Raw genomic sequence first — 57671 nt, forward strand, 5'->3', positions numbered from 1 at the left:
AAAGCTCGTTTAAGATCATGCGAGCAACCATATATCCGCCATGCATTTGAAATTCAACCACGTCTTCGCCAGTAAAGCTAGCTGGAGCTTTAAAATAAATCATTATAGCTTCGTCTAAAAATTCACCATCAAGCGAGTAAATTTTACACAATGTTGCCATGCGAGGCATAAGTTCTGATTTTTTAGTAAGTTTTAGAGAGATATTAAGCGCATCGGCTCCACTTAAGCGGATCACACCTATTGAGCCGATACCGTTTGCCGTTGCTATCGCGGCGATAGTTTCATTTTTTAAAGAAATCATTTACAACTACAAATTTATCACTACCGTTTGATTTTATTCCAACATATTTTTCAGGGAAAGTAGCGCGCAGTTTCTCAAGTGCTATCTTAACCAACACGCCGTCAAGTGGCTTTGTCTGAGCCTTGCCGGTATTTTGCACACGTTCTATTATCGACGTTAGGTATTGATCTATCATAGCCTCTTGGTTTTTCAAAAATTCAGCTATCTCAAGACGGATAGATAAGTTATATTTGGTATTTAACCAATTATGAAGCAAGTATGATATAGCCTTGTATCTATAACCCTCTTTGCCGATAAGTAGAGCTGCGTCATCTCCGTCAAGCTCGATAAGAAGACATTCGTCACTAAATTTTGAAACCTCTATCTTGCTTATACTAAAGCAACTAGCATTTAAAAGTCTTGTTAGATCATTTTTGATTATCGGTAAAATTTCATCGAAATTTATACTATTTTTTTGTCTTTTATCCTCTTTTTCCTCAACCTTAGCTTCATTACTATCTGTATTGAAATTATCAATTATAGAGGTATCAAGGATATCTTTTTGCTCTCGTTTTTGAGGCTTTACTTCAGGAGTGTCGATACGTTTTATGATGTATTCTGGTTTTTCCTCTTTACTTTCACTGATATCCACACCAAAAGCATCCTGTGCCAATGCGTTATTTTTGTCACTTAAGCTTTTCTTTGCTCCATTTTGTGCAGAGTGTTTATTTTTTTTATTTTTTCCGTTACGCCTGCGTTCCTCTTTTGGTTTGTCCTCTTTTTTGTCGGCTCTACCGTCTTCTTTTTTATTTTCGATATGTTTTTTGTCTAAATTATGCTCGCGTTTTTCGTGTTTTTGCTCTTTTTTACGCTCATCATGACGATCATTTTGTCTGTGATTTGACTTTTTTTCTATATCGGCTTCAATAATGGCATTTTTTTTAAAAAAACCCAAAAAACCGGAACTTGGATGTTGGATAACTTTAATATCAAGTTCGGTCACAGAGCATTTTAGCTCCGTAGCCGCTTTTTGAAAGGCCTCTTGTAAATTTGAAGCTTCGATACGCATTATGCTTTTACCTCCGCTTTTTTCTGTTTTGCAAAAAGTTTATTAACAAAAATTTGCTGAATAACAGAACAAACGTTGTTTATAAACCAGTAAAGTGTAAGGCCTGCAGGGAAGGTCACAAAGAAAAATGTAAATATTAGCGGTAAAAATTTCATTATCTTTTCTTGCATAGGGTCGCTAAATGTTGTTGGTGTAAGTCTTTGCTGTAAAAACATAGTTACACCCATTAAGATAGGCAAGATAAAGTATGGATCCATCACAGAAAGGTCATGTATCCACAGTATCCACTCAGCGCCTTTAAGCTCGATCGCATTTAATAAAACCCTATAAATCGCGAAAAATACAGGAATTTGAAGTAGTATCGGCAGACATCCACCCATTGGATTTGCACCGTGCTTTTTATAAAGCTCCATCATATGTGCGTTTAGCTTTTGCGGATCGCCTTTATATTTTGCTTGAAGCTCTTTCATCTTAGGGGATAGTTCTTTTAGCTTGTTCATTGACAACATGCCTTTGTATGTTAGAGGGAACAATACTATCCTAATCACCAGTGTAAGAACAACTATTGCCCAACCCCAGTTGCCTATATGCGAATAAAGAAAGCTCAAAAATGCAAACATTGGTTTTGCTATAAAGCTAAACCAACCATATTCTACAACATCGGTTAGGCGTATATCTATCGCTTTTAACGCCCTATACTCTTTAGCGCCGATATATCCACTGCCTTTAAAATTTCCATTTTGTTTAATAAATGCTATTGCATTATTTTGTGGGTCTACGCTAGTAACAACACTTAAAGGCCTGTCAAAAGAGTAAAGCAAGGTTGTATAGTATCTATCCGAAGCAGCAGCTATATTTACGTCACTAAATGACTCTCCGCCATCTAAATCATCATCTTCAAGTATAGTAAGTTTCTCATCTGCATGTCTTAAAAGAACACCGTGGACCGTATAGCTATCAACCGAAACATTTGGTCTAAAACCAGGGGTTATAAAGTATTCTACTTCGCGACTTAAATCAACATCAACATCATAACTTCCATCCGGTCCAAAGGTTATCTTTTTAGTTATAGTAAGACCGTCTAAATTTTGAGTTAAATTTACACTCCTACTAGTGCCATCAACACTGATCTCATTTACATCAGCGCTATAGTTTACATTAAAGGCTTGGTTGTTTATAGTTGTGTCACTAAATCTAAGTTCAAGAGGCAAAGGAGACATTGCCGTTAGCTGAGTTCTTTCTCCATCTTCTGTTTTATATTTTTCTTCGTTAAGATAAAATTTACTGATACGACCTAGCTCATCTATATGAGCTTCATAGTCTTTAGCCTTAACAACAACTAGCGTTTTATCGCTATTTGTACTTGATGTTTTTGGAGTTAAAGAGCCGTTTTGAGATACGGGAGCCGAATTTGAAACTGATGTTTGCGCTTGAACGGTTTGATTTTGTTCATTTGGAAGCGTCTTTGGGATAAAAAAATAATCATAAACGATAAAAAAGACAAAGGATAAAAGAGTTGCGATAAGCACCCTTTTTTGTGTCGATAGGTTATTCATTTTAATGTTTTCCTCTTAATGAATCTAAAACTTTTATAACATAAAATTTACTATTTTTACAAGGAACCAACCAAAATTCAATATCTGCAACTTTATCCTGCTTTGATAGTGAAATGGATGTAAATTTTTTGCCTACAACAGGGTAATCTATACCACCTTTAAATAGTTGATTGCACTTTAGAATTCTCATAAGGACAGCAAAAGAAGCTAAAAAAATATTATTATTTTTAAATTGCCAAATGGCGTATTCCGAGCAAGAAGGATAATAGCGACAGGATTTAGGAAGAATTTTAGAAATGTAGTTTTGGTAAAATTTAATACACAAAATCGCAAATTTATTCATTTCAGGCATCCTAATTTCTTAAGCGACCAACGCACATTTTTTTGAATTTTATCAAACCTAAACTCATTAAGCCCATTTTTTGCTACTATGACGTAAATGCCGCTTTCAAGTTCGTCACAAACTTCTAAAAAAACTGCACGTAACAATCTTTTCGCCCTATTGCGGACGACCGCTTTTCCTACTTTTTTACTAGCTACTACTGCTAATTTGTTCTGGATTGAAGGTTTATAAAAAAGGACACAGACTTCACTGTGCCATCTTTTTGCATCTTTATAAACCGATGAGAATTCTTTTGAGTCGCTTAAAGACTCAAAGTTTGCTAAGCTGCCAATCTTTTTCTACCTTTAGCACGTCTAGCATTTATAACTTTACGACCATTTTTAGTTTTCATTCTTAAACGAAAACCGTGAGTGCGTTTTTTAGGGGTTTTGTGAGGCTGATAAGTCCTTTTCATCTCTTTCCTTAAAATTAATATAAAAGCGTGATGTTATCAAAAAAATACTTAAATTCCTTTGAATATAACTAAAATCAGACACAAGTATTAAAATTTTAAGCAAATTAAAATATAATACCAAAATGGAAATTTCGCAAAAAAACGAAACATTAAAAAAGTTATATTTTTTAAAAGCTATCGGATATAAATTTATAAATGAAAATTTTATTTTTTCGCAAAAAATATCCGAATTTGCCGATGTGGACGAACTAAATCATCAAATTTCACAATGCAATTTATGCCACCTTAGAAAGTCCGCAAATACGGCCTTACTAGGATATGGCAACAAGCAAAGCAAGATAATGTTCGTCTGCCTTGCTCCAAGTCCAAATGCCGATAAAAACGCAGAGTTGGTTTCTGGGATGCTTGGCGCAAAATTTAGCGAACTGGTCTTTAACTCGCTAAATCTTAACAAAGATGAGTTTTATGTAAGTTCTATCTTAAGATGTAAAAATCTAAATTTAGAAGGCAAAGATATGGCAAATGATGAGTGTTTTGAACTTTGCAGACCTTACCTAATGGAAGAAATAGAGCTCATAAAACCAAGCATAATCATAACTCTTGGAGAAGAGGCGTTTTTTAAGCTTTATGGGCAAAATATTGCAAATACAAATTTCAAGAGCCTTAGAGGAAGTGTTTTAAAATTTCAAAACACCCTCTTAATGCCTACGTATTCGGTAATGTGGCTTATGAAAAACCCTAGTTTTGAAGATGTTTTTTGTGCTGATTTAAAAAAGATAAAAGGTATGATATGAAAAAAATTATTATAGCTCTTACGGCGATTTATTTTTGTGCTTTTGCCAAAACCCACATTATGTCAAATATCGCTCCAGCAAGTATCCAATATATAAATTTAGAGCCGGATTTTTGCGATATAGCCTGTCTAAACGAGCTTTTAGAAAGTGATATGTTAGCTAGTTTTATGGCTAGATTTGAGCCAAGCGTCATAAAAGATCAAAACTTAAGCATGATGTATGCAAGCCTTGGTGGAAACATCACGTTTGTCGCTGACGGATCAAATAAAATAGCTGTCATCATCCCACAAAAAATCATAAAATCATATACAAACGTAATAACTGACGCGATAGTCTCCTATGCAGCGCAAACAAATGCAAAAATTCAAATCGAATTTATCTTTTGCGGGGATGAGAGCGAAAGCTCGGTATCAAGTGCTCTAGACCAAGCAAGAGCACGCAACATCAGCTACTTTATAGCTCCTTTTACGAAAAACGGTTTTAAAATTTTAAAGAAAAATTTAGAGCAAAAAGAGTTTGCATTTATACCGACTATTAATGTTAGAGCAAATGGAGAAACAGCGCCAAACATCGTCTTTGGCGGTATAGACTACGAAGCTCAAATAAGAGTTTTAATGAGTATGGCAAATGATAAAATTACTGCTTTTAGCGATACAAGCTATCTTGGAAATTTACTAAACGACTATACGAGACAATCGAGCAATGGTGAATTTTACGATGTACAAATCGACTCAAAAGAGTTAAATTTAGAAGAATACCTAAACAACAAAACCAAATACAACAACACAAGCATGTTTTTAAATTTACCAACTATCAAGGCTTCTTTGATAGCTACGCAAGCAAGAGGTTACGAGATCGCTCCACACGCTCTTCTTAGTACACAAATAAACTACACTCCGCATATCTTTAACTCCATAGATGAAAAAAATAGGCAAAATTTATATATTGCAAACTCCATAAGCGAGATCAATGATGAACTTTTAGCCACAACCGCGCTCTTTGGCGTGAATTTAAATTTTAACTGGATAGCCTACTCTTCAAATATCGGACTTGAATACATCTATACAAATTTTATAGACACTGCCAAAAAAAGGGTCTTTCATGAAAGCATACAAAGCTCACAAGTCGGATACGATATAAAAATTTATGAAGCAAAGGGCTATAAATTTTCGCCAGTCAAACTCATGGAAGAAGAGATAAAAGACAACAATTCCTCACTTAGCCTTTGAGGCTTGCCGTCCTTTAAAAAGGCAAGAGTTACGTTCATGGCAAATACCGACTCTAGCTTTGTTTCGCCGTTTATATCGCCTATTCTAAAAATTTCTTGGCGTAAAACAAGCGAAGCCTTTTTGATCTCTAAAACACTTGTTTTAATCTCTAGCAGATCACCCAAAACAGATGGCTTTATAAATTTAGCCTCTAGCGAAGATACTACAAAATGGCTACTTGGCAAGAAGAATTTTCTACCTGCCGTAAAAAACAAGTCGCTCCTTGCTCGTTCGCAAAATTTAATATAATTTGCATGATATACTATCCCACCTGCATCGGTATCTTCGTAATAAATTTTAACTCTCACTATCTTACCTCTTTTCTAGTTTTTATATCACACCTTGCGCCGCGAGTTATCATTAAAGACTGCTCGTAAAAAAGCAAAAGAGTTATAGAAACACCAACTCCCATAGCTATCGCCACACCAGCGGTCGTAAGTGCGTTATCAAAAAATATTATAAGCAAATTCATCTTTTCGCTTGCGTCATCGCTTTTTATAAACGAAAAAAGCGCAAGTATACTTTTATACGCGTAAATTCCTGGAACCATCGGCAAAAGTGCCGGAAATGCGATAATCTCAGCCGGCACCTTAAGCCTTTTTGCAAAAAACATACCAAGTATCCCTGCCAAAAACGATGCTATCAAAGTCGCCACCGTGATGTTGAGAATTTGCACCTGAAGTATCAAAAATCGACTAGCGTGTGATATCGCGGCGATGAGTGCGGAAAATGCCAACGTTTTAGCAGGAGGCGAACTCGCATATGCAAAGCCTAGTCCCGCAACAGCTGCAAACAAAGCATCTATCATGGTTGCTAAAAATAGTTCAAACACCAATCAGTCCTATATTTGAGATAGAAAGCGTCATATAAACACCGATGGCTATACATAAGATGAGTATACCCGTGCTAAAGGCGCGACTTATGCCGACAAGTATATTTTCGTTTAAAATATCAAATATCGAATTTATCATAAAAATTCCAGGCATCATAAACAAGATACTAGAACCTATGGCGACATCAGGCGTCGTGGAAAATCCAAAATGAACTCCCAAATATGCTATAAATGACGATATGAATGAGACGATTATGTATTGAAGTTTTAAATTTACGCTAAATTTAGCAAGCAAAAATCTACAATAAAACCCTATAAATGTAGCCACAAACACAGAGATCACAGCCCCAAAATCACCACCAAAAAGCTTACAAAAAGCCGAATTTGCAAGCGTTATAAAAATGAGCGTTTTAGCAAAAGAGTTATTTTGATGAGTTATGATATCAGCAAAATGCTCCTTTGCTACTTCAAGACTAAATCTATCATCATATATCTGCCAACTAAGTGCGCTAAGTTCCGAGATAAGTCTAAAATTTACAACAGAAGTCGCGGTGCTTTTAACATAAGTCCGCCTAATAGAGTTATCAAGCGGGTCCATAACGCTAATGGTAAAATTTCTAACAAATATCGTTAAACTAACATCATAACCATAAGCCCTTGCTATACGACCAACACAACGATCGATCCTTGCGGTATACGTGCCGATACTTAGCATTTTTGTAGCGTATTCGATCAAAAAGTCGGTAACGGCTTGGATATGAGGTTTTTCTTTCATGCCTGACTTTTAGATTTTATCGCACTTATAAAAAATAGTAAAGTCTGTGCCATAAGCATTAACTTCATTACGTATTCGCTTGCTTTATGCATAGCGTCAAACTCAGCATTGCCCATCGTCATCTCTTCTCCCATAGCTTGTGCAGCGATGATAAAATCCGTAAAATAAAACACAAAAGCAAGAGCGAGCGCTAAATTTATAAACGCCAATGCAAAGCTTGAAATTTTAATATAAAAGCTTGTTTTTCCTTTTGGACCAAATAGCTCAAATAACAATGCAAATGCACTCACAAAAAGCAAAGCGTAATTATACTTGATAAAAATTTGCGTCATTATCACTCCACTTTCAAAGTGAGTAAGCGGGCTTTCTCCCATATATCTTTGCGGATAAAATATCGCAGGAGCTACAAATACACCAAGAGCAAGCTCCACACCAATAAGTCCAGCCAACAAAAACAAATACACGTTTTTCATACTTTCCCTTTAGTTTTATTTAAATTTTTTGCAACAAATCCGCGGTCAAATCCGGCTAGATCCGTATAAAACTCCGCACTAAATCCATAAAATTTCAAACACTCACCCATCGCTTTTTTTTGGTCATATCCCATCTCACAAGCAAGATATCTAACACCTTTTTGACTTGCGATCCTTACTATATCTTTTAAAATTTCATCGCCTTTTTCACCGCCAAAAAGTGCGGTTTTAGGCTCGTTTAAAACCCATTTGTCAAGCTTGTAATCATTTGCGATGTAGGGTGGATTTGAAATTATGATATCAAACTTCTCATCCACTGTGTTTAAAAACTCGGTTTTTACAAATTTTATTTTATCCGCTACGTTAAATTTTAACGCATTTTGCTTTGCATTTTTTAGCGCTATTTCACTGATATCGGTTGCAACTATACTTGTGTCTAAATTTAAAGCCAAACAAACGCTTATTATCCCACTTCCTGTACCGATCTCAGCGATTTTTGGATTATCAAATTCCTTTGATAGCTCAAGCACTTTTTCAACTAAAATTTCAGTCTCTGGTCTAGGGACTAAAACTCCGCTAAGCACGTCAAATTCAAGCGAGTAAAACGAGGCAAGACCCGTTATGTATTCAAGAGGTTTGCCATCTTTAAAACGCTCTATCAAAGCAAAATATCCGCTCTCGTCTTGCAGTTCGTTTTTTAAATTTAAAAAAAGCTCGTTTTGGCTTACCTTAAGGTGAAATAGCATTAAATTTCTTGCTACGTTTGCACCGCTTTCGTGGATCTTAAGCTCGCTTCTAGCCTTTACTAAAGCCTCTTCAATCCTCATTTTCAAGCTCATTTATACGTTCGACAAGACTTGGATGCGAGTGATATAGTGTCGCATAAAGCGGATGTGCAAGCGGGAAAGCTTTGTTTTGACTACCTAACTTTTTAAGCGCATTTATCATACTTTGCCTATCTTTTGTTTTTGCGCCAAATTTATCTGCATTAAACTCATTTTTACGACTTATATATGAGATAAATGGGCTAAATATAAAGCTAAATATAGGACTAAATAAAAGTAAAAACACTATCACGGCACCGCCACCGCTCATACCTAGCGCGTCATAAGCGCCTTTATTAATATTACCAAATACTCCAAAAAGACAAAACAACATAAGCGAACTTAGGGCTATCATTTTTAAAATATCCTTATGTTTAAAATGCCCCAACTCATGTCCCAAAACAGCTATGATCTCATCCACGCTTAGTTTTTTAATAAGCGTATCAAAAAGCACCACGCGTTTTGTAGCACCAAGTCCTCCAAAGTAGGCATTTAGACGATTATCACGTTTACTTGCATCCATCACAAAAACACCACTACTTTTAAAGCCAAGGGAGGTTAGTAAATTTTCGATATTTGACTTTAGTTCGCCGTCTTCAAGCGGAGTTACTTTGTTAAAAATAGGAGCTATAACGGTTGGATAAATGAGGTTTATTATCAAAATGATGCCAAAGCTTATCAAAAATGCCCAAAACCACCAAAGTTCGCCAAGTGCCTCAAGACAAAACAGAAGCAGCCAAACAAACGCCGAGCCAAAAACAAGCGTTAACGCGAGCGATTTTATCGTGTCTATGATAAAAATTTTAGCTGTTACGTTTGAAAAACCGTGCTTTTTGTCTTTTATAAATTTTTCATAGACATTAAATGGCAAATCAAATAAAGAATTTATGATCAAAAAACTCATTACAAAAACGATGTATTCGGTATTTGAGGCTGTTTTGACAGTAGCTTCAAATAAAATTCTAAGACCAAAAACAAGCCAAACAATACTAACAAAAGTACCAAAAATAAGAGAGGCAAGTTCAAATTTTTGATTATCTATGGCAATTTTAGCCGCGTTTTTATACTCGGCTTCTTCTAAAACAACGGCAGGCTTTAAACTCTCTTGTTTGATAAATTTAATCTGCAAAAACGAAACATAAGCCTTAAAGGCAGCATAAAAAACGAATAAAACTACAAAAAAACCAAGCATTTAACCTACTTTATAAAATTATCATAAAATGAACTGATGAATACGATTAAAATAATAAAAGGAATTATAAATTTAACATACCAGTGCCAAAAATTAACGATCTTAACGCACTTTTCACTACCTTTTAAAATTTCAGCTTTCGCTTCATCGCCTAATACCCAGCCTACAAACAAGGCGCATCCAAGCGAAGTAAGAACGAAAAATATCGTCGCACTTATCGCGTCATAGGCATCAAATATATTTTTACCAAAGATTGTAATATGAGAAAGTAAATTTGTAGCCATTAGACTAGGGATATTGCCCAAAACAAAAATTCCTCCAAGAACTATAAATATCGCCTTTTTACGGCTTACTTTAAATTTTTCCTGTAAGGTTGTTATCATAACCTCATAAATCGGAAGCGATGTTGTAAGTGCCGCTATCATTAAAAGCGTAAAAAACGCCGTCGCGATAAGGCTACCAAACGGCATATGAGAGAAGACTATCGGTAAACTTTTAAAGACAAGACTTGGACCGCTGTTTGGCTCGATACCAAAACTAAAGAGAGAAGGAAATATCATAAAGCCAGCAAGCACGGCGATAGCCGTGTTTAAAATGCCAGTTATCACTGAAATTTTAACAAGACCTTCGTCTTTTTTTACAAAGCTAGAAAGTGTTATCATCACGCCAAAACCAAGTGATAAAGCAAAAAATACCTGTCCCAAAACGTCGATAAACAGCTTCATATTTATCTTAGAAAAATCTGGCGTAAGATAAAATTTAATGCCTTGCGCAGCTCCATCAAGAGTTATGTTTTTAGCAACCATTGTTAGCATAAGTAAAAACAAAATCGGCATTAGATATTTTGCTGCCTTTTCTATACCTTCAACCGCTCCTTGCACCAAGATAACGTAGTTTACAAGAACAAAAACAAGGGTTGCAAAACTGATAGTCATTGGGTTGTTTATGATATTTTGATTATAAAATTCTGTTGTTTGCGTGATAGTTATGATATTTGATAAGTCAAATAATCCAAAGATAATCTGCCCGATATAGCTTAAAACCCAACCACCGATAACCATATAATAAGACATAATGCCAAACGCACCAAGTAGTCCCATCCAGCCTACTATCTTCCAGTATTTAGCGATACGCTTGCCGTTTGCCATACCGCTAAATGCATCAACCGCATTGACCTTTAGACGTCTGCCGATAGCATTTTCAACCAATATCATGGGAATTCCTATCACTATCATCGCCACAACAAATGTGAGCACATACGCTCCTCCGCCGTTTTGTCCAACCAAATAAGGAAACCTCCACGTTGCACCAAATCCAACGGTAGCACCTGCAACAGCTAAGATATATGTGAGTTTTGAACTCCAGTTTTGCCTCTTTTTCATTTCTTGTTCCGTCTATAAATTTTAAAGCAAAGATTTTAACGAAAAAATGCTTATTTTTTTTAATAAAAAGATATGAATTTATTTGTTTGTCTTACAAAAATATCACAAATTTTTAAAGTCTTCAAGCGTTTCTTACGGTGTGTAAAAACTGCATGTGCTTTCTATACTGTTCAACAACATCGTTTATCAAAGTCGCTTCACTCCAGCCAAGCACGTCATAATCCTGCCCGCCTTCGTTTAAAAATACCTCTGCTCTATAATACAAATCATCGCCGTTAAGGGCTTGAGTGTAGCCTGGGCTATTTCTTTTTACAAGTTTTATGCCGTAGCTAAAGTCTTGTTCGTCCTCCAAGCTCACGCTTAATTTTATAAAATTTCCGCCAGAGTTTTGCTCTATTTTTGAGCTTAAGCCGTTTTTGTCAAATTCATCTTTTAGCTCTGAAAATGCGTCAAAAACAACACTTTGCATAAATTTATACGCATCTTTTTTATTTGGTAGTTCAATGATAGTCTTTAAACGCTCCTGCCAACTTTTTGACAACTCGCCAATAGGCATATTTGAAAAATTTTGCATTTTACTTTTAATATGATCGATCCTTAAAGCTTTAAATAGCCCAAAAATCGCAAACATAAGAGCTAGAGTAAATGGTAAAGCCGCAACTATAGTCATAGCTTGAAGCGAAGCCAAACCTCCTCCTAGCATAAGCGATGCCGCGACTAAACCTATAGCTAGTCCCCAAAAAATTTTCTGCCAAATGGGCGTATTATCAGAGCCGTTTGAACAAAGCATATTTATCACCATCGCAGCAGAGTCGGCTGATGTTATAAAAAATACAACTACCATTAAAATCGCGATAATACATAATATCTTTGATAGTGCGAAATTTTCTAAAAAAACAAAAAGAGCAGTTGCTACGTCGCTAACAACGGCGTTTGCCAAAGTAACATCACCGCCGTTTACTAAATTTATAGCGCTATTGCCAAAAAAGGTCATCCACATAAAAGTAAATCCCGTCGGGACAAAAAGCGCACCGATGACAAATTCTTTTATGCTTCTACCTTTTGAAATTTTAGCTATAAAAAGCCCCACAAAAGGCGACCATGAAAGCCACCAAGCCCAGTAAAGCAGTGTCCAGCCGCCAAGCCAACCGTCACTCATCTTTCCATAAGCATTTAGGTTAAAGGTATTTGCGGTAAGAGCCGCGATGTATTCGCCACTATTTTGCACCAAAGCCCTTAAAAGACCGGTGGTTTCTCCTAAAAACAGAATCAAACTCATAAAAACAATAGCCGTTATGATGTTTAAATTTGATAATATTTTTATCCCTTTATCAACCCCAAGTGCCGCCGAAGCTGTTGCACAAAGACAGAGTATAACAAGCAAGGTTATATTAATATCGGGCATCTTAAGCACATAACTAAGTCCTGCATTTACCTGAATAACGCCGTATCCCAGCGAAGTAGCCACACCAAAAAGCGTAGCTATAACAGCAAAAATATCTATAACATCTCCCAACCTGCCGTAAATTTTATCACCTATAAGCGGATAAAACGCCGAACGAAGCGTAAGCGGTAAGTTGTGTCTATACGCAAAAAACGCCAAGATCAGTGCAACTATAGCATATACAGACCAAGCACTTATACCCCAATGAAAAAACGTGATATTCATAGCAAGCCTTGCTGCTTCAACGCTTTTACCCTCTCCAATAGGAGGAGTTAAAAAGTGCATAAGCGGTTCACCTACTCCAAAAAATACAAGCCCTATCCCCATGCCTGCTGCAAAAAGCATGGCAAACCATGAGATATTTGTGTATTCCGGTATGGAGTGATCCGCACCTAGCTTTATCTCTCCAAAGCGCGAAAATCCAAGCACAAATACGCTTAAGACTATAATTGCGATAGATAAAACATAAAACCAACCAAATTTATCAGCTACTAAATCCTGCGCACCTTTAAAAATTTGTCTTGAACTTTCAGGAAAAATAAGCGAGAAAATTGTTATTAAAAATATAACAATAATCGAAGGATAAAATACTTTTGGATTAAATTTACTCTTTTTTACTCTCATTTGTCACCTTTAAACTGTATTTGTATCAAAAATAACACAAAAAAGTAAATGTCTAAAAACAAACAAGAGCAAACTCTCATTAAAAAATTTACAAATAAACAAGGCTCTAGCCGTAAAACACGGCTAGATATCACTTACCAATCACTTGGATCGAGTGGCTCGTTAGGCGTAAAAGTGCATTCGCTACCTTTGCATTTTACAGCTGCATCTATATAAACACCTTTTGTAAAGCCACCTTTTTTAGCCTTAGACTGTGCTTCTAAAGCACGACCGCCGGCTGCGCAGTGAAAGATTACATAAGTGTCAGGAAGTTTTGATAAAAATGTCTTTTCGTCATTTTCTTCAATAGATATATGAAGTGAACCAGGAACAAAACCTGTCGCTCTCTCATCGCTTCTTCTTACGTCAACTATAGTTACGCCTGCCGGTAATTTTTTATAATTTGCCAAAAACCATTCGCCGTCAACAGAACCTATGTCAAGCCCTTTTTTGATCGGCCCCATAAACGGTGTGCTAAGTTTTGCAACGGCTCCGCTTGCTGCGGCTTCGCTTCCACCTTTAGTTGTTTTTAGCCCCGCTTCTTTCCATGCAGGAACTCCCGCTGAGTAGTTTGCAACTTTAGTATAACCAAGAGAGACTAGCTTTTGAGCTACTATGTGTGACTTTTTGCAGTCATAACCTTGGCAAAACGTAATAATCTGCGTATCTTTGGCACTTGGAAATCTACCGCTAAGTTTATCAAGCTCGGTATCTGTTATAGATATCGCTCCAGGGATGCTTTCTGCTAGAAATTTAGCATAAGGTCTAGCATCTATCATAAATGCCGAGTTGGCGTCAAATGCATTTTTAACAGTTGGGGTACCAACTTCGATATAGTCTTTTTTAGACCATTCAGGATAGCCTGCTTGGTATAATTTTACGTTTTTATAACCTAGCTCTTTAAGCATGATGGCCACTTTTGGACTTTTTGCACAGTCCCAACCTTGACAAAAAACGATAATCTCTTTGTCTTTTGGCGTGCCGTCTATCCTTTTTACATGATCTTTAAAGTCCGTATCATGAATTTGGATACTTGACGGGATAGTTCCTGCATTATAATGTCTATCAGGTCTTGCGTCTATAAATAACGCTTCCGAATTACCCCTCATACCGCTTCCAAGCTTGCTTCTTACATAAGAAAAGTCTACAACCTCAAGCTTGCCTTTTTCGATTAACGACTTAACCGAGTCGGACGGTTTTGTAGCTATAGCTTGTGCCGCTGTAGCAGAAGTATTTGACGTAGCACAACCGCTAAACATCAAAGCCGTTGTAAGCGCAATAGCGCTAATAAATTTCAATTGCATAGTTTCTCCTTTTGTAAAAATGGTTTAAATTCTTCCAGGTAGCATTCCGTGGAAAATTATAGGTTTCATCATATATACCTTAAGCAACCACATACTCCATCGCTCTTTAGTCGGATCAAGAGGGAAAGACGGCGCAGGCTTGCCAGACCAGTCAAACTCGGCAAACATTACGGTGCCGATACTTGTGATAAACGGACAAACTGTATATCCGTCGTATTTAGCAGGCAGCTTATCTTTTTTCTCCATTACGGCGATTAGGTTATCCACAAGCACGTGATACTGTTTTCTAGAGCTTCCGCCGGTTTTTCCAAGAGGCACGGCAGCACAGTCACCTATAGCAAAGACATTCGGATAGGCTGTATGTTGAAGCGTTTCTTTATTAGCCGGCACCCAGCTAGCAGGCGAGCCAAGAGGTGATTTACCTACAGCATCTGGTGCTTTTTGAGGTGGAACAACATGTAAAAAGTCAAATTTTTTCTCAAATGTTTCCTTTTTGGTTATCATCTCATACTCTTCTAGGTCTTTATCCCACTCGCCTTTTTCGACCCATGTTTTTTCAAAAGTTGCAACTTGATTTTGAGTATCTACCGCTACCAAACGTGTTTTAAATTCCCATTTAAAATCGCGCTTGCTAAACTGCTCTTCTATAGCTTTTGCATATTCGGGCACTCCAAAAAGCTTGTCGCTATTTGTGTAAAATAAAATTTCAACCTTATCTCTTACGCCTGCTTTTTTAATTAGATCGTTTGCGATATACATTACCTTTTTAGGTGCGCCACCGCATTTTACAGCAGTAGGTGAGTCTGTAAAGATAAGTTGGAGTTTTTCGTTACCTTTTAAATTTTTAGCCTTTTTTATTATCTCTTGTATACCATCATAAGTATCAACGGAACCTTCTGCAAAATAAAGCGAATAAACACCGTTTTTGCCGACTTTTTTACGCACTTCGTCGCAATTTCCAAGAGTGGTTATCTCACCCTCAAGACCTTTTATGGCTCCATAATTTAAAGTAACACCCATAGCAACCACAAGATAGTCGTAACCAACCTCGGTGCCGTCTTCAAGTATCACTTTGTTATTTTCAGGATCGAAATTTTTAGCTGCTTTTTGTATCCAATTAACCTCTTTTGGCATGAAGTCACTTGTTTGATAAATAATATCTTCTTTCTTATATACACCTGCGGCTATAAGAGTCTGACCGGCCTGATATGAAACAGATATAGGATTTGGCTCGATCACGGTTATATCTGGGCTTCTTAGTCTTTTGCAAAGTTTTGCCGCAGTCGCAACACCGGACAAACCGCCTCCAACGATGACTATCCTGCCAGTAGCCGAAGAGGCAGCTTGGGCTGATACAGGTGCAGCTGCATTTGACAACACTCCCGCCGCTAAAGGTGAGATAGCTATAAGTTTCATTGCCTCTCTACGAGAAAGCTTATGACCATTTTTTTCAAGCTCATCAAGAACTTCATTGATAATCTTGTCTTGGCTCATAAAATACTCCTTTATATAAAATCATATTTTTAAATTTTAAAGTTACATTGTTCTTTTAAGGAACACAGCAATTGTATCATCATCTAAAAATTTATTTTGTAACAAAGTTACATTATTTTAGACTGACATTAAGCTATGATTACAGTGTTAAAACAAAATTTTAAACATACCAAAAGGAGTAGAAATGAAAAAAATAATCTCATGCGCTTTAATAGCAATGATGGGGCTTTCAATAGCCAGTACTACGGCATTTGCCGACTATGCAAGAGGTCAAAAGCTATATCTTAAGTTTATGAAAGATGCTACAGGCATAAAAGGTGATGCTTTTGCGGCACAACACACAATAGCAGAGTGGAAAGGCATGTGTGAAAACGAAGGTGAAGGCTTTATAAAGGCGATGTCATCGAAGTTTCCAAGTGCAAATGATTTTTTAAGTGGAGCACAATTTAAGAAATTTCAACCTGACATTTGTGACTTTGTGATCCATTACGCAAAAGATAGCGGCAACGTTCCTTCTTGCTAAAAACCTTATTCACTCCTGAATTTTAAAATTTAGGAGTGAAAATTTTACTTTCTACACTAAATTCTCTAAATTTTCTGAAATTTCAAGCACTTCAAAATATTCATTTTCTAATTTTTCAAGCTCGGCTTTTTTACTTTCAAGTTCGTCGTAAATTTTATTAATACCAATCTCTTGATAAATTTGCGGATCGCTTAAAGCTGTTTCAAGCTCTAAAATTTTAGCCTCTAAACTTTCTATCAAAGCCGGATTTTCATTTAAAATTTTGTTTTGTTTGTAACTTAACTTTGATCCGCTTTTTTGCTTTTGAACGGTTGTGGTTTGGTTTTTTATTAACTCGTTTTCAAACTCATCTATCTCGCCAAGCTCATCTTTTAGCTCCAAATACGCGCTGTATTCATTATGCACAACCTCGATATTTTGACCCTCAAATGCCCAAAGTTTATTTGAAATTTTATCAACAAAATACCTGTCATGACTTACAAAGATAATCGCTCCCGTAAAGCTTTGCAGATACTCTTCAAGGATGTTTATGGTAGCGATATCAAGGTCATTTGTCGGCTCGTCAAGAACCAAAATATCATACTCTTTAGTAAAAAGAAGTGCAAGTGCGACGCGGTTTTTTTCACCACCGCTTAAAACACCTACTGGCTTATCAAGATACTCTTTTGGAAATAAAAAATTTTTAAGATATCCGTAAACGTGCATATTTCGTCCGCGCACCATCACGTGATCACCGCCATTTGGGCAAAAAATTTCTATTAAATTTTTATCATCGTTTAGTTCGCTTCGATTTTGATCAAAGTATCCAACCCTCACTTCTCCACGCTCTATCTTGCCTTTAAATGGCGGGATTTTGCCCAAAAGAGCTTTTAAAAGCGTGCTTTTACCACTTCCGTTTCGCCCTACTATCGCTATACGTTCACCTTGAAGAATTCTTGCGTTAAAGTCCTTTAACAGCTCTTTATCGCCAATTTTTAGCGTCAGGTCTTTTACCTCAAAAAGCATTTTTTTACGATTAGTCGAGTGGGTTTGGTTGAAATTTTTACTTGCGCGTTCCAGTTCTAGCTTTACGCGTCTTATCACGCCTGGGTTTTTCTTGGCTTCTTCGCGCATAGCCAGCACACGTTCTTTACGTCCTTCATTACGCTTTAGCCTTGCTTTAACACCGCGTCTTAGCCACTCCTCTTCGCTTTTTAAATTTTTTAAAAGCGTCTCATGGGTTTTAGCCATACTCTCTAAAATTTCTTGTTTTTTAGCCAAATAATACGCATATCCGCCGTCAAATGACCTTATTTTCGCCTCTTCTATCTCTATGCTTCTAGTTGCGATAGCATCTATAAAATAGCGATCGTGACTTATAAATATAATGGTTTGCTTTGAGTTTTTAAGCATATCCTCTAAAAATCTAACCATATAAACATCAAGATGGTTTGTAGGCTCATCAAGCAGTAAAACATCAGGCTTTTTAAGGATAAGTGCACCCAGTGCAACACGCCTGATCTCTCCTCCGCTTAGGCTGTTTACTAGGCGATTTTCATACTCTTTTAGACTAAATTGAACAAGCACTTGCTCTATGCTTCGCTCTATATCCCAGCCGTCTTTACTCTCTATAAATTTAATAAGCTCATCGGCCCTTGCGTGTATGGCGGTATTTTCAGGCTCATGAGCAAGAATTTCAACCACTTTTGCATACTCGTCACGTGCTTCAAAAATTTCTTTAAGTTCTAAATTTAAAACACCTTTAACACTTAAACCATCATCGTATTTTGGGGCCTGAGAGAGCATTTGCACGCTTATGTTGTTTTGTGTTACAACACGTCCGCTATCAACATCATAAGCACCGCAGATAATCTTCATCAATGTGCTTTTACCACCACCGTTTTTGCCGATTATGGCGATTCTCTCGCGTTCATTTATACTTAGGCTAACTTCATTTAAAATTTCATTTGGACCAAATTTTTTACTAACTTCGATAAGATCTATCAACGCCATTTTTAAACCTAAAATGAAATTCCCATACTTAGCGCAATGACGCAAAGCACAAAGGCAAGAGGAACATAAACATATCTTCCGATGTTATACCATAAGTCGCCGTGCTTTTTGGCCGCTCCAGTGTTTATCTCGTCCATTATCTCCTCTTTTTTTATCACCCAAAACCAAGAAAGAGCGCCGATAACTGCACCGATAGGAATGATATATATGCTAACAAGATCCATCCACGGTCCCCAACTTGAGATCATCTCCATGTTTATACCAACTCCTAAGCATACAACACAAAGAGCGACAAGCACGTGAGTTCGTTTTAGTTTTGGAAATTTATGAAGTATCGACTCGGCTACAGCCTCAAACATATTTTGCAAAGATGAAATTCCGCCAAAAATAACAGCCGTAAAAAGTATGATCGCAAAAATTTGCCCACCTGGCATATCTTGTAAAATTTTAGGCAAGGTTACAAAAAGAAGTTTAGGTCCAGCAGCAGGATCCATAGAGTAGGCAAATACGGCAGGTATCATAACAAATGCCGCCACAGTAGCCGCTATGGTATCAAATATCGCCGTCTTTCTTGCAGAGTCAACCACGTCTTCAGTCTTTGGCAAATACGCACCATAAACTATCATGCCAGAGCCCGTAATGGAAAGCGAGAAAAACGCCTGTCCCATAGCCGCAACCCAAACCATAGGGTCGCTAAGCTTTGAGAAATCAGCCTTAAATATAAATTTATACCCCTCAAAAGCACCATCAAGCATAGCAACACGCACCGCCAAAATAGTAAAAAGTATAAAAAATAACGGCATCATGATCTTGTTTGTTTTTTCGATACTTTTTGCTCCAAAAAATAACGTAAGCAAAGTGCCGACCACAACGATAATGTGAAAAGGCACAACCGAATACGGCGTAAGAGCGAAGGACTCAAACCAGGTATTTGTATCAACGCTCATTAAAGAGCCACTAAGCGCTTGCGTTAAAGCCTTTAAAACGTAAGCTATGATTACCGCGTAGCCGATAGCTATACACATAGAGCCTGCAAGCGGTATCCAGCCTAAAATTTTACCAACGCCGCCGAGTCCTCTTGTTGCAAAGGCGTATTCGTATGAGCCAAGAGTTCCTGTTTTAGCCCTTCTGCCGATAGCATACTCCGCACTTAATGCAACATAAGAAAAAAGTGCGATAAACATTAGATAGATGATCAAAAAAGCACCACCACCGTTTGCGCCGACCTTATACGGAAAGCCCCAGACATTCGCCATGCCAACGGCAGAGCCGACACACGCGATAATAAAAGCCCACCTAGAGGTAAAATTTTTCTTTTCCATTTTTCATCCGTTAAAATTTAGTTTTTGTATGATTATACTTAAAAAATCTTATTTGTAAGAAACAATAATGCGTCCAAAAGCCAAAGTGTGTAAAATTTACAAGCTTTAAACTAAAATTTCTACTATTTTAGGTAAAATCAGCACTTTTATAAGGAAAATTTTATGAATTTATCTCTCAAAAAACTTACCATACCTATATTTTTGGATATGTTTTTACACTTTATAACACTCATCATAAACACATATATGGTGACAAAGGTAAGCGTTCATCTAGTCGGAGCTATGGGCGCAGGAAACCAAGTCATGGACCTGTTTATGACGATATTTGGCTTTTTAAGCGTGGGTTGCTCTATCGTAGTGGCACAAGCCTTAGGCGCTAAGAACAAAAAACTTGTAAAACGCGTCATTCACGCAAGTATAACATTTAACTCTATCGTAGGGCTTTTGTCTGCGACATTTATCTTTTTTTACGGATATGAAATTTTAGAGCTTCTAAAAGTCCCGGCAAATTTACAACAAGAAAGCTATACCTACTTACATATGCTTGGTTTTGCACTCATGTTTGACGGTATCGGCATGGTGCTTGCTGCGATTTTGCGCGTTTATGGATATGCTACCGAGGTTATGTTTGTTTCGTTTTTAATGAACATTATAACCGTTGCAGGTAACGCCATCATGCTTTTTGGTTGGTTTGGCTTGCCAAGTTACGGACTATACGGGGTTGCTATATCAACCATAGCAGGACGATTTGTCGGACTTATCGTGCTTGCCATTATGCTTATCCGCCTTGCAAAAGTTAGAATTTTCATTAAAAGACTATTTAGCTTACCATTTAACGTCTTGCGTAAAATTTTGCATGTCGGGCTTCCAAGCGCCGGAGAAAACCTGCTTTGGATGGCTCAATACATGGTCGCCTTTGGCTTTGTTGCAAGTATGGGAGAAGCAAGTTTGTCGGTGCAAACAATTTACTTTCAAATAACACTTTTAATACTTCTGTGCGGGGCAAGCATAAGCATAGCAAACGAAGTTATAGTCGGGCATTTGGTTGGCGCTAAGCAGTTTGAAGAGGCTTATCTCCGTACTTTTAGGGCATTAAGATACGGCGTTATTGCAACCGTTGTTGTTGTGCTTATAATGTTTGCGTTAAAAGACCTTATCATGCATGAGTTAAATTTAACACAAGAGTTAAAAGATGTTATGTTGCCACTTTTTACACTATCTATCGTGCTTGAGATCGGCAGGACATTTAATATCGTTATCGTAAATGCTCTTCGTGCTAGCGGCGATGCTAGATTTCCATTAATGACGGGCTTAGTTTTTATGTGGGGCGTAAGTCTTCCGCTTGGGTATTTTTTAGGAATTTATCTTGGCTGGGGGATACTTGGCGTTTGGATAGGATTTACGGCTGATGAATGGCTAAGAGGACTTGTTAATACTTGGCGCTGGAAGAGTAAAAAATGGCAGTCAAAACGGCTTGTATAAATTTTTATAACCTACAAGTTAAGCTAAATTTCAAACCGCGCGTTAAAAACACTCATTTAAGAGTAGCTAAAAACGCGCAAATTTCGATGACGCTACCCTTTCGTGCCACTCAAAAACAAGCTATAGATTTTTTAGAAAAAAACAAAGAGTGGCTTATAAATACACATGAGAGAATTTTAAAAAACATGCCAAAAGATGATGAATTTATCCTACTTGGCAAAATTTATAAGATAAAATTCGATGAAATTTACAAGATACCTGTGATCGATGACAATGAAATTTTAGTAAAAGATAAAAACTTGCTTGAAAAATTTAAAAAAACCAGAGCAAAGGAAATTTTTAGCAAAGCAATAATGGAATTTAAGCCACTTATGAATCGTGAGGTTAATCGCATCACCGTAAGAAATATGCAAACTAGATGGGGGAGTTGCAACTCTCGCAAAGGATATATAAATTTAAATATAAATTTGATAGAAAAAGACGAAGAGCTCATAAAATACGTCGTTCTTCACGAACTAACACATCTTATATATCCGCATCATCAAAAGAGTTTTTATAACTTTATCGAGCGTATAATGCCTGACTTTAGAAAGAGAGAGAAAAGACTAAACGGCAAGATCGTATAGGAAATTTAAATTAAAAAAACCGATGTTCAAATTTAAAACCTAAACATCGGGAATTTAATCTTAAGCAGTGGCTAGGGATTTTTCTCGTTTATTTTTCATCCACTGAGTAGCAAATACAAACATATATATACCAAATCCTATCGCATAAGCGGCGTATTCGTTTGGCACAACAGAGTATTTAGCACAGATGTTTGGCACAAGCATCAAAGGCACAACTGATACCAAAAGCACCCTTTCCCAAATTCTGACTTTTGTCACAAAATACCCTTGCAAAACACTCGAAAATGCAAACATACCAATTACTGTCATTGCAAAAACAAGTAGTATTTCAAAAGGATTACTCATCCAAACTATCCCTTTTGCATCAAGCGGATCATCTGGGTTTACGCTTTCGATTAGCATAAGTTTGTTATTAAAGAAAAATGCAAACGGCAAGATCGCAGTTCTAAGATCATAGAAAAATCCTTGAAGTCCGACTATGACTGGATTTGCCTTGGCAATACCTGCTGCCGCATATGCAGCGATACCAACAGGCGGTGTATCGTCGGCTAAAATTCCAAAATAAAACACAAACATATGTGCAGCTATAGCCGGCACTAAAAAGCCGTTTTTATACGCTAGAAGCAGTATAACAGGCGCGACCAAGCTTGAAACAACTATGTAGTTTGCCGTAGTAGGAAGCCCCATACCAAGCACCAGCGACATAACAGCGGTAAGAAGTAGGATTAAGATTATATTATTTCCGGCGACTTGCTCGACTATCTCTGAAAGCACTTGACCAAGTCCCGTTAGCGATATAGAGCCGACAATAATACCCGCAAGTCCTGTTGCTACAGCTATCGTAGTCATGCTTTTTGCCGCAGAAACCATTGCCCAAAATATATCGCTAAAACCGACCAAAACGTCATCTTTGCTTATCTTTTCGCCTTGGGCTAGTTTTTTTACAGGCTCTTGAAATATCATTATCAAAAATAAAAATCCTATCGCATTAAACGCTGCCGATATAGCAGACTCTTTTGCAATCAAAAGCGTATAAAGCAGGACTAGTATCGGCGTGATATAATGTATACCGCTAAGGAAAATTTTAAGCCTTGAGTGGTATTCGCTTTGCTCTATCCCCTTTAATCCCAATTTACAGCTTTCTAAATGCACGATAAAAAATAACGAGATATAACATGCAAATGCAGGTATAACAGCCGCCATCATGACATTTGTATATGTCATACCTAAAAATTCAGCGATGATAAATGCAGCTGCACCCATAATAGGAGGCATAAGTTGACCATTTACTCCTGCCGCAACTTCGATAGCGCCTGCTTTTGTTCTACTAAGACCGGCTTTTTTCATAAGTGGGATGGTAAAAGTTCCAACAGTCACAACGTTTGCAGTTGAGCTTCCGCTTACCATGCCTGTTAATCCACTTGCTATAACTGAAGCTTTTGCCGGACCACCTCTAAATTTACCAAGTAAAGAAAAGGCTAAATTTATAAAATACTGCCCTGCTCCGGCTCTTTCAAGCAATGATCCAAAAAGCACAAAAAGATATATAAAACTAACACTAACACCGATAGGAACTCCAAAAATTCCCTCCGTTGTTAAAAACATATGACCGGCTAATTTCTCAAAACTTGCACCCTGATGCGCGATAATATCTGGCATATATCGCCCAAAATAATCATACAATAAAAATAAAATCGAAATAATACCAAGTGCCGGACCGATGACTCTTCTGCCTGCTTCTATAAGCACGATAACCGCGATAAATGCGATAATTACATCTCTTTGTAAATAATCACCAGGTCTTTCAGCCAAACTATAAAATTCAATAGCCGGATAAAGCACGGCCAAGGTACCGACAACACATAGTATTAGATCATAAAATGGCAAGCTTGTATGTGCTTTTTTGTGAAAAGTAACCGGATAAAGTAAGAATACAAGTGATATCGCAAAGGCAAGGTGTGCCGATCTTGCAATGTTTGTGTTTAAAGGAAAATACGCTATATAAAGCTGAAATACAGACCATGAAAAGCATAAAATAGCTACAAAACAGTTGTAAAAATTACTATTTATCTCTCTCGTTTTGACTTCAACGAATTGCTCTTCGTTCTCGTGAGTTTTATTCTCCATACCTCTCCTTGCTTAAAATCTTAAAAAGCCTAAATTATATCAAAATAAAAATTTTTAACTGCTTAGCTAGCGTTTTAAAATATAGATTTTTTAAAAATTTAAGTGATTTTCAGCAGAAAAATCTGCTGAAAAATTTTAATTATTTTATAATCCCAGCTTCTTTAAATACAGCCTCAGCCGCAGGGTGTAAAGGCGCTGAAAGACCTTGGATTAAGCTCTCTTTTGTTACTGATTTTAGCGCAGGGTGTAAAGTTTTATACTCATCAAAATTATCAAGTATTGACTTAACAACAGCTCTAACAGCCTCATTGCTAGCACTTTCATCAGCCACCAAAACAGCCTTAACACCTATACTATTTACATCTCTATTTATACCTTCATAGCTACCGTTTGGTATAACACCTTTTGCAAAATACGGATAGTCGGCTATCATCTTATCAACGTCTTCGCCAGTAATATCCAAGATGTCAATAGGCATTGAGTTTGCCGCATCAGTGATATTTGCTGTAGGGTGTCCCACCATAAAGCTATAGCCGTCTATTTTTTTATCTTTTAGCGCATGAGGGCACTCTTGCACCGTCAAAACACCACGATATCCAAGCTTAGCAACATCAAATTTCTTAGCTTTAAACACAGCTAGGGTTGTTACTTCGTTACCACTACCAGGATTTCCTACATTGTATTTTTTACCGGCTAAGTCTTCAATGCTTTTTATACCGCTATCCTTTGTAACAACAAGCGCTAAAAGCTCAGGATATATAGATACGACCGAGCGCAATCTTTGATCACCCATTTTTTCAAATTTGCCAGTTCCGTTAAATTTATCATAAACCACATCACTTTGAACAAAACCAAATGTAAGCTCTTTTTTAAGCACGTTATTAACGTTATAAACAGAACCGCCGGTTGATTGAACTGAACATTTGATATTTGGATCTTTGTTTACAAGTCTGCATATAGCGCCTCCTATAGGATAGTAAGTGCCTGTCATGCCGCCAGTGCCTATACTTACAAATTCTTTAGCGCCTAAAGTAGAAGCAAGCAGTAAGCCTGAAAGTATCAATGAACTTTTTTTCATATTTTCTCCTTTGTGATTTTGTCGATAGACAACCTTATTTTGTCATTTTTACAATTTTTTTGCAAGAAATTAGTAAAAAATTTATCATTTTTTATAAAAATGTGTAAAAATGAAATTACCTTTAAAATTTTAATAACTAAGAAAAAATTTATATTATTTTTTATTGTATTTATAAAATTATAAATATTTTTCGCCCTTAGTCGATAAATCTCTTTGTTAATTTTCCATAGAACTCTATCCTGCGATCACGTAAGAACGGCCAAATTCTACGCACTTCTTCGCTTCTTTTCATATCGATATCTACTAAAAAACACTTCTCACTGGCACTATCGGCTCTAAAAATTTGCTCTCCTTGTGAGCCAAAAACAAAGCTATTACCCCAAAATCTTATGCCGTCTGCGACTCCAGAGCTATCAGTTTCAAAACCAATGCGATTTACAGCCACTACCGGCACTCCGTTTGCCACGGCATGCCCCCTTTGCACTGCTACCCATGCTTCAAGCTGGCGTGACTTTTCATCTTCGCCATCACCGTCAAACCAACCGATCGCAGTTGGATAAATTAAAATTTCAGCCCCCTTTAAAGCCATCAGTCTTGCAGCCTCAGGATACCACTGATCCCAACACACCAAAACACCTAGTTTGCCAACACTTGTTTGTATCGGCTCAAAGCCAATGTCTCCAGGCGTGAAATAAAATTTCTCATAAAAAAGCGGATCATCGGGGATATGCATCTTTCTATATTTACCAGCCATGCTTCCATCGCGCTCAAACACAAAAGCCGTGTTATGATAAAGTCCGGCGGTGCGCTTCTCAAATAGCGAAGTTACTAAAACTACGTTGTTTTGTTTTGCTACATCGCTCCAAAATTTAACATCACTCTCCCACTCGTTTGCAAGATCAAAAAAGGCCGTATCTTCACTTTGGCAAAAGTATTGCGTCTGGTGAAGCTCCTGAAGCACCACTAATTTAGCGCCGCCGCTGGCTGCTTCTTTGATAAGGTCACAAGTTTTTTTGATCGTTTCTTCTTTTGAGCCGTGAAATTTTTGTTGGATCAAAGCTGTTTTCATTATTTTCCTTTATTTTAATTTTAATCATCATACGGGTCAAGATGAGTAGTGAAATTCCATTCAAATTCGCTAAATTTAAGAGCTATCTCTCTTTCAATCTCATTTGAAATTTCATGCGCGTCAAAGAGTGAAATTTCACGGTTAAAAACCAAATGAACCCCAAGGTAGCAGATGTTTGCGCTTTGTCTGCTAGTAAGCCCGTGAAAGCCTGCAACCTGCGGTTTTGACAAGATTATCTCTTTTATGGCATCTGTTACGTTTTCATCAAGTGCTTTATCCAAAAGCACGCCTACGCTTTCTTTCATTAAATTTACCGCACTCACAGCTATATAACCGCTAATTATAATACCAAAAATAGCATCTATCATAACAAATCCGCTAAATTTAATAATCAAAAGAGCTGCCACAACGGCTAAATTTGTTACAAGGTCGCTCTTATAATGCAGCGCGTCGGCTTTTATTATCAAGTTATTGGTTCGCTTTGTAACTCTGTTTAAAAACGCTACCAAAATGCCGGTTACAACCAACGAAAAACACATCACTAAAATACTAATATCGACATTTATGCTAACTTCGTCCGCTCTTATCTTCATAATGCTTTCATAAAGGATAAAAAGCGCGATGCCAATGATAAAAATACCCTCAAACAATGCAGCCAGCGCCTCTACTTTTGTATAGCCGAAGTTAAATTTTGCGTTTGGCGAGGCTTGGGATTTTCTAATCGCAAAAAAATTTAAGACCGATACAAGCAGGTCAAGCATAGAGTCGATCGCCGAGCTAAGCACGGCAACAGAACCGCTAAAAACACCTGCTATAAATTTAACAACAGCCAACACAAAAGCCGTAAAACCGGCGATCAAAACAGCATTTCGTTGAGTTTTTTTAACAGACATTTTTGTATCGTCTTTTGCGTCCATCATCTTTTTCCTGCAAATCTATTTTGACTAGAGCAGTGAAGCGAGCCGTTTTGGCGCACAAAAACCAAAGAATTTACCCCGACGATCTTTAAATTCGGCAACGCTTTACTAAGTAAGCTTAAAACCAACTCGTCGTTTTTGTCGTCGTAAGTCGGCACGATCAACGCGTTATTTACAAATATAAAATTTGTATACGTGCAACCTAATCTTTTGCCGTCGTAAAATTTAGCACTTGGTAGCGGCAATGCGAGCAACTTAAGCCCCGTAGCTTCAAGCTCGGCCTTCATCCTACTAAGCTCCTCGTAATGCTCATCATTTTTATCATCACAACTAGCATAAGCTATCGTATCTGGCGATATAAAACGCGCTAAAGTATCGATATGATGATCCGTGTCATCTCCTTTAATAAAGCCGTGCTTTAGCCAAATTATACGCTCTAAGCCAAATAATTTACTAAGTTTTTCTTCTATCTGCGCCTTACTTAAATTTTTATTTCTATTGTCATTCAACAAGCAATGCTCAGTCGTCAAAAGCGTTTTATCTCCGTCAAATTCAACGCTACCACCCTCAAGTATCATGTCTATATCTTGCATCATACCGCCAAAATGTGCATTTAGGCTTTTATTTGCAAGATCGTCTTTTTTACTATCAAATTTTCCGCCCCAAGCATTAAATTTAAAGTTATAACTTAAAATTTTATCGCCGTTTTTAACATCTATCATACCGTAATCTCTTATCCATGTATCGTTTGTGTCGATACGCAAAAACTCACAGTTTTGAAACTTTCTAAAACGATCTAAAATTTTATCATTAGGACAGATTAAAACACACTTTTGATAAGGCGTAACAGCTGCGACAAGCTCTTCGTATGAGTTTAAAATTTCTTCCAGATACTCCGCCCAGTCGCTGTTTTCATGCGGCAAAGACAAAAGCAAACTCTCTTGTTTTTCCCATTCTGCATAAGCTTTCATTGATCATTTCCTTTTTATGTGACAACATTACAAATTCTCACAAAAATTTACTTACTATGTTATTAAAGCAGATATTTTATCATAAATTTTACAGACAATTTATAAAAATGACAGCCTTGCTAATCGGTGTCTAGGCGACGCTTACTTACACACTTGCCTTTGAAGCGACAAAAACAAAGGCTAAAAATGTGGCGCCTTGTGAGGTAAAAAAGCATGGCATGGATGAAAACGGCGTGATAGATGCCAAGAGTATTATATGTGGTGCAAAGCCAGTAAATGAAACTACAAGATATCTTGAGCCTAAGGCTTTGGACGAAAAGTGCTTTACAGGCACAACCTATCTTTGCTCTAGCTGTCACACAAACAGCAACACTGCGTCAAACCAAAGCCCGTTTATAAGTATCACGGCTAAATTTCCACGGTATAACGCGTAAGCTCTTATCGTTTTCTTTCTCTTAAAATTTTATAAATCCCATAAAGCGTTATGCCTATCCAAAAAACCTCTATCAAAAATGAGCCTAGGTTAAAATGAACACAAAGCGACACGATAAGCAAGACTGCTCCGATCAAATTTATAACCTGAAAACGCATGCTGTTGGCGTCCACTCGTCCGAGTTGAAGTAAAAAATATGCTCCAACAACGCAGAGCATGCCCAAAAATCCAATAAATTGAAAAATATCCACATTAACTCCCGAAAAAAGTTTGTATCTTATCAAAATTTAGCTTTAGTAATTCCGTAAAAGATAAATTTAGTATTTTTTGGATAAAATCAGTCTTTTTAAATTTACTTCAGTTTGGAAAATTATGGATTTTGATTTTATTGCTAAATTTTATCCTATGTATATAAAAGCCGGCATTTTAACGCTTGAACTAGCGTTTTTGGGTATATTTTTCTCTATCACTATAGGCATTTTATGTATGGCGATTAGATATTTTCACATTAAGCCTTTAAAACCGCTAGTAACGGGATACATCGAGCTAAGCAGAAACACCCCTCTTCTTATCCAGCTTTTCTTTTTATACTACGGCTTGCCAAAACTTGGTATAAATTTAAGCTCATTTTCATGTGCGGTTATCGGACTTGCCTTTTTGGGCGGAAGTTATATGGCAGAAAGTTTTAGGCTAGGATACGAGTCGGTAAGAATATCCCAAATCGAAGCAGGACTTAGTATCGGACTAAATAAAACGCAAATTTTATACCATATCGTCTCGCCGCAAGCCTTTAGAGTGGCGCTTCCAAGCATCAGTGCAAATGTGATATTTTTGTTAAAAGAAACCTCGATCGTAAGCATAGTCGCATTAGCCGACCTTGTCTATGTCGCAAAAGATATCATCGGACTTTATTATAAGACAGATGAGGCACTGTTTATGCTAGTGATGAGCTATCTAGCCATCATATTACCTATCTCGTTTGCCTTAAGCATATGGGAAAAAAGGATGGCAAATGCAAGGAGTTAATATACTTTTTGAACAAGAAACTCTAATGCGCCTCATGCAAGGCTTGCTAGTAAGCCTTGAAATTTCGGTCATTTCTATTATTATTTCTGTTTTTGGCGGCTTGGTGCTTGGCGTTTTAATGAGCCTAAAAAACAAACCACTTTATTGGCTACTTAAAATTTGCCTTGAGATAGTGCGCATAATGCCAACCATCGTTTGGCTTTTTATATTCTATTTTGGTCTTACAAGGGCTACGGGGATGCATATTAGCGCGTTTATGGCCTCGCTTTTAGTTTTTAGCGTATGGGGAGTTTTTGAGATGATGGATATCGTGCGCGGCGCAGTCGTCTCCATACCAAAACACCAGTTTGAAAGTGCACAGAGTCTAGGACTAAACAAATTTAAAATTTACACTTATGTTATCGTGCCTTTGGCGTTTCGTAGGCTGGTTCCTGGAGCCGTAAATTTACTTAGTCGTATGATAAAAACAACGTCTATTGTTGTGTTAATTGGTGTTGTAGAAGTTGTAAAAGTAGGTCAGCAAATCATCGAACGACACGTATTTACAAACAATATGGCGCCGTTTTGGGTTTATGGTTTTATATTCTTTTTATATTTTATAATCTGCTATCCAATCTCTAAATTTTCAAAAAAATTAGAAGAGCGTTGGGGCTAAGGAGTGAAATTTGGACTATATTTTAGAGCTTAAAAACGTTAATAAATTTTATGGATCATCACAGGCTTTACATGATATAAATTTACAAGTAAAACAAGGTGAAGTCGTAGTTCTTCTAGGACCTTCGGGATGTGGTAAAAGCACAACTTTAAGATGTATAAACGGACTTGAGAGTATAGCTAGCGGCGAGATAATCATAGCCGGCGATACAGTGACAAAAGACTATAAAAACTGGACAAAAATGCGCCAACGCGTGGGAATGGTCTTTCAAAGTTATGAACTTTTTGACCACATGAATGTGCTTGAAAATATCATGCTAGGTCCCATAAAAGCCCAGGGCAGAAACAAAGAAGAAGTAGAAAAAGAAGCAGATATGTGGCTTGAAAAAGTCGGCCTTAGCGATAAAAAATTTGCCCGTCCAAAAGAGCTTAGTGGCGGTCAAAAACAACGTATCGCCATCGTAAGAGCGCTTTGCATGAACCCGGAACTAATGCTATTTGACGAGGTTACGGCAGCACTTGATCCTGAAATCGTCCGAGAAGTGTTAAATGTCATACTAAATTTAGCCAAAGAGGGCATGACGATGCTAATCGTAACCCACGAAATGGACTTTGCCCGCGCAGTTGCGGACAGGATTGTATTTATGGACGGCGGACATATAATTGAACAAAACACGCCTGAAAAATTCTTTTCAAATCCAAAAACCGAACGCGCTAAAAAATTCTTAAATTTATTTACATTCTAGTCAGATAACGGCAATTTTTTTATTATTTTGCCGTTATTTTTTACATTATATTTATTTTTTAAATATTTAAACTTCTTTTTAGTAAATTTCTAATACTATTTTGGTCTTATTTTAACACAAGGAGAAAGAGATGAAGAAAATTATTTTTTCATTTTTAGCACTTATCGCTACCGTCTTTCTAACGGGTTGTGGTAATGACAAAGTTGCCGATGCGCAAAATGACGCACTGGCTAAAATAAAAGAGCAAGGATTTGTTCGTATAGGCGTTTTTAGCGACAAACCACCGTTTGGATATATCGGCAAAGACGGCAAAAACGAAGGCTATGACGTTTACTTTGCAAAACGTATCGCAAAAGACTTGCTGGGAGATGAAAACAAGGTAAAATTTGAACTTGTAGAAGCTGCAAGCAGAGCTGAATTCTTAGTTGCAAACAAAGTTGATATAATCCTCGCAAACTTCACCAAAACACCCGAACGTGCACAAATAGTTGATTTTGCATTGCCATATATGAAAGTTAGCCTTGGTATAGTTAGTCCAGATGGCGCTCCTATAAAAGACATAAGTGAACTAAAAGGCAAAAAACTGATCGTAAACAAAGGCACAACTGCCGATGCTTATTTTACTAAAAATCACCCAGATATAGAGCTTTTAAAATTTGACCAAAATACAGAAACATTTGGCGCGTTGCTTGATGGTCGTGGTGCTGCTTTAGCTCATGATAACGCCCTACTTTTTGCATGGGCAAAAGAAAATCCAGGTTTTAAAGTTGGAGTTGAAGCTCTTGGAGATATCGACGTGATCGCTCCTGCAGTTAGAAAAGGGAACAAAACTTTACTTGAGTGGATAAACAACGAGATAGCAGAACTTGCGAAAGAAAATTTCTTCCATAAAGCTTACGATGCAACACTTAAACCAATTTACGGCGATAGTGTAAATCCTGAATCTTTAGTCGTTGAAGGCGGCAAACTTTAATAAAAGGAGCTCTTGCTCCTTTTATCTATCCTGAAGTCATAAACAATTAATACAAATCTTAATATTTTATAAAGCTTTCAACGCAATTACAATGGAGCCTTTGCAGAATAGCATCATAATATCTCTCATCTTTTTCTATGCCGATAAATTTTCTATCGTATCTTTTTGCTATAAACGGAGTCGTTCCGCTCCCTGCAAATGGATCAAGCACTATATCGCCAACATTTGAAAAGCCTAAAATTATGCGTTTTAATAGCTCCTCCGGTTTTTGCGTCGGGTGCAAAGCCTTGCCGCTATTTTCGTCTTTTAGTCGCTCCTTGCCTTGACAAAGCGGGATTTGCCACACGTCTCTAAGCTGTTTTTTGGAGCCATCTTTTTGTCTATCAGGATTTAGTTCTTTTAAAATTTCATAGTTAAAAACCCAACCGCTTCCTTTGACCGCCCATACTACGAATTCCGTCGTGTGGGTCAAAACTCGCCTTGTTAAATTCGGCATTGCGTTTGTTTTTTGCCACGTGATTATGTTTTTTATCTCAAATTTGCTATGCTTTAAAGCCGTAATCGCTTCAGCGATATTGTGATAGCTACAAGCGATAAAAATAGATCCGTTATCTTTTAATGTTTTACTACAAAGCTCCACCCATTCGTGAGTAAATCGCTCGTATTTATCGCTATCCATTTTATCCCAAGCTTCATTTACCATAAAATAATCACCGCCAGTTTTATTATTTATAAGTTTTAGCCCGTTACCAGATAGATTATATGGCGGATCGGCAAATACAAGCTGAACGCTTTTTGGTTTGATTGTTTTTAAAATTTCAATACAATCTCCGTGATAAATTTTGTTCATATCAAGCTTTCTTTATAGCTTAAAATTTTTACAGGGATTTTTGCCATCCACTCATCGCAGTTTTGTGATATCTCCACATCTTTTATGATAAAATCCAGCAAATTTTTAAATTTAATATGAGAAATCATCTTTTTATCCGCTTTTGCCGTTTTGACGGCGGTTAAAATTTCTATGATTTGAGCTATATTTAGCGGGATTATCTTTTGTTTTTTGCCCTCATATTCATATTTGTTTGCTATCCAAAAAGTATTTAAAGTGTCTCTGTGAATTTTGGGAGCAATAAAAATGCAGTAGTTATCTTCTTTTGCAGAAACATTTTCAAACTCCCTTAAATGCCTCATCACAGGCTGTCCTTCATTATACCATTGATTGCGTCCGCTTAGGATCGTAACTTCGCAAATAGAGTTAAACCCATCATAAAAACACTCAATATCTGGTCTATTTGCGGGTGCTGTAAATATTATCTCATTATCATCGCCAAAAAGCGAATTGGGCTTTATTTTAATCGCGTCATTAATGATATTTAATGATAAATTTATATATTTTTCAAGTGCAATGCTAGGCTTGATATCAAGTTTATTTATGTTTTTTAAAGCCTCTATTACCTTGTCTATGTTGTCTAAATTTTCAAACCTAGCTTTTAGAATCAGATTTAAAAGTTCACCTCTATAAGCTCTAAGCTCTGTTATTTGGCTCTCTAATTCATCGCTTTGTATCACAAAAGTCTCTTTTAAATTTAAGCTTTTTTCTAGCTCTTTTATTTCGCATTTTAGATTATCAAGAATTTCGTTTTGCTTATCTTGCCAAGGCAAAATAGGTAAATTTTTATCGCAAATGTATTTTTTATATTCATCTTTTGTAAAATCATCGGCGGTTGCGTTAAACGAAGTAAGCAGATTCCTAATCTCCACAGACCTCCTAGGCTCTAAATCTATATAATATCCGCCGCCTCTTATGTAGATAAGACGCGTAAGCCTAAAATATCTTATGGTATTATCCGCATAATCTTTTAAATTTTTAAATGTGGCATTTTGAAAGTCTGCAAAAAAATTATTTATATAATTATCTATAAATTCTTGCTCTTTTTTGTAGTCTTTTATCTTACCAAGCTCGGTTCTAAAGTCGATTAAATTTTGAGCCTGGGTCTTTAGACAGGTAAAATCCAATAAACTTTGTGCAAAAATAGTAAATTCGAGCTTTGAGATACCTTTTGCTTTTAACCCTTTGTTTTTACAAATTTGATTTACTTCGTTTATTAGATGAAGTGTCGCGATAAAGGGCTTTATATTGTAAATTTTTGCATCCGCAAATTCTTTATCGACGGGGTTTGGATACTGCCATTTTAAAAAACTTTTTAGATAAAGTTCGCCTAAATCAAGCTTGTCTAGTAAAAAATCTCGCCCCAAATCGGTAATTTTTATAAATTTATTTTCTATCGTAGCAAGTCCGATTTTTTCAAGCGGTTTAAAAGAGGTTCGCCCACGCATTGCGGGGTCTTCATAGTTTTTTGCCTCAAAAATTTCCATCGCCTTATCAAGCGAAATCTCGTTATTCGGGTTATCTATAAGTTTAATTAAATTTTTATCTAACCCGTTATAAAACTGCGAATTTGAAAATCCGTAAACGCGATTTTTAATAAGTCTAGCTTGAAATTCCATCTGAGCTAAGCCGTCCCAAGCTCTGCCGTCTATTTCACTTAACGTAGCTAAAAAATCTTTAAGCCTCTCTGGGTTTCTAACGGTTGTCGAAATCGACCAAACTTTTTTATTCATTGTATTTTTCTTGCAAAATCTTCGGTTGTTATATTTCTAGATTTTATTGTTACCACTTGATATTCCGGCTCTGATGTTTCAATAACTTCTTCTATATGTTCTTTTGTGCCACCAATTAAATTATAAATACTACTTGGACGCATATTATCTGTATTGGTTTTTTTAGTTATGATTTTTTTAGTGATTGGTTTAATAATCTCTTTTTCGGCACTCTCTAAAATGGTCATTTTTTCTTGAATGTCAAAAACTTTCATTTTAAGTTTTGGAATTTCTAAAATACCCAAACTCTCATTTGTATCTGGATCAAATATCTCTCCGTCTTTTTGAAATACAATAAATATATCGGTTTGATTTATATTATCAATCCTACCTTTATTTATAGTTACCTTAGTATTATCTATTATCTTTATTATCTTTGCTTCCATTTTTCATTCATCTCCTCTTAGTTTTTGAATATCGTAGTTTTTTAGTATTAAGCTAAAGTATAATTTTCGCATATTATTATCTCGCTTTTCATTTAACCAATAAAATTTAATATGATAAATTATATTATCACTTTGTATATGTTTAATACACCCAATCCCTATAAAATTTTCTACATCATATTCATCTATATAATAAACTTTTATTATATCTTCGTAACTTAACTTTATAGGAGAGTTGTTTTTAAATAAAAAACACCCTTGTAACTCTTTTTTTAAATCCTCTAATGGAAGTTTTTCAAACATATTATAAGTTAAAAAATATTTTTGATTACAATTGTGTATATACCCAACTAAAAGCGTTATAATAACAATAGATATAAATATAACAAGAATAAGCCATTTTATACTTAATACTGAATTTATATCAATACAAAGAGTAACTATTGATGATAAAAATCCTGCAGTAGCGATAGATACTGAAAAGATATGTTTTTTAAAATAATCAACAATACTTTTTATCATTTATCGACCTTTACAAAAAACACTCTCTCAAAATTATTATCTCGTCTTGTGTTACCTACGTTAAATTCCCTATGTTTTTGCTCAAAAATTTTAACTTTTCCTCTAGCACCCAAAATTCGCACTATATCTTCATCGCTGATTTTCGCATTACTTCTGTGATTGCCTTTATTTGCCATATTGTTGTATGAAAAAAGTATAAATTTACACTTTGCATTTTGCACTAAATCCGCAAAAAGCTTTGTCGCATTTACGCCGCTATATCCGCTTTTTATCTTACTTCTATCAAATTTTTTAGCCACTCCAAATACTTGCGGTTTGCTCCAAAGTGCCAAATTTTCAAGTAGATGATAGCTATCGCTATATTGTCTTGAATTATATGGTGGATCAAGATACAAAACTTCGCAACTTATCCGTTTTATTAGCTCATTTGCGTCAAGTTTGTAAATTTCGTTTTCTTTGTTATTTTGCCTGTTGATTTGCGGCAACAAAAGCTCAAATTTACGCTCTTTTATCTCTTTTTTGATATACGCGTCGTAGTGCCCGACGGTGTTTGCTATCTTGTCTATAGCATAAATTAGCGAAGTTATAAGTATAAATTTCTCTTGTTCGTTTATCTTTTTTGCTTTATATAAATTTTCAATTTCTTCTCTTATTAGACCTATTTTTACGGCATTTTCTAAGCTAAAATAAAAGTTGCCGAAATTTGACGAGAAATAGTTGTCTTTTTTGCTTTTTAGCACATTTAATTTTTTTAATATTTCTAAAATTTTGCTCTCATCAAATTTTTCAATCCCTAAAAACGTGTTTAAATTTACAAAATTATGATAAAGCAAATCATTTGATATTATTTTATTATCAGGCTTATTAAAATACTCGCCCACAACGCCGCTTCCTGCAAATATATCGCAAAATTCTGCGAAATTTCCTATTTCATTTTGCACTATTTCGCCGATGAAGGGCAAAATTTTAAATTTATTTCCAAGATAGCGTCGTTGGTGGATTTTCAAAATTTTAACCAGCTTTCTATCTCATCTATCTGCACTTGCACACTCGCATTTGCTGTGCCACCTTTTGAGCTTCTAGCCTCTTTTGACGCATTTAGATCTAGAAATTTCACAGCATCGGCACTTAAGCTTTCATCTATGCTTGCAAGCTGTTCGCCTGTTAGTTCGCTTAGATCTACACCCAAATTTTCAGCATACGCCACGGCTTTGCCGGTGATAAAGTGCGCGGTTCTAAACGGCACGTTTTTCTCACGCACAAGATAATCAGCCAAATCCGTCGCACTCAAATGCCCTTTTTTAGTCACTTTTAGCATATTTTGCTCGTTAAATTTGGCCTCTTTTAACATCTCGTTTAGTATATGCACGGACGTAAGTGCGGTATGCACGCTATCAAATACGCCCTCTTTATCCTCTTGCATATCTTTATTATATGCTAGCGGCAAGCCCTTCATCACGGTTAAAAGTGCAATCAAGTTACCGTTTACCCGCCCTGTTTTACCGCGTATCAGCTCTGCTACATCGGGGTTTTTCTTTTGCGGCATTATGGAGCTTCCTGTTGAGTATGTATCGCTTATCGTTACGAAGCCAAATTCTTGCGAACTCCATAAAATTAGCTCTTCGCAAAGCCTTGAAGCGTGCGTCATCAAAACGCTTATGTTAAATAAAATCTCTAACGCAAAATCACGGTCAGATACGCTATCCATCGCATTTTGCGTAGCACCTTTAAAGCCAAGCTCACGTGCCGTCATATCCCTATCTATCTTGTGCGGAGTGCCTGCAAGTGCGGCAGAGCCTAGCGGAGATAGGTTATTTCGCTCCACAGAGCTAGCAAAACGCTCAAAATCGCGTCTAAACATAAATGCATAAGCCATCAAATGATAAGCGAGGCTAACAGGCTGTGCGTGCTGAAGGTGCGTAAAACCTGGCATCAGCGTGTCTTTGTGAGACTTTGCGATATTTGCTAGTGTGGCAATGAAAGCGCGTAGTTCAGCCATTATCTCCTTGCCGCTTCTTAACACGAAAAGGCGAAAGTCAAGAGCTACTTGATCATTTCTGCTACGCGCGGTGTGAAGCCTACCGCCAAGCTCCTTGCCAATGATCTCGCTTAGGCGCTTCTCCACGCTCATGTGGATATCTTCATCCTCTATCTTAAACTCAAATTTACCACTCTCTATCTCAGCTAAAACACCATCAAGCCCTTTGATGATAGCCTCTGCCTCATTTTGCTTTAAAATCCCGCAAGCGCCAAGCATCTTTGCGTGCGCCTTAGAGCCGGCGATATCCTCACGGTATAAATTTTTATCAAAGCCGATAGATGCGTTAAATTCCTCTAAAAGCCTGCTACTCTCACCTGAAAATCTCCCCGACCACATCTTTTTCATAACTTTTCCTTTGTCAAATTTAAAAGCGTTATTGTATAAAATTTAAGCTAAAAAAGCGCTCACGCCACACCGGTGCGCAAAATTTTACTATGCGTCTTTGGCGGAACGCCAAACATCCTGGCATACTCGCGACTAAATTGCGAAGGACTCTCGTATCCCACGTCAAATGCAACCTGTGCAACGCCGATCCTTTTGTTTGCCAGCAAGTTTTTAGCCTCCTCTAAGCGGATCTTTTTTTGAAAGGCAAGCGGAGACAGCGACGTGATAACTTTGAAATTTTGATAAAGTGAAGACTCACTCATATCATAAGAGCGTGCAAGCTCTTTAACGCTTAGCTTCTCTTTAAAATCGTTTTTTATCTTAGCGATAACTCGTGAAATTTTATTAGATACACTGCCTTGCATCGCAAATTTGCTTAGGAAATACCCGCTTTTGTCGTTTGTTACAAGGGTATAGAGTATCTCTTTTTTTGCAAGGTCCGCTAGATAGTTTATCTTTGATTTTGGCTTTTCAAGTAACCAAACAAGCTTTAAAACCGGCTCTAAAATTTCATCAGTTAGCTCGCTAAAAAATACACCTTTCTCACTTTTTTCACTCTTTTGTAAACTTCCTTCGTTTATATCTACGCTTTTTAGCACCTCATAGACCTCTTCAAGGCTAAATTTTAACGCCAGCGAGATATACGGTTGCTCCTTTGAAGCTTGTGAAATTCGCACCTTTAATGGCACGTGAGTAGATGAGAGAAGATAGGTGTTTTCATCATATCCGTACATATCGTCACTAAAGCCCACTGCTTTAACCCCTTGTAGAATTATACATAACGATGGTTCGTTTATCACGCTTAAAAAATCATGCGTAGTATCACTGATATAAAAATTAAGTGAGCCGATATCACTTTTAGCCAAGCCGTTTATGCCGTATTTTCCAAGCAGAAATTCTTTTGTCTGTTCTTTAAGTTGTTTTATGTCAGTCATCTTTCCCCTCTCTTTAAATTTTACAAAATTATAGCTAATTTTAGTAAATTTGTAGAATTAGGCATAAAGTTATAAATTTTTAATAAACGCGGTGTCATTTTATAACATAGCAATCAAAAAGAAAGAAAATTTAAAATTTTAATCTAAAAACAAGTATTATATGCTTAGAATAATAAATAACACTATTGCGTTAAGTCAGAAAAATGATATAATCGAGGAACAATATGGGAAATAAATTAAGAGTGCGATTCGCGCTCGCTAAAAAGTTAATTACAATCTACCTATTTACCCATATTGCTTTATAATTTATGGAACTAAATCAACTCAACTCACTGAAAAATATCTCAACAAGCTTCAATGTTCCAATAGACTTTCTACAGTCAATCTTATATAATAAACACAATAAAGAATATATTGAAATTTTTAACATACCAAAGAAAAATCCAAAACAAATAGAGAAATATAGAGAAGTTATAAAGATAAATACCCCATATAATATATTTTACAAAGAGTTTCTTTTTAATATCAAATAAGAAATAAAGCAAAATCAAGACCATTTTATCAGCGATATAGCACATGGTTTTATAAAAAATAAAGGCATACTAACAAATACACAAACGCATTTAAATAAAATATGCATTGACCTAAGAAGTGGATTAACGGATACATAAAAAACAAGCTTTTTCACTACTGAGAAGACAATATGTCAATAAGAGAAAAGTATATTTCAATACTCAGAGAATTAAATATTGAAGCTCAAATAATGTTTAAATCAGAAGATAAATCAATTGATGAAATGAGCAAAGAAGTCTATCAAAGCAACTACTACACTTTATTTAATTGTTTGATAAAAAATGTATTAAGAAGATATAGAAATAATACAAACATTATAACCTTTGAGGAAAATTCAAAAATTTCAGCAACAAGATTGCAACAGATTGTTTTAGAAAGAAAAGATTTTTCCCAACTACCATAATAATTAAAAATGGCAAAGACGATATTTTGCTATCCATCCCAGACTACATTTTAGGGATATTAAGAGACTGCATGAAAGAAGACTTTTCCCAAAGAATAAAAAAACCAAAACCAGGACAGCGATTATACGAAGATATAAATTTGTATAAAATTTCAGACAAAATTAGATTAATTGCAGATTTAACAAATGGTCGATTTTTCACTAGGCAAAATAAAGATAAGGCGGATTGTTTAAAAATCAATGAACATATACATAAAAATCGTAACACAACTTGACACATATGCTAATGGATATCAATCCAAAACACACATAAAAAACCACGATAAACCAAGTATATAATAAAACCCAGTAATCATCTACAATGAGCAGATATTTTAAAAATCAACAAAACAAAGTTAAAAGATAATAAAGAGAAAAAGTAGTGGTGGGTTCACCAGGACTCGAACCTGGGACCATCCGGTTATGAGCCGGATGCTCTAACCAACTGAGCTATGAACCCGCCAGTTGAATTGAAGTTGTGATTATACACGAAGAAAGCTTATTAAAAACTAAAATTTAAAAAATTTAGTAAAAAATTTCAACGCTCATGCCTTGTGGCGTTTTATCGACAAAATGAAATTTTGTATCTGTATTTTGTGAAAAACCACTGTAATTTTGGCTTTTACCGCCATGCATATCGATAATGCCCTTTTGACTAGAGATCAGTAGCGAAATAAAAATAGATAAAATAATTAAAGTTCTCATATATTTAGCCCCAAATTTGGGGCTTTTGTATTATTTATAGTTTTTTATCGCAGAGTCTAGTATAGCTTGTGCTTCGCTAGCACCTTTAAATTCTTTGACCTTAACCCATTTGTTAGGTTCTAAAATTTTATATGTTTCAAAGAAATTTTTAACCTTATCAAGTGTCGCTTTTGGCAAGTCTTCGTAAGATTTTATCGCGTCATATCTAGGGTCGATCTTACTAACAGGCACAGCAAGAAGCTTTTCGTCCATACCGGCTTCATCTTCCATGACCAAAACCCCGATCAGGCGACAAGGTATCACACTGCCTGCTTGAAGAGGATATTCATTTAGCACTAAAATGTCAGCCGGATCGCCGTCAGCTGCTAATGTGTTTGGCACAAAACCGTAGTTTGCAGGATAAAACATGGCCGAGTAAAGCACTCTGTCAACTACCACTGCACCACTTTCTTTATCTATCTCGTATTTTATATTTGAACCATAAGGTATCTCTATAACTGCGTTTATTTTATCCGGATTTGAACCGACTTTTATCTTTGAAATGTCCATTTTGTTCCTTTATAGTTAATATGATCCAAAATACTAATACAAACTTGCTTTTAATCTAATAAAGTCACCATTTGTTGCCTTTTTATTTACATCAAAACATCTTTATAATATAATACCATTTGGTTTTCTTATGTTTAAACTAGGAGTATATTTTGTCTTTGCTGATTTTAGGAAATAAATATAAATTTGATCAACTAGACATTGATAGATTGATGTTTAAATTTCAAAATATAGATTTCGTAAAATACCGCGACAGACCGTCAAGGGAGGTAAGAAAAGAGCTAGAAAGCTTACTGGAGGATAAGCCATATAAATACATAGTCATAAACACAAAAGCCTCCGTGGATCCAAAAATGATAAAATACCTAACTCTTTTGCAATTTAGACTTCAACATAAACGCATAAAAATCATCACGATAGAACGACTACTGGAAAAATATCTATACAAATGCTATATCCCGGATGATGATAGGGATTTAAATTTTTTAAGCGACATAGAACCATATAATACCATAGAATACGCAATGAAAAGAGCTATTGACTATTTTGGTTGCATAGTGTTGTTTTTGATACATATTGTTATAAAGCCATATGTTAAAAAGAAGATAGCACAACAATCAGCTGGTGCTTTGTATTTTCGTCAAAACAGAGTAGGATTAAACACAAAAATATTTGAATGTCTGAAATTTCGCACAATGCATGAAAATTCCTACCATAACCCCTACACAAGCAAAGAGGATGATAGGGTATTTAAATTTGGAAACTTTATGCGACAAACTCGCATCGACGAAATACCGCAGTATAAAAATATCTTGTGTGGCGACATGCATTTAATAGGCCCTAGAACAGAGTGGGATATACTCGTAAAAAACTATGAAAAAGAAATTCCTTACTACAATGAACGACACATTGTTCGCCCTGGAGTTACTGGCTGGGCTCAGGTAAATTACCCATACGGTGCCAATTCGTATGATGCCAAACAGAAGCTGATGTATGATCTTTATTATATAAAACACTGGTCGTTATGGCTAGAGATAAGGACGATAGTTAAAACGATTTTGGTAATTTTTGGTAAAAAAGGACTTTAAGCTAAAGTCTTTAAAATACCAATCATATCATTTGCTAGTTTTTTTCTATTATAATCATTTGCTAGTTTTAGACAGCTATTTTTGCATTCATTATAAATAGTAGCGTCCTTCAAGGTATTTAGCTTTTTGATGAAGTCTGCTTCATTTTCAGGCTCAAAGCATACACCAGCACCGTATTTTTCTAAAATTTCCTTTGCTTGCCCTTCAACACCCAATAAGATAGGTTTTTGCATAGCACTTGCTTCAAATATTTTTGACGGAATTACAATTTTAAAGTTATCATCCTTCTTCAAAGGGGCTAGCATCACGTCACAGATAGATAAATACCTAGGTACTTCATCTTTTAAGACTGGCTCCAGAAAAGTTACATTTCTTAAGCCAAGACTGTCTGCTAAACCCACAACACTACTCTTTACAGCTCCATCTCCAACGAATAGAAAGTGAAATCTCTCATCCTTTATCTTAGAAATGGAACGGACTATAAAGTCCAAGCTATGTGCCATACCATGGGTGCCTATGTAGCCTACTACAAATTTATCTTTTAATTTTAGCTCACTCAAGAGAGCTTTATCTTTTTCCCTTGGAACAAACAAATCCAAATTTGAGCCATTTGTTACGACTTTTATTTTACTCTCATCTATACCTCTATTTATCAAATTTTGCTTAAAAGCTTGAGTTACAGCCACTACCAAATCAGAACTTTTATATAGTCCAAGCTCAATCTTTTCTAAAATTTCTATTGCCTTGCCATGCTTCATCGCACCAACAGTCTTTATTGACTCAGGCCAAAGATCGCGAAGCTCAAATACCCAAGGTTTCCTCTTTATCTTAGCTAGTCCCCACCCAGCCCAAGTAGTGAAAAACTGCGGAGAAGTAGCTACTATTACATCAAATTTCTCAAAAAGCCCAATCCAAAAAGCCATAAAAGCAAAACTTGTATAATCAAGCACTCTTTTTATGAAGCCTTCGTTTTTACTCATATAGCTCCACACCCTTATCACATCTATACCATCAAACTTTTCTCTCTGATAAAAGCGGTTTTTATAGCCATCATAAACCTTACCATGCGGAAAATTTGGAGCACAGGTAAGTATCGTTACCTCCACATCCTTATCTTTTATCCACTCTTTTACGTGCTCATAAGTTCTGGTAGCTGGGGCATTTACCTCTGGCGGAAAGTTATCCGTAATAAATAAAATCTTCATACCGCTATCTCAACCTCCAGCTCTTTTGTAAAGTAAATTTCTAGCACAAATGCACTTTGAAGTTTGTTGTATCCCAGTGCATACTCATACTCTTTTATCTGACAATCTTTATCTTTTAAATCCACAAATTTACCTATCTCATCTTTTGCGACATTTGGGTGAAAGTGTAGTCTAGATATGGCTTTTATACTCTTACTCAAACTATCTTTTATGACTATCTTTTGCTCAGTAAATTCCCAGCTTCTAGTATGCAAAACGCCAAATTTTTTATATCCATTATGCGTAGCACTGATAAAGTCATCACCAATCTTACTATCCACTACCCTAGCCCTATCTGCTAGTCTAAATGAACCCCAAACTTCACTACTGCTATGGGAGTTTATCTCAACTGTATTGTGTGAAATAGTGCTTTTTTCATAAGTCCTTCTTGTATTATTTTCATAGGTGCTTATACCACAATCGACAATAAAAGGCTTACTATCAATATAAATTTCAAAGCCGAACGTGTCTGCGTGTGTATGCCCAGCTATATAACTAGCCCTAACATCTGTTATATCTAAAATGCACTCGTATCTGCCCTTATCTATCTTTTTATATCCGCTAGTTAGCTCACAAGGCTTAATCTCATCAAATCCTAAATTTTTAGCATATAAAAACAACTCATTTGACATCGGAGCCACTCCACTTGTGCTATCGTTTAGCATAGGTATATCGCCATTTTTATAGGTTATAGCCTTTAAATAGCCAAGCATTAATACAGCTTTTTCTCTTAAAAATTTTAAAAATTTATCGTTATCGCTATTATTTTGCACTAAATTAATCACATCAAGAAGCCTAAAAAGCATAAGCTGATGATACATAGGACTTAGCTCAAAGTGCGCTCCATCAGCCAAAATCTGCTCATCAAGCTCCTTGTAAAGTATCTTTTCACCACTCTCTTTTAATGCTGTATCTTTAAAGTAATATCCACCAAAAATAAGACTAAAGCCATTTTCCAATAGGTGATTTCCAAGCAGATGATACTCTAAATTTTCAAGCAAAATATAGTACTGCGCATAAAGGCTATCATCTATCTTTTTGCCATTTATATAGTGCTTTGTTAGAAATTTTATCCAGTTTATACCGCGAAGACTTATGGGAAACGACTCCAACCCGTCCTTTGCTAAAGGTAACTTTTCTATAAAGTCATATATGGTCCAAATATCATCTTTTTTATCTAAGAACTCAAAATAGTTAAAATTATATGTCCAGAGCTTACCAAAATCACTAAAATTCCAGTCTATATCGCCTTTAAAATCGTGTTTTAAATTTAAAATTTCAAACTCAAAGCCATTAAAGCTAGAAATTCCTTTTATGCTATCCTGTAAAGTAAGTTTTAACGCATTTGACTGCTTTGAAAGTTTGTATTCAAAACCAGTAATTTTCCTAATCTTGGCTCTTAAAAAGTAAAATATCCTGTAATATATCTGTATAAATTTTAGATATTTTACCGTATTTAAAAGCCTAAGAATTTTACTCATCAACCGCAACCAAGCCCTTTATCCTTAAAGACTCCAGCACTTTAAATGTAGTATTTGTGGTATTATAAAGGCTTTCAAATTCCACAGCATTTTTGCCACTTTTTACAGACTCTTTAAAGGCGGTAAATTCACCCATGAAGCCCTTGTCTTGGTTCGAGTTTTTTTCTGTTGTGCTCTTACCTTGCTTGTAGATTTTAAGCTCCCTAAAGTCATTAAGCTGCATACTAAAACCACTACCAAATAGCTCGATATACTCCTTTGGCATCGCACTATCACCATATGCATAGTAGCTTATCGTAGCGATACTTCCGTTTTGATACTTTAATGTTATGCTTACATTATCCTCATCTGGTATAGAACGATCATTTTTACTTAGACTCATAGCAAACACACTTTGTACCGTGCTACCAGCCAAAAAGCTACAAGTATCTATAAAGTGGCAAACCTCTCCGACTATCCTACCACCACCTATATCAGCATCCTGTATCCACGTATCTATTGGTATCACACCTGCATTTATCCTGTAGTTTATCGCCACTTGTCCTTTTATAGACTCTTTCATCTTTTTTACCATAGGTGAAAAGCGCCTATTAAAGCCTACTTGCAAGATACTTTCACCGTTATACGCCTCTTTTATCTTTTTAAGCTCATCTTCATATATGCAAAGTGGCTTTTCTACAAAACAGTGCTTTTTAGCCTCTATAGCTTGCATGACTTTTGCAAAATGCTCATTATGCCTAGTCGTTATAAATACACTATTTATCTCACTATTTTTAAAAATTTCATCACTATTAGTCGTTATATACTTAAAGTCATACTTCTTACCAGTGCCTTGTGCACTCACACCTGTTGCCGTACATAGCCCCACAAGCTCCACGTTACTTATCTTTTTTAGATTTGGCAGGATAACCGACTTAGTAAAATTTCCAGCGCCGATAAGCCCTATATTTAGCCTATCTTGAGCTATGATTTTATCACTTCTTTTTACTACTTTGTGTTCATTTAAATTTATATCGTTTTTATAATTCAGGACTATGCCTAGATACTTCTCTTTTATCCTACCTTCTAGTAAATCATACGCAGTCATAGCATCATCAAAGTCGTATGAGTGCGTGATAAGCTCTTTTGGCGTTACCTTTCCATCCTCTATAAGTCCCAAAAATGCCTCAAAATTTCTCTGCTCTGTAAATCTAACTAAATCATAAGGATAATCAACACCCTTCTCTTCATATTCTGGATCGTATCTACCCGGCCCATACGCCATAGATAGCCTTATATCAAGCTCTTTTTTATAGTAGCTATTTCTTGGTACATCCATACCAACTAGCCCTACTAGCACCACCCTACCCCTCATACGGCTTATCTCTGCCGCATCTATTATGGGCTGATTTGATGAAGTAGAGGCTGTTATGATGACAGCATCTGCACCATATCCACTTGTAAATTCGTTTGCCTTTACTATCAAGTCAGCCGCATGACATACCTCATCACAGCCTATCTTTTTAGCCAAATTTAGCTTATCTGGATCTATGTCGCTACCTATCACTTTACAGCCATTTGCCTTTAAAAGCTGAACAGTGATCTGCCCTATAAGTCCAAGCCCTATCACGGCTATTCTCTCACCTATTAGTGGTGCTGTTTGCCTGATGCCTTGTAGTGCTATAGCACCCACCGTTACAAAAGAGGCATCTATATCATCTACTCTATCTGGAATTTTTACCATTAGATTTTTAGGCACGTAGTTTATCTCTGCATGGTTTGCATATCCTGCACCACCACAAGCCACCCTATCGCCTACGTTAAATCCGTTTAAATTTTCACCCACTTGCACCACAGTACCAGCTAAACTATAACCAAGTGGTATCGGCGTATCAAGCTTAGTAAATACCTTTTCAAGAGTATTTCTTATACCTTCTTTTTTCATCTTGTCTATCACTTGCTTTACTAGATCTGGTCTATCTTTTGCCTTTGCAAGCATTGATTTTTTAGCAAAATCAACCAGCATCTTTTCGGTCCCAGCACTTACTAAACTCACATTTGTCTTTACTAGCGCACCGTTTTTATCACACACCGGAGCTGGTACATCAAAAAGCCCAAGCTCTCCTGTTTTAAATGATTGTATTAGCTGTTTCATTATCGTTTTCCACCCTTTTCAATACCAAAAAATCTCAAAACCTTAGCACCTATATCGTAGATCGCCATCTGGTTTTTATAGTCTTTGTAGCTCTTGTTTGGAGCGTTAAAATACCCCCAAAGCTCATCTGTTGATACGCCAAGTTTATTTGCGATTAGCTCCATATCATTTTTTGCCATCTCATCATCATAAACTGGATTTTTAAGCTGTTCTAGCGCCTCATCTCTACTCATCTGTCCTGTTAGTATAAGGCTTGAAAACTGCACCTTTCTTGTATCGTATCCAAATTTTTTAGGTAACCAATATCCCTCATAAAATCTAGTAAATACAGACTCAAAGTGCTTTTGTGGATACTCTTTATAACCAAAATTATCCACCAAAAATTTAGTTGCCTCTTTTTTGTCATATGGAAAATAATCAAGCGGCCTAATCAGCTTTATCTTTTTCACATAAGGAAGGTAAATTTTGTGCCAAAGTATATTTGTAGTCGGATAGTTTTTAAGTGGTTTTGTGCCAAATTTGGCGTGTATATCTTTTAGCTGTATTGAGTCTGACTGATAATACATCCACTCAATAGGATTTCTGATACACTCAGTTGAGTAGTTTCCGCCTGTTAGGATATATTTTATATCATATTTTAGAGCGAACTTATACATAGTGGCAAAAAATGCGTGATCTTGCGGAGTGTCGATATGTGGCACACCGGATTTAAAAAATGCAAGCTGTATATCTTTCATAGCTTCCCAGTCAATGGTTTCTATATGAAGCTCAAGCCCTAGTTTTTCGACTACTGCTTTTACATTGTGTGTTGATTCCTCAGTATTCCAGCCACCATCTATGTGAAATACAAGCGGATTTAGCCCAAGCTTTTCTTTTGCTAGATACAGCAGGTATGAGCTATCTATACCACCGCTCATACCTATTAGGCAGTCATATTTTTTGCCTTTCGCCTTCTCTTTTATATCTTTGGTTATCCTAGAAATTTCCTCAAACCCTCTTTCGTCCGTATGCCAGTTTGGCTTTATATCCCTATAAAACGTCCTGCAGTGATCACACACCCCATTTTCATCAAACTCTATTTTGCTATCTGTTGTATCCATCACACAATTTGTGCAAATTTGGTATTTTCTATTCTTCATTATTATCCCTCATATATCCCTGTATCAACTTTTGCGAGTTTTGTGCCCTCAATCGCATCTCTAAAACCTTGCACCATATTCTCTATAGTGCAGTATTCACCATAATACTCATAAGCTTTCTTGCCCATCTCTCTTGCAAGCTCTATACTGTTACACATTTTAACAAGCACTTCTTCTAGCGAATTTTGATTGTCTTGGCAAAAAATTCCGTTTATTTTATCCTTTATATTAGACTTCTCACCGCCGCTAATTGCATTTATTTTTGTAACAAAAGGCACCCCAAATCCTAAACTTTGTAGTACCGACAATCCAGCCTGTCCAAAAGATACAGCAACGATAGATTCTTTATAATACTCTTGAAGTTTTTCTGGTTCATTGATTCTCCCAGCAAATTCAACTCTACTGTCAAGCCCTTTTTCTTTTACTAGTGTATGCAAAAAACTTCTTTCAACACCATCACCAACAAATGTTAAGATTATATTATTTGGTATTTTTGACAAAATATTGCAAAAAGCATTAATTAAAACATAATTTTGTTTTCTTTTATCCAAGCTTCCAACAAACAGTATTCTATTTTTATTCGTATTTTCGTATGATTTTATCCTTACTCCTACATCAAAAGTATTGTTTGCTACAAATAAATTACTGTCCAAAACACCAAGATTTATAAAGTCCTTTTTGGCTTCATACGTATAAAAGACATTAGCATCTGCTTTTTTTGTAAAAAACAATCTAATTTTATTAGCAACAAAAGATTTTGTTATCCATGCACCCCACCATATAAATTTACTATTTTTACTTTTAAAATATATCGATATAACAGTGTTTATCCACCTAACGTCAAACAAGGCTATGTGTATATCATAGCACTCCTTTTTTACCTCTGATATAACATTGCCTTGAAAGTAAAAAGGACCTATTTTCCTAACAGGAACTACAATCTCTTTATACAAATCATCCTTTGTTACACTCTTTTTTCCAGAATGCAAAACCGTAACATCATAATACTTTGCCAACTCATTAAAAAAAGCTTTTCTATAGTGTAAAATATAATTATATTGTATTAATATTTTTTTCACTCTCTATCTCTTGTAAAAATAACTCTGGATCCTTAATATTTTTTGCATATTTTAGCAACTCAGAGTCACTCAAATTCCACCATTGGGATTTTAACAATTTCCCTATCATATTATCATCAAACCTTTTGCGAATAATTTTTGCAGGATTACCAGCTACAACCGCATAGGGCTCAACATCTTTTGTCACAACACTTCCCATACCAACCACTGCACCATTTCCTATATTAACACCTTGTTTTATTAAGCAATTGTTTCCTATCCAAACATCATGTCCTATGATTGTTTTTTTAATCTCATCCCTTTTAAATTCACTAAATTTAGCCTTTACGCTATCTCTGCCATCGTAAAATACCGGAGACATGCCAACCCACTCCATAGGATGCATCCCCCCGCCTATAATAACACCATTTGCAATAGAGGTAAAACTACCTATATCGCAACTGTTGATATCACAATCATATCCGCAAAATGAGTGTCTATCCATAGTTGAGTTTACAAACTGCGTACCAGACTCCAACTTTGATGTTTTATGAATATAACTATTTTTTATAACCACACCTCTTGCTTTTTTCATAAACTTTGTCAAATAAAATAAAATTTTATATTTCATAGAAACCTTTTTAGTAAAATATTCTTTCTAAATGCACCATATTTTTTGCAAAAATATTAAAAGTCAATGCTATGATTGCAAGAAACATCCAATTCTTATTTTGTTTTAGTATATAATACAACATTATAGGCTCAACAAAAAGAACGTGTCTTAAAATTCTTATAGAAATAGTATCGAAATTTAAAAAAATATAAAATAATATTATAGCATAAAAATAGGCATATAAAAAAGTTTTATTAAGTTTATATTTAAGTGCAACAATATATATAACTATGGTTTTAGTCATAACGAGTGAAAAAGGTGTATTATCTATTCCTAGTGATCTACGAGTATAGCTTTCAAGTTTTCTTACAATATGCAAATCAAAATCTAATCCTATTGTAAAATTATGCAATAAAAATGAAACAATCTCTATCTTGTTTGGTATAAAGACCAAGGCAATCAACAAAAATGTTACAACAATACGTATCTTGTCATGTACTATATATAATCAGAAGCCAAATAAGACTATTATGAATAATACATCCTAACAACAACCAAAGCAAACTTAATTTTGTTTTTCCTTCGCTAAATAAGACAATAGCAAGCAAGCCAAAAGCTGAGGCTAGCCCAGATCTATACTGATCTATATACACATCAACAAAAAGATAAATAACAGTATATAATAAAAGAATAAAATAATATTTTGCCGTAATTTTAAAGTAAGCATAAGCCAATACAGATAAGGCAATAAACGTATTAAAAAACTTAAATACACTTATGTCATTTGTAAATATCTTAAAAAATGAAAACATAAATACATAAAACCACTTCAGTCCAATCTCATATGGCATTTCCCCTAACAAAATATATTTATCTAAAGATAATATATTGTCCCAGTGATACAAATACCCATCATCATCAGCGCCAACACCATAGGAAAACATAGATACTAAAGACATAATAAATATAAATAACACAACAGAAATTAATTTAATATAATTCTGATTTAAGTAACGTTCCGTACTACTCATTTTCTTATTATGTCCAAAATAGCATTGTAAAAATCTTTATTTAAGTATTTATTTAAAAATAACAATATGAGAAATCCTAAGGGTAAAACAAAAAATAATTTTATATATAAATTATTTGAAATAAATTCAATAAAGAAATAAACAACAATACCAATAGTAGTTGATATGCAGAAAGATTTTAATAAGCTACCAGAATACTCCTTAAGACTGGCATTGCATATTCTATATATTAAAAAATACCAACCAGGAATATATAGCAATAAACTTACGATTAGCATACCGACAGCCACTCCTATTTCTCCCCAAAAAGATGATATATAAACTACCACTGGCATATAAATCAACCTAGTAGAATTCCAATAAAAACTAACATTTGGCTTACCAGCCGCCATAATCAATGCTCCAACTGGGCTACTTATGGAATAAAACATAGCCCATACAGCAAGTATTCGCAACAATATCGCTTGAGAAATCCATTTCTCGCCTAGTAATACGTATAAAATATCCTCAGCCATAACTATTGCAATAGTATAAACAGGAAAAGCAATAGATGAAGTATAATTAATAATTTTTAGATACATATACTTTAAACTATTTAAATTATCATTGATTTTTGACATTAGCGGAAAGGCTACTTTGGTAACTATTGGATTTATAATTTGAGTTGGCCTTAAAATGAAATCTTTTAATACATTATATATTCCAAGCGACTCCACACCAATAAACTTTCCAATAAGTATAACATCCATTTGCCCAGATATAGTGCTAACCACCGAATCTCCAACACTATAGCTACCAAAAACGATATATTTTCGAACACATTTTATATTAAATGCAAAGCTAAAACCATATTCTTTTATTCCAAAAAATATAAAAATAAAAGTTTTAATAATTGTCATTGCAATCATTGGATATATTAACGCCATCACTCCAAAATTATTAACGGCCAAAATAATAGAAAGACAAAATGATACAAAAACTGCAAAAATTTCTATCTTTGCAATTATGTTAAATTTTAATGATTTTTGAAATAATACATCAAATTGCAATCCAAATGACTGTATAACAAGAATAATTCCGATGATTCTTAAATAATCGATCAATAAAGGCTCTCCATAAAAAAAAGCAATGTATTCAGAGCAAATAAACAAACCACAATATATCAATAGTCCAAATAAAACATTAACACAATACAAAGTTCCCAAGTCACTTCTTGATATATTCTGATAATGAACTATGGCCTTACTTATTCCAAAATCAACAAAAACTTGACTAAAGTTTATAAAAATCATTAATATAGCCATAATGCCAAAGTCTGACTTGTCTAAAAACCTAACCAAAACCATAAGTTGAATTAACTGCAAAACAGCCTTTGCAATAACACTAATAGAAGTCCATCTAACTCCACTTACGACTTGTGTTTTAAATTTCATTTTATTCTGTTGTTTTCAAAATATTTAATTTTTGCAGGTAAATTTCAATTGTTGTAGCTCTTAGTATTTTCTCATCGTAGTTTCTTATTCCTTTAAATTTTTTATTTAAGTATTTAACTTCAAAGTCAATATTGGTATATTTTGAATAAAAAGCATTTTTTGAATTTAATATCTTATGGAGTTCGTGATTGATATTCTTCTCATTAATCCATTTTATATAATTAGTGTAACCACTATCTTGCATTAATCCCAACTTAAAAGGAATTCTTTTTATTTTTTTTATTATTTTCATTGTATTACTAGATGAAACTTTTTTATCTATGGTTTTTCCAGTATTTTGCCAAGGAATATTTTTATAAAACTTTGGAAAGAATTTCAAAAGCATTGAACTATAAAGACTATTATTTTGCCTATATGAGTCCGGCAATGAATATATAAATTCTACAATCTTATTATCGAAAAATGGCTTTCTCTGATCGATATTAGTAAGACTATTAACCGTACCCATGTTAGTAAATCTTCTCACTCTATTCATAAATAAGTGTGGCTCTATTTTTTTTATATCATAAAAAGTGTCAACAAAATTACATTTATGCACATAATCTCCATAAAAAATACTCATAAATTCATCACGTGGATATGTATCTAATGGTATTCTATCTAACCAACCTCCACCGAGTATAGCATCTCCTGCATATCCATTCATATTAATTTTAACTAATTCGCTTATTTCATCTAAAAATTCACTTCCATGCATATGTTTTAAATTAAACATCCCATCAGTAAACCAAATCCTATCTTTTCTAGGTTCAAACCAATTGTTATCTGTAAGGTAAAACTCCCTATGGGTCCACTTGGTTTGTGCAACACATTGTTTTGCTATCCTCATGTCATCACAGTTTGGAATACCAAATGTATATGCTACACCATCACTATCTGGATAAATAGCATTAATAGCTGCAAATATGGCACGACTATCTAATCCACCGCTTAATGAAACACCAATATTACTATTTGGGCTAAATCTTTTTTCAACAGATTTCAACCACAAATCACCAAGTCTATCCACAGCCTCATCAAAACACATATCAGAATAATTTATCTCAGACCACTTCCAATAGTATCTTTGAGTTAGTTCTTTACTGGTAATGTCAAATTCTAAAATAGTGGCTGGTTTTATTAGTTTAATATGTTTATGCCAAGTATTATCCTCTAATAAATACCCCAAATCCATAAAAACATCTATTTGATTTGAATCAATTTCGTTATCAACAAAATTTAAGCCAAATAATCCTTTTACTTCTCCGCTAAAAGCAAAATCACCATCTTTGTAATAATAATACAACATTCGCATACCATATCTATCTGATATTAAAAAAACTTTTTTATTAATACTATCATATATTATGGCATTAAAATATCCATCCAATTTATTTAAAAAATAATCTAAGTTGTTTTCCATATACGCATTAAACATTAAGTCTTCAAAAATTGAATTACTATAGTCATACTGCTCACCCTCAATTGAAATATAAATTCCGTTTCTAAAAAATAAACCTTTGTGATGTTTTATATTTCCTAAATGTATATGAGAGGCTGCAAATATATTATCCTCATAATTATTTTCTTTTATAAAATTCTTATGATGGTGTAAAATAGTACTCATATTATTTATAGAGCCATATTCTTTGGCATTTTTTACATATCCATATATTCCCGGCATTTTGTTCCTTTTGCATGGTTATTTTATAATCCTGTTAGTAAAGCCTATTTTAGATAATTTAGCCCAAATAGACACATCAGTACACGAAACCAGTCCAATAAAAATATTAATTAGACACTAATATTTGCAACTACCATTACTTATTTATTTTATTTTTATTGTATCAACTACATCAAGTATCTCATCTTCTTTCAGCCCATAATACATCGGCAATCTCAAAAGTCTTTCACTATCTCTTGTGGTAAATTCATCAACTCCGTCAAACCTACCAAATTTTAATCCAGCCAAAGAAGAATGAAGCGGAACATAGTGAAATGCCGTAATTATACCGTTTTTCTTAAGATGCTCCATAAGTTTTGTCCTCTCATCTAAATCTTTGACTTTTATATAAAACATATGAGCATTATGCACACAACCACTAGGAATCTTAGGAAGCTCCAAATAACCATTATTTTCTAGCTCCTTAAGCCCATCATAGTATTTTTGCCAACTACTAAGTCTATCTAAATTTATATCATCAGCTTTCTCTAAATTTCCCCAAAGATACGCAGCGCTCACATCATTCATCAGATAACTACTGCCTATATCCACCCAAGAGTATTTATCCACCATACCTCTAAAAAACAGACTTCTATTTGTACCTTTTTCCCTTATGATTTCCGCTCTTTGCAAAAATCTTTCATCATTAATCAATAAAAGCCCACCTTCTCCGGCACTAGTGTAGTTCTTTGTCTCATGAAAGCTAAATGCTCCTAGATGCCCGATAGTTCCAAGAGCCTTTCCTTTATAGCTACTCATCATACCTTGCGCTGCATCCTCCACCACAAATAAATTGTGCCTATTTGCGATATCCATAATACTATCCATCTCACAGGCAACACCAGCATAATGAACAGGAACTATTGCTTTTGTCCTAGTTGTAATCGCCTCTTCTATTTTACTTTCGTCTATATTCATAGTATCAGGGCGTATATCTACAAAAACTATCTTTGCACCACGAAGCACGAAGGCATTTGCTGTACTTACAAATGTATATGATGGCATTATAATCTCATCGCCATCTCCAATATCAAGTAAAATAGCAGCCATTTCAAGCGCATGAGTACAAGATGTAGTTAGCAAAACCTTCTTACAATTAAGTCTATCCTCAAACCATTTATGACATTTTCTTGTAAAAATATTATCTCCACTAATACAAGATGATTGTATCGCCTCATTAATATATTTTAGTTCATTACCAGCAACACATGCTTTTGAAAATTTAATCATACTCTTACCTTACTACAGTAAATCACTTGGAACAAGCTCTTGCATCATATCTGAATATCCACGCCCCTCATCAGGCCATCTTGTATGAACCCAGTCAGGGCACTGATCACAAAAACCAAATCCTTTATAATTGTTTGTTAAATGTGCTTCTCTTAAACTAGTCATAATTTCACCCTGCCAAGCTTCTTTTATTGTTGTTTTTGAAAAATGAACAAAGTGAGACTTATTCATCCAGTCCGTTGGACAATATGACAAATCGCCTTCAGGCGTAATAGTTAATCTCTCCCAAGGATATAGGCAAGGTTTTCTTTTTATAGACTTAAGTCCGTCTTTTATTTTCGCCTTAATGCCATCTTTTGCTCCACCAGCGGAATGCAATCTTCTAATAACAACAAAATCAGCTCCTGATTTATTCCAAAAATCCTCAAACTGTTTTGACTCATTAGTATTTAAAGGTTGTTCAACAAAACTAACAACCAGTTTTGCATCATATCCACCTTCTCTTATAAGTTTTATTAAATTTAAAACATTTGGTCTAACTTTACTCAAGTCGCCATTTATTCTGATTTTTGAGTAAGTTTTATCATTAAAAGCATCCAAGCTTATATCAAATACATTTACTCCTGCATCAAGAAGCTTTTTAGCTTTTTTCTCAGTTAATAAAAGACCATTTGTGGTTATATTTATTCTAGTCTTGCTATATTTTCCGGCATACTCTATCATTTCATCTAGTTTAGGGTGTATTAAAGTTTCTCCATTTGCAGTATATCTTACGTATTGACATATACCAAGACCATCGGTAGCTACCTCATCAATAAGCTTTTTATGAAGTCCTATATCCAAATGAGATCCACTATATGCACTTGATTTCTTAAAAGTTGGATGCGGACAGTGTATACACGCAAGGTTACAAAACTGTGTGCTATCTATTATGATTTGTGATGGAAACTCACCACTTAAATGCTTCTGAAAACCATATTTTATCTCTTTAATCTCATTCATAATTATTCCTTTTAATTAAAACTTTTCATAAATTTTTTAGCATTTTCACCCTCATTAAACAACAAGTCTAAAATACTAACACCGTGCTCAAATGGGGGATGTAGTTGAGTATATTCTTTATATCCACTATAGTCCATCCACTCCATCTTTATACCTTCTTTTTCCGCTAAACCTTCATCAAAATAGTCTTTTGCAGCAGGACCGCTAAGATAAATATCCGCATCACACTCTTTACAAATACCTATAAGTTTTTCAGTTTGTCCATCGATTAGTTTAAATTCGCTCGACCATCTAAGTTTTGTATCTATGTCAAGTATTTTATTTATAGTGGTTATAAATTTATAGTTTATCTGGCTTAAGTATTCCTCACTACAATTTAGGTATAAATCCTCAAATATATCTTTATAGTCTTTAAAATATTTTGCTTTTGAGTAGTTATGTGATATGGATTGCCAGTGCTTTTTGGCCCAATCTTTTTCACTAATCTTTGTTTCGTTTATTTTTTGAAAAAACTTACCTTTGACCTCAACAGGTATGCTAAGCCACGCCAAGCCATTTAATGTCTTAATCTTATTTCTATTTCGCCAATCTCTTTTAGTGTACTGCATATCATCATAAAAAATAAATTCATCAACCATATTTATAAGATCGAAGTAGCCTTTCCATGGGATATAGTTTGATTGTAAAATTGCTATTCTTTTCATTATATATTTTTATCCTATATTTTATTATGCTTTAAGTATTTCTACCCAAGATTTTATAAGCGAATCTAAAGAGTACTTTTCTAAAGATATTTTTTTATTCGTATCAGAAATTTCTTTTTCTATTTTTTTTAATTCAAAATTCTCTATATCATATACCCTAATCCCATCATCTGTCAAAAGATTATAAAATGAGTTTTCTTTTGAGATATATAGTTTTTTTCCATATCCAGCAAGAAGTTTAATATTCGCACCAGCTTGTTGTCTATTTTGAACGAAAATTCCAATATCTACACTTTGTAACATTTTCTTATACTCTTCAAAATCCATAAAGTCAACAATGGGATTAAATTTATCTCCAAAAATACTTCTGCCTAGTACCATAGTCTCATTTTTATATTTTTCATCCCCATAGCTTAACGGCACTATAATCTCTATATCATCATTTTTATATCTCTCAAGTATCCCAAA

The 57671-nt window shown here is 35.3% G+C and carries 59 protein-coding genes and 1 tRNA gene (2 of these 60 running past the window's edge); 13 read left to right on the forward strand and 47 right to left on the reverse strand.

What is annotated here, in order from left to right:
- The 6 genes in view from mnmE to rpmH are tightly spaced (at most 1 nt apart) and all read right to left on the reverse strand, a layout consistent with a single transcriptional unit that may run on beyond the window.
- Positions 1-301, reverse strand: the start of a protein-coding gene (mnmE, locus tag CCAL_RS05380) for a tRNA uridine-5-carboxymethylaminomethyl(34) synthesis GTPase MnmE (protein ID WP_170015518.1). Its footprint begins 1037 nt before the window's first position; 301 of the gene's 1338 nt are visible here — the first part of the coding sequence; it begins with the start codon at positions 299-301; its stop codon lies beyond the left edge, outside the window.
- The gene (locus CCAL_RS05385) at positions 282-1349 is read right to left on the reverse strand and encodes a Jag N-terminal domain-containing protein (protein ID WP_170000028.1); all 1068 of its coding nucleotides are present in this window, start codon (positions 1347-1349) and stop codon (positions 282-284) included. The genes mnmE and CCAL_RS05385 overlap by 20 nt, the downstream gene beginning before the upstream one ends.
- On the reverse strand, positions 1349-2905 hold the full coding sequence (yidC, locus tag CCAL_RS05390; RefSeq protein ID WP_170015520.1) for a membrane protein insertase YidC: 1557 nt from the start codon (positions 2903-2905) through the stop codon (positions 1349-1351). The genes CCAL_RS05385 and yidC overlap by 1 nt, the downstream gene beginning before the upstream one ends.
- 1 nt (position 2906) lies before the next feature.
- Complete coding sequence (gene yidD / locus CCAL_RS05395; RefSeq protein WP_170015522.1) at positions 2907-3248, reverse strand: membrane protein insertion efficiency factor YidD; 342 nt, start codon at positions 3246-3248, stop codon at positions 2907-2909.
- Positions 3245-3580 carry a ribonuclease P protein component gene (gene rnpA / locus CCAL_RS05400; protein WP_169936029.1) on the reverse strand — a complete coding sequence of 112 codons (336 nt, stop codon included), beginning with the start codon at positions 3578-3580 and terminating at the stop codon, positions 3245-3247. Before rnpA ends, yidD begins: the two co-directional genes overlap by 4 nt.
- Complete coding sequence (gene rpmH / locus CCAL_RS05405; RefSeq protein ID WP_002940373.1) at positions 3568-3702, reverse strand: 50S ribosomal protein L34; 135 nt, start codon at positions 3700-3702, stop codon at positions 3568-3570. The genes rnpA and rpmH overlap by 13 nt, the downstream gene beginning before the upstream one ends.
- 122 nt (positions 3703-3824) lie before the next feature.
- On the opposite strand from rpmH, the gene CCAL_RS05410 reads away from it, so the two are divergent.
- Together CCAL_RS05410 and CCAL_RS05415 are read left to right on the forward strand one after the other, a co-directional pair.
- Entirely contained in the window at positions 3825-4496 is a 672-nt protein-coding gene (locus CCAL_RS05410; protein WP_169971620.1) for a uracil-DNA glycosylase, read from the forward strand.
- A complete protein-coding gene (locus tag CCAL_RS05415) occupies positions 4493-5725 on the forward strand; it encodes a hypothetical protein (RefSeq protein ID WP_170015524.1) in 1233 nt (410 codons plus the stop codon). Before CCAL_RS05410 ends, CCAL_RS05415 begins: the two co-directional genes overlap by 4 nt.
- Here CCAL_RS05415 and CCAL_RS05420 read toward each other — a convergent pair.
- The 10 genes from CCAL_RS05420 to CCAL_RS05465 all read right to left on the reverse strand — a co-directional run bounded on the left by CCAL_RS05420 (position 5656) and on the right by CCAL_RS05465 (position 16147).
- Positions 5656-6072 carry a YbgC/FadM family acyl-CoA thioesterase gene (locus CCAL_RS05420; protein ID WP_170015526.1) on the reverse strand — a complete coding sequence of 139 codons (417 nt, stop codon included), beginning with the start codon at positions 6070-6072 and terminating at the stop codon, positions 5656-5658. The genes CCAL_RS05415 and CCAL_RS05420 overlap by 70 nt on opposite strands.
- Positions 6072-6572 carry a threonine/serine exporter family protein gene (locus tag CCAL_RS05425; protein WP_194239095.1) on the reverse strand — a complete coding sequence of 167 codons (501 nt, stop codon included), beginning with the start codon at positions 6570-6572 and terminating at the stop codon, positions 6072-6074. Before CCAL_RS05425 ends, CCAL_RS05420 begins: the two co-directional genes overlap by 1 nt.
- Positions 6573-6588: 16 nt before the next feature.
- The gene (locus CCAL_RS05430; RefSeq protein ID WP_170015530.1) at positions 6589-7371 is read right to left on the reverse strand and encodes a threonine/serine exporter family protein; all 783 of its coding nucleotides are present in this window, start codon (positions 7369-7371) and stop codon (positions 6589-6591) included.
- Positions 7368-7844 carry a DUF4149 domain-containing protein gene (locus CCAL_RS05435; RefSeq protein WP_170015532.1) on the reverse strand — a complete coding sequence of 159 codons (477 nt, stop codon included), beginning with the start codon at positions 7842-7844 and terminating at the stop codon, positions 7368-7370. Before CCAL_RS05435 ends, CCAL_RS05430 begins: the two co-directional genes overlap by 4 nt.
- On the reverse strand, positions 7841-8671 hold the full coding sequence (gene prmC / locus CCAL_RS05440) for a peptide chain release factor N(5)-glutamine methyltransferase (RefSeq protein ID WP_170015534.1): 831 nt from the start codon (positions 8669-8671) through the stop codon (positions 7841-7843). Before prmC ends, CCAL_RS05435 begins: the two co-directional genes overlap by 4 nt.
- On the reverse strand, positions 8661-9860 hold the full coding sequence (locus CCAL_RS05445; protein WP_169971580.1) for a M48 family metallopeptidase: 1200 nt from the start codon (positions 9858-9860) through the stop codon (positions 8661-8663). Before CCAL_RS05445 ends, prmC begins: the two co-directional genes overlap by 11 nt.
- A 5-nt stretch (positions 9861-9865) precedes the next feature.
- The gene (locus CCAL_RS05450; RefSeq protein WP_170015536.1) at positions 9866-11242 is read right to left on the reverse strand and encodes a sodium-dependent transporter; all 1377 of its coding nucleotides are present in this window, start codon (positions 11240-11242) and stop codon (positions 9866-9868) included.
- Positions 11243-11363: 121 nt separating this feature from the next.
- On the reverse strand, positions 11364-13310 hold the full coding sequence (locus tag CCAL_RS05455) for a BCCT family transporter (RefSeq protein WP_170015538.1): 1947 nt from the start codon (positions 13308-13310) through the stop codon (positions 11364-11366).
- A gap of 134 nt (positions 13311-13444) precedes the next feature.
- Positions 13445-14653 carry a rhodanese-like domain-containing protein gene (locus CCAL_RS05460; protein ID WP_170015540.1) on the reverse strand — a complete coding sequence of 403 codons (1209 nt, stop codon included), beginning with the start codon at positions 14651-14653 and terminating at the stop codon, positions 13445-13447.
- A gap of 24 nt (positions 14654-14677) precedes the next feature.
- A complete protein-coding gene (locus CCAL_RS05465) occupies positions 14678-16147 on the reverse strand; it encodes an NAD(P)/FAD-dependent oxidoreductase (protein ID WP_170015542.1) in 1470 nt (489 codons plus the stop codon).
- A gap of 184 nt (positions 16148-16331) precedes the next feature.
- On the opposite strand from CCAL_RS05465, the gene CCAL_RS05470 reads away from it, so the two are divergent.
- Positions 16332-16670 (forward strand): hypothetical protein, encoded by a 339-nt coding sequence (locus tag CCAL_RS05470; protein ID WP_169935565.1) that lies wholly within the window; start codon positions 16332-16334, stop codon positions 16668-16670.
- A 51-nt stretch (positions 16671-16721) separates the two neighbouring features.
- On the opposite strand, the gene abc-f is transcribed toward CCAL_RS05470, so the two are convergent.
- Together abc-f and CCAL_RS05480 are read right to left on the reverse strand one after the other, a co-directional pair.
- Positions 16722-18662, reverse strand: coding sequence for a ribosomal protection-like ABC-F family protein (abc-f, locus tag CCAL_RS05475; RefSeq protein ID WP_170015544.1), 1941 nt, complete (start codon positions 18660-18662; stop codon positions 16722-16724).
- Between the two features lie 8 nt (positions 18663-18670).
- A complete protein-coding gene (locus tag CCAL_RS05480) occupies positions 18671-19984 on the reverse strand; it encodes a sodium-dependent transporter (protein WP_169935561.1) in 1314 nt (437 codons plus the stop codon).
- 162 nt (positions 19985-20146) lie between these two features.
- Here CCAL_RS05480 and CCAL_RS05485 point away from each other — a divergent pair, with 162 nt between their 5' ends.
- Positions 20147-21466 carry an MATE family efflux transporter gene (locus CCAL_RS05485; RefSeq protein WP_169935559.1) on the forward strand — a complete coding sequence of 440 codons (1320 nt, stop codon included), beginning with the start codon at positions 20147-20149 and terminating at the stop codon, positions 21464-21466.
- Complete coding sequence (locus CCAL_RS05490) at positions 21442-22092, forward strand: M48 family metallopeptidase (protein WP_170015546.1); 651 nt, start codon at positions 21442-21444, stop codon at positions 22090-22092. The genes CCAL_RS05485 and CCAL_RS05490 overlap by 25 nt, the downstream gene beginning before the upstream one ends.
- 60 nt (positions 22093-22152) lie before the next feature.
- Here the strand turns inward: CCAL_RS05490 and CCAL_RS05495 are convergent, their stop codons facing one another.
- The 5 genes from CCAL_RS05495 to CCAL_RS05515 form a co-directional block, all read right to left on the reverse strand.
- Entirely contained in the window at positions 22153-24219 is a 2067-nt protein-coding gene (locus tag CCAL_RS05495) for a TRAP transporter permease (RefSeq protein ID WP_170015548.1), read from the reverse strand.
- A 139-nt stretch (positions 24220-24358) separates the two neighbouring features.
- Entirely contained in the window at positions 24359-25297 is a 939-nt protein-coding gene (locus tag CCAL_RS05500) for a TAXI family TRAP transporter solute-binding subunit (protein ID WP_169935553.1), read from the reverse strand.
- 196 nt (positions 25298-25493) lie between these two features.
- Positions 25494-26366: a carbon-nitrogen hydrolase gene (locus CCAL_RS05505; RefSeq protein WP_170000014.1), complete on the reverse strand. Its 873-nt coding sequence runs from the start codon at positions 26364-26366 to the stop codon at positions 25494-25496.
- 20 nt (positions 26367-26386) lie between these two features.
- Complete coding sequence (locus CCAL_RS05510; RefSeq protein WP_236860478.1) at positions 26387-27283, reverse strand: cation diffusion facilitator family transporter; 897 nt, start codon at positions 27281-27283, stop codon at positions 26387-26389.
- Positions 27283-28254: an agmatine deiminase family protein gene (locus tag CCAL_RS05515; protein WP_170015550.1), complete on the reverse strand. Its 972-nt coding sequence runs from the start codon at positions 28252-28254 to the stop codon at positions 27283-27285. The genes CCAL_RS05510 and CCAL_RS05515 overlap by 1 nt, the downstream gene beginning before the upstream one ends.
- Before the next feature lie 188 nt (positions 28255-28442).
- Here CCAL_RS05515 and CCAL_RS05520 point away from each other — a divergent pair, with 188 nt between their 5' ends.
- Positions 28443-28688: a hypothetical protein gene (locus CCAL_RS05520; RefSeq protein ID WP_170015552.1), complete on the forward strand. Its 246-nt coding sequence runs from the start codon at positions 28443-28445 to the stop codon at positions 28686-28688.
- Positions 28689-28692: 4 nt separating this feature from the next.
- On the opposite strand, the gene CCAL_RS05525 is transcribed toward CCAL_RS05520, so the two are convergent.
- On the reverse strand, positions 28693-28938 hold the full coding sequence (locus CCAL_RS05525) for a CBU_0592 family membrane protein (protein WP_169935543.1): 246 nt from the start codon (positions 28936-28938) through the stop codon (positions 28693-28695).
- Between the two features lie 121 nt (positions 28939-29059).
- Between CCAL_RS05525 and CCAL_RS05530 the strand changes: the two genes are divergently transcribed.
- The 4 genes from CCAL_RS05530 to CCAL_RS05545 all read left to right on the forward strand — a co-directional run bounded on the left by CCAL_RS05530 (position 29060) and on the right by CCAL_RS05545 (position 32086).
- Positions 29060-29713 carry an amino acid ABC transporter permease gene (locus CCAL_RS05530; RefSeq protein ID WP_169935541.1) on the forward strand — a complete coding sequence of 218 codons (654 nt, stop codon included), beginning with the start codon at positions 29060-29062 and terminating at the stop codon, positions 29711-29713.
- On the forward strand, positions 29700-30368 hold the full coding sequence (locus tag CCAL_RS05535; protein WP_170015554.1) for an amino acid ABC transporter permease: 669 nt from the start codon (positions 29700-29702) through the stop codon (positions 30366-30368). Before CCAL_RS05530 ends, CCAL_RS05535 begins: the two co-directional genes overlap by 14 nt.
- Before the next feature lie 10 nt (positions 30369-30378).
- Positions 30379-31113 (forward strand): amino acid ABC transporter ATP-binding protein, encoded by a 735-nt coding sequence (locus CCAL_RS05540; RefSeq protein ID WP_194239089.1) that lies wholly within the window; start codon positions 30379-30381, stop codon positions 31111-31113.
- 130 nt (positions 31114-31243) lie between these two features.
- The gene (locus CCAL_RS05545) at positions 31244-32086 is read left to right on the forward strand and encodes a cysteine ABC transporter substrate-binding protein (RefSeq protein WP_170015556.1); all 843 of its coding nucleotides are present in this window, start codon (positions 31244-31246) and stop codon (positions 32084-32086) included.
- Between the two features lie 58 nt (positions 32087-32144).
- On the opposite strand, the gene CCAL_RS05550 is transcribed toward CCAL_RS05545, so the two are convergent.
- Genes CCAL_RS05550 through CCAL_RS05580 form a run of 7 tightly spaced genes read right to left on the reverse strand, consistent with a single transcriptional unit; the run spans position 32145 to position 39015 of the window.
- On the reverse strand, positions 32145-32936 hold the full coding sequence (locus CCAL_RS05550; RefSeq protein WP_169935535.1) for a DNA-methyltransferase: 792 nt from the start codon (positions 32934-32936) through the stop codon (positions 32145-32147).
- Positions 32933-34708 (reverse strand): AlwI family type II restriction endonuclease, encoded by a 1776-nt coding sequence (locus tag CCAL_RS05555; RefSeq protein ID WP_170015558.1) that lies wholly within the window; start codon positions 34706-34708, stop codon positions 32933-32935. The genes CCAL_RS05550 and CCAL_RS05555 overlap by 4 nt, the downstream gene beginning before the upstream one ends.
- Positions 34705-35133 (reverse strand): hypothetical protein, encoded by a 429-nt coding sequence (locus CCAL_RS05560; RefSeq protein ID WP_169935531.1) that lies wholly within the window; start codon positions 35131-35133, stop codon positions 34705-34707. Before CCAL_RS05560 ends, CCAL_RS05555 begins: the two co-directional genes overlap by 4 nt.
- Before the next feature lie 3 nt (positions 35134-35136).
- The gene (locus CCAL_RS05565; protein WP_170015560.1) at positions 35137-35655 is read right to left on the reverse strand and encodes a hypothetical protein; all 519 of its coding nucleotides are present in this window, start codon (positions 35653-35655) and stop codon (positions 35137-35139) included.
- Complete coding sequence (locus tag CCAL_RS05570) at positions 35652-36662, reverse strand: DNA adenine methylase (RefSeq protein ID WP_228026725.1); 1011 nt, start codon at positions 36660-36662, stop codon at positions 35652-35654. Before CCAL_RS05570 ends, CCAL_RS05565 begins: the two co-directional genes overlap by 4 nt.
- On the reverse strand, positions 36659-38041 hold the full coding sequence (argH, locus tag CCAL_RS05575; RefSeq protein WP_170015562.1) for an argininosuccinate lyase: 1383 nt from the start codon (positions 38039-38041) through the stop codon (positions 36659-36661). Before argH ends, CCAL_RS05570 begins: the two co-directional genes overlap by 4 nt.
- 59 nt (positions 38042-38100) lie before the next feature.
- The gene (locus CCAL_RS05580) at positions 38101-39015 is read right to left on the reverse strand and encodes an AraC family transcriptional regulator (RefSeq protein WP_170015564.1); all 915 of its coding nucleotides are present in this window, start codon (positions 39013-39015) and stop codon (positions 38101-38103) included.
- 703 nt (positions 39016-39718) lie between these two features.
- Here CCAL_RS05580 and CCAL_RS05585 point away from each other — a divergent pair.
- The gene (locus CCAL_RS05585) at positions 39719-39991 is read left to right on the forward strand and encodes a hypothetical protein (RefSeq protein WP_170015566.1); all 273 of its coding nucleotides are present in this window, start codon (positions 39719-39721) and stop codon (positions 39989-39991) included.
- 71 nt (positions 39992-40062) lie between these two features.
- Positions 40063-40266 carry a hypothetical protein gene (locus tag CCAL_RS05590; protein WP_170015567.1) on the forward strand — a complete coding sequence of 68 codons (204 nt, stop codon included), beginning with the start codon at positions 40063-40065 and terminating at the stop codon, positions 40264-40266.
- Positions 40267-40413: 147 nt separating this feature from the next.
- Here CCAL_RS05590 and CCAL_RS05595 read toward each other — a convergent pair.
- From CCAL_RS05595 to ppa, 3 genes are all read right to left on the reverse strand, one after another.
- Positions 40414-40490: transfer RNA gene (locus CCAL_RS05595), tRNA-Ile, on the reverse strand.
- A gap of 65 nt (positions 40491-40555) precedes the next feature.
- Positions 40556-40735: a hypothetical protein gene (locus CCAL_RS05600; protein ID WP_170015569.1), complete on the reverse strand. Its 180-nt coding sequence runs from the start codon at positions 40733-40735 to the stop codon at positions 40556-40558.
- Positions 40736-40765: 30 nt separating this feature from the next.
- Positions 40766-41284, reverse strand: coding sequence for an inorganic diphosphatase (gene ppa / locus CCAL_RS05605; protein ID WP_169935518.1), 519 nt, complete (start codon positions 41282-41284; stop codon positions 40766-40768).
- 152 nt (positions 41285-41436) lie between these two features.
- Here ppa and CCAL_RS05610 point away from each other — a divergent pair, with 152 nt between their 5' ends.
- Positions 41437-42372 (forward strand): sugar transferase, encoded by a 936-nt coding sequence (locus CCAL_RS05610; protein ID WP_322619292.1) that lies wholly within the window; start codon positions 41437-41439, stop codon positions 42370-42372.
- On the opposite strand, the gene CCAL_RS05615 is transcribed toward CCAL_RS05610, so the two are convergent.
- The 13 genes from CCAL_RS05615 to CCAL_RS05675 all read right to left on the reverse strand — a co-directional run.
- Positions 42369-43577 carry a glycosyltransferase family 4 protein gene (locus tag CCAL_RS05615; RefSeq protein WP_170015571.1) on the reverse strand — a complete coding sequence of 403 codons (1209 nt, stop codon included), beginning with the start codon at positions 43575-43577 and terminating at the stop codon, positions 42369-42371. The genes CCAL_RS05610 and CCAL_RS05615 overlap by 4 nt on opposite strands.
- Complete coding sequence (locus tag CCAL_RS05620) at positions 43574-45097, reverse strand: alginate lyase family protein (RefSeq protein ID WP_172285069.1); 1524 nt, start codon at positions 45095-45097, stop codon at positions 43574-43576. Before CCAL_RS05620 ends, CCAL_RS05615 begins: the two co-directional genes overlap by 4 nt.
- Entirely contained in the window at positions 45090-47231 is a 2142-nt protein-coding gene (locus CCAL_RS05625; protein ID WP_170015575.1) for a bi-domain-containing oxidoreductase, read from the reverse strand. Before CCAL_RS05625 ends, CCAL_RS05620 begins: the two co-directional genes overlap by 8 nt.
- Entirely contained in the window at positions 47231-48370 is a 1140-nt protein-coding gene (locus CCAL_RS05630) for an N-acetyl sugar amidotransferase (RefSeq protein WP_170015577.1), read from the reverse strand. The genes CCAL_RS05625 and CCAL_RS05630 overlap by 1 nt, the downstream gene beginning before the upstream one ends.
- A 2-nt stretch (positions 48371-48372) precedes the next feature.
- On the reverse strand, positions 48373-49449 hold the full coding sequence (locus tag CCAL_RS05635) for a glycosyltransferase family 4 protein (protein WP_170015579.1): 1077 nt from the start codon (positions 49447-49449) through the stop codon (positions 48373-48375).
- Positions 49424-50059 carry a CatB-related O-acetyltransferase gene (locus CCAL_RS05640; protein WP_170015581.1) on the reverse strand — a complete coding sequence of 212 codons (636 nt, stop codon included), beginning with the start codon at positions 50057-50059 and terminating at the stop codon, positions 49424-49426. Before CCAL_RS05640 ends, CCAL_RS05635 begins: the two co-directional genes overlap by 26 nt.
- 473 nt (positions 50060-50532) lie before the next feature.
- Positions 50533-51072: an EpsG family protein gene (locus tag CCAL_RS05645; protein WP_170015583.1), complete on the reverse strand. Its 540-nt coding sequence runs from the start codon at positions 51070-51072 to the stop codon at positions 50533-50535.
- Positions 51069-52505: an MOP flippase family protein gene (locus CCAL_RS05650; protein WP_172285070.1), complete on the reverse strand. Its 1437-nt coding sequence runs from the start codon at positions 52503-52505 to the stop codon at positions 51069-51071. Before CCAL_RS05650 ends, CCAL_RS05645 begins: the two co-directional genes overlap by 4 nt.
- A 1-nt stretch (position 52506) precedes the next feature.
- Positions 52507-54228: an asparagine synthase-related protein gene (locus CCAL_RS05655; protein ID WP_170015587.1), complete on the reverse strand. Its 1722-nt coding sequence runs from the start codon at positions 54226-54228 to the stop codon at positions 52507-52509.
- A gap of 144 nt (positions 54229-54372) precedes the next feature.
- Entirely contained in the window at positions 54373-55497 is a 1125-nt protein-coding gene (gene rffA, locus CCAL_RS05660; protein WP_170015589.1) for a dTDP-4-amino-4,6-dideoxygalactose transaminase, read from the reverse strand.
- Between the two features lie 12 nt (positions 55498-55509).
- Entirely contained in the window at positions 55510-56499 is a 990-nt protein-coding gene (locus tag CCAL_RS05665) for a radical SAM/SPASM domain-containing protein (RefSeq protein WP_170015591.1), read from the reverse strand.
- Positions 56500-56510: 11 nt separating this feature from the next.
- Positions 56511-57203: a WbqC family protein gene (locus tag CCAL_RS05670; protein ID WP_170015593.1), complete on the reverse strand. Its 693-nt coding sequence runs from the start codon at positions 57201-57203 to the stop codon at positions 56511-56513.
- Positions 57204-57227: 24 nt separating this feature from the next.
- On the reverse strand, positions 57228-57671 hold the end of the coding sequence (locus CCAL_RS05675; RefSeq protein ID WP_170015595.1) for a TDP-N-acetylfucosamine:lipid II N-acetylfucosaminyltransferase. Its footprint extends 579 nt past the window's final position; only the last 444 of its 1023 coding nucleotides appear in the window; its start codon lies off the right edge, out of view — the gene reads right to left on this strand; it ends in the stop codon at positions 57228-57230.

The organism is Campylobacter sp. RM6914 (assembly GCF_004803835.1).
Lineage (GTDB): Bacteria > Campylobacterota > Campylobacteria > Campylobacterales > Campylobacteraceae > Campylobacter_A > Campylobacter_A californiensis.

Excerpts from the sequence above, each read along its gene's own strand:
- CCAL_RS05385 (WP_170000028.1), bottom strand. The coding sequence starts at position 1,349 with ATGCGTATCGAAGCTTCAAATTTACAAGAGGCCTTTCAAAAAGCGGCT.
- yidC (WP_170015520.1), bottom strand. The coding sequence starts at position 2,905 with ATGAATAACCTATCGACACAAAAAAGGGTGCTTATCGCAACTCTTTTA.
- yidD (WP_170015522.1), bottom strand. The coding sequence starts at position 3,248 with ATGAATAAATTTGCGATTTTGTGTATTAAATTTTACCAAAACTACATT.
- rpmH (WP_002940373.1), bottom strand. The coding sequence starts at position 3,702 with ATGAAAAGGACTTATCAGCCTCACAAAACCCCTAAAAAACGCACTCAC.
- CCAL_RS05410 (WP_169971620.1), top strand. The coding sequence starts at position 3,825 with ATGGAAATTTCGCAAAAAAACGAAACATTAAAAAAGTTATATTTTTTA.
- CCAL_RS05415 (WP_170015524.1), top strand. The coding sequence starts at position 4,493 with ATGAAAAAAATTATTATAGCTCTTACGGCGATTTATTTTTGTGCTTTT.
- CCAL_RS05425 (WP_194239095.1), bottom strand. The coding sequence starts at position 6,572 with ATGATAGATGCTTTGTTTGCAGCTGTTGCGGGACTAGGCTTTGCATAT.
- CCAL_RS05430 (WP_170015530.1), bottom strand. The coding sequence starts at position 7,371 with ATGAAAGAAAAACCTCATATCCAAGCCGTTACCGACTTTTTGATCGAA.
- CCAL_RS05435 (WP_170015532.1), bottom strand. The coding sequence starts at position 7,844 with ATGAAAAACGTGTATTTGTTTTTGTTGGCTGGACTTATTGGTGTGGAG.
- prmC (WP_170015534.1), bottom strand. The coding sequence starts at position 8,671 with ATGAGGATTGAAGAGGCTTTAGTAAAGGCTAGAAGCGAGCTTAAGATC.
- CCAL_RS05445 (WP_169971580.1), bottom strand. The coding sequence starts at position 9,860 with ATGCTTGGTTTTTTTGTAGTTTTATTCGTTTTTTATGCTGCCTTTAAG.
- CCAL_RS05450 (WP_170015536.1), bottom strand. The coding sequence starts at position 11,242 with ATGAAAAAGAGGCAAAACTGGAGTTCAAAACTCACATATATCTTAGCT.
- CCAL_RS05455 (WP_170015538.1), bottom strand. The coding sequence starts at position 13,310 with ATGAGAGTAAAAAAGAGTAAATTTAATCCAAAAGTATTTTATCCTTCG.
- CCAL_RS05460 (WP_170015540.1), bottom strand. The coding sequence starts at position 14,653 with ATGCAATTGAAATTTATTAGCGCTATTGCGCTTACAACGGCTTTGATG.
- CCAL_RS05465 (WP_170015542.1), bottom strand. The coding sequence starts at position 16,147 with ATGAGCCAAGACAAGATTATCAATGAAGTTCTTGATGAGCTTGAAAAA.
- CCAL_RS05470 (WP_169935565.1), top strand. The coding sequence starts at position 16,332 with ATGAAAAAAATAATCTCATGCGCTTTAATAGCAATGATGGGGCTTTCA.
- abc-f (WP_170015544.1), bottom strand. The coding sequence starts at position 18,662 with ATGGCGTTGATAGATCTTATCGAAGTTAGTAAAAAATTTGGTCCAAAT.
- CCAL_RS05480 (WP_169935561.1), bottom strand. The coding sequence starts at position 19,984 with ATGGAAAAGAAAAATTTTACCTCTAGGTGGGCTTTTATTATCGCGTGT.
- CCAL_RS05485 (WP_169935559.1), top strand. The coding sequence starts at position 20,147 with ATGAATTTATCTCTCAAAAAACTTACCATACCTATATTTTTGGATATG.
- CCAL_RS05490 (WP_170015546.1), top strand. The coding sequence starts at position 21,442 with ATGGCAGTCAAAACGGCTTGTATAAATTTTTATAACCTACAAGTTAAG.
- CCAL_RS05495 (WP_170015548.1), bottom strand. The coding sequence starts at position 24,219 with ATGGAGAATAAAACTCACGAGAACGAAGAGCAATTCGTTGAAGTCAAA.
- CCAL_RS05500 (WP_169935553.1), bottom strand. The coding sequence starts at position 25,297 with ATGAAAAAAAGTTCATTGATACTTTCAGGCTTACTGCTTGCTTCTACT.
- CCAL_RS05505 (WP_170000014.1), bottom strand. The coding sequence starts at position 26,366 with ATGAAAACAGCTTTGATCCAACAAAAATTTCACGGCTCAAAAGAAGAA.
- CCAL_RS05510 (WP_236860478.1), bottom strand. The coding sequence starts at position 27,283 with ATGGACGCAAAAGACGATACAAAAATGTCTGTTAAAAAAACTCAACGA.
- CCAL_RS05515 (WP_170015550.1), bottom strand. The coding sequence starts at position 28,254 with ATGAAAGCTTATGCAGAATGGGAAAAACAAGAGAGTTTGCTTTTGTCT.
- CCAL_RS05530 (WP_169935541.1), top strand. The coding sequence starts at position 29,060 with ATGGATTTTGATTTTATTGCTAAATTTTATCCTATGTATATAAAAGCC.
- CCAL_RS05535 (WP_170015554.1), top strand. The coding sequence starts at position 29,700 with ATGCAAGGAGTTAATATACTTTTTGAACAAGAAACTCTAATGCGCCTC.
- CCAL_RS05545 (WP_170015556.1), top strand. The coding sequence starts at position 31,244 with ATGAAGAAAATTATTTTTTCATTTTTAGCACTTATCGCTACCGTCTTT.
- CCAL_RS05550 (WP_169935535.1), bottom strand. The coding sequence starts at position 32,936 with ATGAACAAAATTTATCACGGAGATTGTATTGAAATTTTAAAAACAATC.
- CCAL_RS05555 (WP_170015558.1), bottom strand. The coding sequence starts at position 34,708 with ATGAATAAAAAAGTTTGGTCGATTTCGACAACCGTTAGAAACCCAGAG.
- CCAL_RS05560 (WP_169935531.1), bottom strand. The coding sequence starts at position 35,133 with ATGGAAGCAAAGATAATAAAGATAATAGATAATACTAAGGTAACTATA.
- CCAL_RS05565 (WP_170015560.1), bottom strand. The coding sequence starts at position 35,655 with ATGATAAAAAGTATTGTTGATTATTTTAAAAAACATATCTTTTCAGTA.
- argH (WP_170015562.1), bottom strand. The coding sequence starts at position 38,041 with ATGAAAAAGATGTGGTCGGGGAGATTTTCAGGTGAGAGTAGCAGGCTT.
- CCAL_RS05580 (WP_170015564.1), bottom strand. The coding sequence starts at position 39,015 with ATGACTGACATAAAACAACTTAAAGAACAGACAAAAGAATTTCTGCTT.
- CCAL_RS05585 (WP_170015566.1), top strand. The coding sequence starts at position 39,719 with ATGTCAATAAGAGAAAAGTATATTTCAATACTCAGAGAATTAAATATT.
- CCAL_RS05590 (WP_170015567.1), top strand. The coding sequence starts at position 40,063 with ATGAAAGAAGACTTTTCCCAAAGAATAAAAAAACCAAAACCAGGACAG.
- CCAL_RS05600 (WP_170015569.1), bottom strand. The coding sequence starts at position 40,735 with ATGAGAACTTTAATTATTTTATCTATTTTTATTTCGCTACTGATCTCT.
- ppa (WP_169935518.1), bottom strand. The coding sequence starts at position 41,284 with ATGGACATTTCAAAGATAAAAGTCGGTTCAAATCCGGATAAAATAAAC.
- CCAL_RS05615 (WP_170015571.1), bottom strand. The coding sequence starts at position 43,577 with ATGAAGATTTTATTTATTACGGATAACTTTCCGCCAGAGGTAAATGCC.
- CCAL_RS05620 (WP_172285069.1), bottom strand. The coding sequence starts at position 45,097 with ATGAGTAAAATTCTTAGGCTTTTAAATACGGTAAAATATCTAAAATTT.
- CCAL_RS05625 (WP_170015575.1), bottom strand. The coding sequence starts at position 47,231 with ATGAAACAGCTAATACAATCATTTAAAACAGGAGAGCTTGGGCTTTTT.
- CCAL_RS05630 (WP_170015577.1), bottom strand. The coding sequence starts at position 48,370 with ATGAAGAATAGAAAATACCAAATTTGCACAAATTGTGTGATGGATACA.
- CCAL_RS05640 (WP_170015581.1), bottom strand. The coding sequence starts at position 50,059 with ATGAAATATAAAATTTTATTTTATTTGACAAAGTTTATGAAAAAAGCA.
- CCAL_RS05645 (WP_170015583.1), bottom strand. The coding sequence starts at position 51,072 with ATGAGTAGTACGGAACGTTACTTAAATCAGAATTATATTAAATTAATT.
- CCAL_RS05650 (WP_172285070.1), bottom strand. The coding sequence starts at position 52,505 with ATGAAATTTAAAACACAAGTCGTAAGTGGAGTTAGATGGACTTCTATT.
- CCAL_RS05655 (WP_170015587.1), bottom strand. The coding sequence starts at position 54,228 with ATGCCGGGAATATATGGATATGTAAAAAATGCCAAAGAATATGGCTCT.
- rffA (WP_170015589.1), bottom strand. The coding sequence starts at position 55,497 with ATGATTAAATTTTCAAAAGCATGTGTTGCTGGTAATGAACTAAAATAT.
- CCAL_RS05665 (WP_170015591.1), bottom strand. The coding sequence starts at position 56,499 with ATGAATGAGATTAAAGAGATAAAATATGGTTTTCAGAAGCATTTAAGT.
- CCAL_RS05670 (WP_170015593.1), bottom strand. The coding sequence starts at position 57,203 with ATGAAAAGAATAGCAATTTTACAATCAAACTATATCCCATGGAAAGGC.